The 56,739-nt window shown below is 70.2% G+C and carries 51 protein-coding genes, 2 tRNA genes and 1 riboswitch (2 of these 54 running past the window's edge); of the genes, 28 read left to right on the forward strand and 25 right to left on the reverse strand.

The genetic code is table 11. The features are described from left to right. Window positions 1-487, reverse strand: partial view of an MFS transporter gene (locus ACFSVL_RS21185; protein ID WP_378306692.1) — the 5' end (the start) only. Its footprint begins 824 nt before the window's first position; 487 of the gene's 1,311 nt are visible here — the first part of the coding sequence; it begins with the start codon at window positions 485-487; its stop codon lies beyond the left edge, outside the window. A 99-nt stretch (window positions 488-586) separates the two neighbouring features. Here ACFSVL_RS21185 and ACFSVL_RS21190 point away from each other — a divergent pair, with 99 nt between their 5' ends. Then, window positions 587-1,459, forward strand: a complete 873-nt coding sequence (locus tag ACFSVL_RS21190) for a LysR family transcriptional regulator (protein ID WP_378306694.1) — start codon at window positions 587-589, stop codon at window positions 1,457-1,459. A gap of 51 nt (window positions 1,460-1,510) precedes the next feature. Further along, window positions 1,511-2,749, forward strand: coding sequence for a hypothetical protein (locus tag ACFSVL_RS21195; protein ID WP_378306696.1), 1,239 nt, complete (start codon window positions 1,511-1,513; stop codon window positions 2,747-2,749). Here the strand turns inward: ACFSVL_RS21195 and ACFSVL_RS21200 are convergent. Then, window positions 2,733-3,197 (reverse strand): phage tail protein, encoded by a 465-nt coding sequence (locus tag ACFSVL_RS21200; RefSeq protein ID WP_378306698.1) that lies wholly within the window; start codon window positions 3,195-3,197, stop codon window positions 2,733-2,735. The genes ACFSVL_RS21195 and ACFSVL_RS21200 overlap by 17 nt on opposite strands. Before the next feature lie 227 nt (window positions 3,198-3,424). On the opposite strand from ACFSVL_RS21200, the gene ACFSVL_RS21205 reads away from it, so the two are divergent. Together ACFSVL_RS21205 and ACFSVL_RS21210 are read left to right on the forward strand one after the other, a co-directional pair. After that, window positions 3,425-4,519: a sensor histidine kinase gene (locus tag ACFSVL_RS21205; RefSeq protein WP_378306700.1), complete on the forward strand. Its 1,095-nt coding sequence runs from the start codon at window positions 3,425-3,427 to the stop codon at window positions 4,517-4,519. After that, the gene (locus ACFSVL_RS21210; protein WP_378307288.1) at window positions 4,510-5,154 is read left to right on the forward strand and encodes a response regulator; all 645 of its coding nucleotides are present in this window, start codon (window positions 4,510-4,512) and stop codon (window positions 5,152-5,154) included. The genes ACFSVL_RS21205 and ACFSVL_RS21210 overlap by 10 nt, the downstream gene beginning before the upstream one ends. Window positions 5,155-5,158: 4 nt before the next feature. Here the strand turns inward: ACFSVL_RS21210 and ACFSVL_RS21215 are convergent, their stop codons facing one another. Both ACFSVL_RS21215 and ACFSVL_RS21220 read right to left on the reverse strand, forming a co-directional pair. Then, entirely contained in the window at window positions 5,159-6,637 is a 1,479-nt protein-coding gene (locus ACFSVL_RS21215) for a cobyric acid synthase (protein WP_378306702.1), read from the reverse strand. Further along, window positions 6,634-7,572 carry a cobalamin biosynthesis protein gene (locus ACFSVL_RS21220; protein ID WP_378306704.1) on the reverse strand — a complete coding sequence of 313 codons (939 nt, stop codon included), beginning with the start codon at window positions 7,570-7,572 and terminating at the stop codon, window positions 6,634-6,636. Before ACFSVL_RS21220 ends, ACFSVL_RS21215 begins: the two co-directional genes overlap by 4 nt. 36 nt (window positions 7,573-7,608) lie before the next feature. Between ACFSVL_RS21220 and ACFSVL_RS21225 the strand changes: the two genes are divergently transcribed. From ACFSVL_RS21225 to ACFSVL_RS21235, 3 genes are all read left to right on the forward strand, one after another. Then, window positions 7,609-8,214 carry a bifunctional adenosylcobinamide kinase/adenosylcobinamide-phosphate guanylyltransferase gene (locus tag ACFSVL_RS21225; RefSeq protein ID WP_378306706.1) on the forward strand — a complete coding sequence of 202 codons (606 nt, stop codon included), beginning with the start codon at window positions 7,609-7,611 and terminating at the stop codon, window positions 8,212-8,214. Window positions 8,215-8,224: 10 nt separating this feature from the next. Continuing rightward, on the forward strand, window positions 8,225-9,238 hold the full coding sequence (cobT, locus tag ACFSVL_RS21230) for a nicotinate-nucleotide--dimethylbenzimidazole phosphoribosyltransferase (RefSeq protein WP_378306708.1): 1,014 nt from the start codon (window positions 8,225-8,227) through the stop codon (window positions 9,236-9,238). A 712-nt stretch (window positions 9,239-9,950) separates the two neighbouring features. Further along, window positions 9,951-10,706 (forward strand): adenosylcobinamide-GDP ribazoletransferase, encoded by a 756-nt coding sequence (locus tag ACFSVL_RS21235; RefSeq protein WP_378306710.1) that lies wholly within the window; start codon window positions 9,951-9,953, stop codon window positions 10,704-10,706. 1 nt (window position 10,707) lies between these two features. On the opposite strand, the gene ACFSVL_RS21240 is transcribed toward ACFSVL_RS21235, so the two are convergent. Genes ACFSVL_RS21240 through ACFSVL_RS21250 form a run of 3 tightly spaced genes read right to left on the reverse strand, consistent with a single transcriptional unit; the run spans window position 10,708 to window position 12,343 of the window. Beyond that, window positions 10,708-11,469, reverse strand: a complete 762-nt coding sequence (locus ACFSVL_RS21240) for a hypothetical protein (RefSeq protein ID WP_378306712.1) — start codon at window positions 11,467-11,469, stop codon at window positions 10,708-10,710. Next, entirely contained in the window at window positions 11,466-11,882 is a 417-nt protein-coding gene (locus tag ACFSVL_RS21245) for a DUF7878 domain-containing protein (protein WP_378306713.1), read from the reverse strand. Before ACFSVL_RS21245 ends, ACFSVL_RS21240 begins: the two co-directional genes overlap by 4 nt. Continuing rightward, entirely contained in the window at window positions 11,876-12,343 is a 468-nt protein-coding gene (locus ACFSVL_RS21250) for a hypothetical protein (protein WP_378306715.1), read from the reverse strand. Before ACFSVL_RS21250 ends, ACFSVL_RS21245 begins: the two co-directional genes overlap by 7 nt. A 62-nt stretch (window positions 12,344-12,405) precedes the next feature. Between ACFSVL_RS21250 and ACFSVL_RS21255 the strand changes: the two genes are divergently transcribed. After that, complete coding sequence (locus ACFSVL_RS21255; RefSeq protein ID WP_378306717.1) at window positions 12,406-13,596, forward strand: hypothetical protein; 1,191 nt, start codon at window positions 12,406-12,408, stop codon at window positions 13,594-13,596. On the opposite strand, the gene cobC is transcribed toward ACFSVL_RS21255, so the two are convergent. The 4 genes from cobC to ACFSVL_RS21275 are packed head-to-tail and all read right to left on the reverse strand — an operon-like array spanning window position 13,593 to window position 18,529. Next, the gene (cobC, locus tag ACFSVL_RS21260) at window positions 13,593-14,600 is read right to left on the reverse strand and encodes an Rv2231c family pyridoxal phosphate-dependent protein CobC (RefSeq protein WP_378306719.1); all 1,008 of its coding nucleotides are present in this window, start codon (window positions 14,598-14,600) and stop codon (window positions 13,593-13,595) included. The two genes, ACFSVL_RS21255 and cobC, sit on opposite strands and share 4 nt — an antisense overlap. After that, entirely contained in the window at window positions 14,593-15,945 is a 1,353-nt protein-coding gene (locus ACFSVL_RS21265; RefSeq protein WP_378306721.1) for a cobyrinate a,c-diamide synthase, read from the reverse strand. The genes cobC and ACFSVL_RS21265 overlap by 8 nt, the downstream gene beginning before the upstream one ends. After that, window positions 15,939-16,553, reverse strand: coding sequence for a cob(I)yrinic acid a,c-diamide adenosyltransferase (gene cobO / locus ACFSVL_RS21270; protein ID WP_378306723.1), 615 nt, complete (start codon window positions 16,551-16,553; stop codon window positions 15,939-15,941). The genes ACFSVL_RS21265 and cobO overlap by 7 nt, the downstream gene beginning before the upstream one ends. Then, window positions 16,553-18,529: a putative cobaltochelatase gene (locus ACFSVL_RS21275; protein ID WP_378306725.1), complete on the reverse strand. Its 1,977-nt coding sequence runs from the start codon at window positions 18,527-18,529 to the stop codon at window positions 16,553-16,555. Before ACFSVL_RS21275 ends, cobO begins: the two co-directional genes overlap by 1 nt. A 70-nt stretch (window positions 18,530-18,599) precedes the next feature. On the opposite strand from ACFSVL_RS21275, the gene cbiE reads away from it, so the two are divergent. Genes cbiE through ACFSVL_RS21305 form a run of 6 tightly spaced genes read left to right on the forward strand, consistent with a single transcriptional unit; the run spans window position 18,600 to window position 26,001 of the window. Beyond that, window positions 18,600-19,748 (forward strand): precorrin-6y C5,15-methyltransferase (decarboxylating) subunit CbiE, encoded by a 1,149-nt coding sequence (gene cbiE, locus ACFSVL_RS21280; RefSeq protein ID WP_378306727.1) that lies wholly within the window; start codon window positions 18,600-18,602, stop codon window positions 19,746-19,748. Beyond that, complete coding sequence (cobM, locus tag ACFSVL_RS21285; protein ID WP_378306729.1) at window positions 19,745-20,506, forward strand: precorrin-4 C(11)-methyltransferase; 762 nt, start codon at window positions 19,745-19,747, stop codon at window positions 20,504-20,506. Before cbiE ends, cobM begins: the two co-directional genes overlap by 4 nt. Further along, window positions 20,503-21,513: a Gfo/Idh/MocA family protein gene (locus tag ACFSVL_RS21290; RefSeq protein WP_378306731.1), complete on the forward strand. Its 1,011-nt coding sequence runs from the start codon at window positions 20,503-20,505 to the stop codon at window positions 21,511-21,513. The genes cobM and ACFSVL_RS21290 overlap by 4 nt, the downstream gene beginning before the upstream one ends. Then, window positions 21,510-22,238: a cobalt-precorrin-6A reductase gene (locus ACFSVL_RS21295; protein ID WP_378306733.1), complete on the forward strand. Its 729-nt coding sequence runs from the start codon at window positions 21,510-21,512 to the stop codon at window positions 22,236-22,238. Before ACFSVL_RS21290 ends, ACFSVL_RS21295 begins: the two co-directional genes overlap by 4 nt. Beyond that, entirely contained in the window at window positions 22,235-22,879 is a 645-nt protein-coding gene (bluB, locus tag ACFSVL_RS21300) for a 5,6-dimethylbenzimidazole synthase (RefSeq protein WP_378306735.1), read from the forward strand. The genes ACFSVL_RS21295 and bluB overlap by 4 nt, the downstream gene beginning before the upstream one ends. A gap of 32 nt (window positions 22,880-22,911) precedes the next feature. Beyond that, window positions 22,912-26,001 carry an arabinosyltransferase domain-containing protein gene (locus ACFSVL_RS21305; protein ID WP_378306737.1) on the forward strand — a complete coding sequence of 1,030 codons (3,090 nt, stop codon included), beginning with the start codon at window positions 22,912-22,914 and terminating at the stop codon, window positions 25,999-26,001. A 39-nt stretch (window positions 26,002-26,040) separates the two neighbouring features. Here ACFSVL_RS21305 and ACFSVL_RS21310 read toward each other — a convergent pair whose 3' ends face one another. Beyond that, on the reverse strand, window positions 26,041-27,192 hold the full coding sequence (locus ACFSVL_RS21310; protein ID WP_378306739.1) for an MFS transporter: 1,152 nt from the start codon (window positions 27,190-27,192) through the stop codon (window positions 26,041-26,043). A 54-nt stretch (window positions 27,193-27,246) separates the two neighbouring features. Here ACFSVL_RS21310 and ACFSVL_RS21315 point away from each other — a divergent pair, with 54 nt between their 5' ends. Beyond that, window positions 27,247-28,035 (forward strand): AraC family transcriptional regulator, encoded by a 789-nt coding sequence (locus tag ACFSVL_RS21315; RefSeq protein WP_378306741.1) that lies wholly within the window; start codon window positions 27,247-27,249, stop codon window positions 28,033-28,035. Here the strand turns inward: ACFSVL_RS21315 and ACFSVL_RS21320 are convergent. After that, window positions 27,935-28,438 (reverse strand): hypothetical protein, encoded by a 504-nt coding sequence (locus ACFSVL_RS21320; RefSeq protein ID WP_378306743.1) that lies wholly within the window; start codon window positions 28,436-28,438, stop codon window positions 27,935-27,937. The genes ACFSVL_RS21315 and ACFSVL_RS21320 overlap by 101 nt on opposite strands. Window positions 28,439-28,485: 47 nt before the next feature. Between ACFSVL_RS21320 and ACFSVL_RS21325 the strand changes: the two genes are divergently transcribed. Then, window positions 28,486-28,914, forward strand: a complete 429-nt coding sequence (locus ACFSVL_RS21325) for a MarR family winged helix-turn-helix transcriptional regulator (protein WP_378306745.1) — start codon at window positions 28,486-28,488, stop codon at window positions 28,912-28,914. Here ACFSVL_RS21325 and ACFSVL_RS21330 read toward each other — a convergent pair. Genes ACFSVL_RS21330 through ACFSVL_RS21340 form a run of 3 tightly spaced genes read right to left on the reverse strand, consistent with a single transcriptional unit; the run spans window position 28,905 to window position 32,163 of the window. Beyond that, entirely contained in the window at window positions 28,905-30,422 is a 1,518-nt protein-coding gene (locus ACFSVL_RS21330; RefSeq protein WP_378306747.1) for a precorrin-2 C(20)-methyltransferase, read from the reverse strand. The two genes, ACFSVL_RS21325 and ACFSVL_RS21330, sit on opposite strands and share 10 nt — an antisense overlap. Further along, window positions 30,419-31,042 carry a precorrin-8X methylmutase gene (locus ACFSVL_RS21335; protein WP_378306749.1) on the reverse strand — a complete coding sequence of 208 codons (624 nt, stop codon included), beginning with the start codon at window positions 31,040-31,042 and terminating at the stop codon, window positions 30,419-30,421. Before ACFSVL_RS21335 ends, ACFSVL_RS21330 begins: the two co-directional genes overlap by 4 nt. Then, on the reverse strand, window positions 31,039-32,163 hold the full coding sequence (locus ACFSVL_RS21340) for a precorrin-3B synthase (RefSeq protein ID WP_378306751.1): 1,125 nt from the start codon (window positions 32,161-32,163) through the stop codon (window positions 31,039-31,041). Before ACFSVL_RS21340 ends, ACFSVL_RS21335 begins: the two co-directional genes overlap by 4 nt. 96 nt (window positions 32,164-32,259) lie before the next feature. Between ACFSVL_RS21340 and ACFSVL_RS21345 the strand changes: the two genes are divergently transcribed. The 5 genes from ACFSVL_RS21345 to ACFSVL_RS21365 all read left to right on the forward strand — a co-directional run bounded on the left by ACFSVL_RS21345 (window position 32,260) and on the right by ACFSVL_RS21365 (window position 40,307). Beyond that, complete coding sequence (locus ACFSVL_RS21345; RefSeq protein ID WP_378306753.1) at window positions 32,260-33,165, forward strand: ABC transporter ATP-binding protein; 906 nt, start codon at window positions 32,260-32,262, stop codon at window positions 33,163-33,165. Then, entirely contained in the window at window positions 33,162-34,016 is an 855-nt protein-coding gene (locus ACFSVL_RS21350) for an ABC transporter permease (RefSeq protein WP_378306755.1), read from the forward strand. Before ACFSVL_RS21345 ends, ACFSVL_RS21350 begins: the two co-directional genes overlap by 4 nt. Window positions 34,017-34,022: 6 nt before the next feature. Then, window positions 34,023-34,262 (forward strand): helix-turn-helix transcriptional regulator, encoded by a 240-nt coding sequence (locus tag ACFSVL_RS21355; protein WP_037354504.1) that lies wholly within the window; start codon window positions 34,023-34,025, stop codon window positions 34,260-34,262. Window positions 34,263-34,329: 67 nt separating this feature from the next. Beyond that, window positions 34,330-34,403, forward strand: a riboswitch (cobalamin riboswitch). Window positions 34,404-34,456: 53 nt separating this feature from the next. Next, a complete protein-coding gene (cobN, locus tag ACFSVL_RS21360; RefSeq protein WP_378307290.1) occupies window positions 34,457-38,062 on the forward strand; it encodes a cobaltochelatase subunit CobN in 3,606 nt (1,201 codons plus the stop codon). Between the two features lie 1,024 nt (window positions 38,063-39,086). Further along, window positions 39,087-40,307 (forward strand): chitinase, encoded by a 1,221-nt coding sequence (locus tag ACFSVL_RS21365; RefSeq protein WP_378306757.1) that lies wholly within the window; start codon window positions 39,087-39,089, stop codon window positions 40,305-40,307. 57 nt (window positions 40,308-40,364) lie between these two features. Here ACFSVL_RS21365 and ACFSVL_RS21370 read toward each other — a convergent pair whose 3' ends face one another. The 4 genes from ACFSVL_RS21370 to ACFSVL_RS21385 form a co-directional block, all read right to left on the reverse strand. Further along, window positions 40,365-41,471: a dihydrofolate reductase family protein gene (locus ACFSVL_RS21370; RefSeq protein ID WP_378307292.1), complete on the reverse strand. Its 1,107-nt coding sequence runs from the start codon at window positions 41,469-41,471 to the stop codon at window positions 40,365-40,367. Window positions 41,472-41,503: 32 nt separating this feature from the next. Next, a complete protein-coding gene (locus ACFSVL_RS21375; RefSeq protein WP_378306759.1) occupies window positions 41,504-42,736 on the reverse strand; it encodes an aldehyde dehydrogenase family protein in 1,233 nt (410 codons plus the stop codon). A gap of 495 nt (window positions 42,737-43,231) precedes the next feature. After that, complete coding sequence (locus ACFSVL_RS21380) at window positions 43,232-43,948, reverse strand: M50 family metallopeptidase (RefSeq protein ID WP_378306761.1); 717 nt, start codon at window positions 43,946-43,948, stop codon at window positions 43,232-43,234. A 209-nt stretch (window positions 43,949-44,157) separates the two neighbouring features. Next, window positions 44,158-45,084 (reverse strand): DNA-3-methyladenine glycosylase family protein, encoded by a 927-nt coding sequence (locus ACFSVL_RS21385; RefSeq protein ID WP_378306763.1) that lies wholly within the window; start codon window positions 45,082-45,084, stop codon window positions 44,158-44,160. 166 nt (window positions 45,085-45,250) lie between these two features. Between ACFSVL_RS21385 and ACFSVL_RS21390 the strand changes: the two genes are divergently transcribed. Beyond that, window positions 45,251-46,012 carry a class I SAM-dependent methyltransferase gene (locus tag ACFSVL_RS21390; RefSeq protein WP_378306765.1) on the forward strand — a complete coding sequence of 254 codons (762 nt, stop codon included), beginning with the start codon at window positions 45,251-45,253 and terminating at the stop codon, window positions 46,010-46,012. A 37-nt stretch (window positions 46,013-46,049) separates the two neighbouring features. Further along, a complete protein-coding gene (locus ACFSVL_RS21395; RefSeq protein ID WP_378306767.1) occupies window positions 46,050-47,372 on the forward strand; it encodes a M20 family metallopeptidase in 1,323 nt (440 codons plus the stop codon). An 801-nt stretch (window positions 47,373-48,173) separates the two neighbouring features. On the opposite strand, the gene ACFSVL_RS21400 is transcribed toward ACFSVL_RS21395, so the two are convergent. From ACFSVL_RS21400 to orn, 3 genes are all read right to left on the reverse strand, one after another. Beyond that, window positions 48,174-48,246, reverse strand: a tRNA-Lys gene (locus tag ACFSVL_RS21400). A 276-nt stretch (window positions 48,247-48,522) separates the two neighbouring features. After that, window positions 48,523-48,595: transfer RNA gene (locus ACFSVL_RS21405), tRNA-His, on the reverse strand. Window positions 48,596-48,670: 75 nt separating this feature from the next. Beyond that, window positions 48,671-49,279: an oligoribonuclease gene (orn, locus tag ACFSVL_RS21410; protein ID WP_378306769.1), complete on the reverse strand. Its 609-nt coding sequence runs from the start codon at window positions 49,277-49,279 to the stop codon at window positions 48,671-48,673. A 118-nt stretch (window positions 49,280-49,397) separates the two neighbouring features. Here orn and ACFSVL_RS21415 point away from each other — a divergent pair, with 118 nt between their 5' ends. Further along, window positions 49,398-50,939 (forward strand): helicase HerA-like domain-containing protein, encoded by a 1,542-nt coding sequence (locus ACFSVL_RS21415; RefSeq protein ID WP_378306771.1) that lies wholly within the window; start codon window positions 49,398-49,400, stop codon window positions 50,937-50,939. Between the two features lie 76 nt (window positions 50,940-51,015). Next, window positions 51,016-51,402 (forward strand): DUF3224 domain-containing protein, encoded by a 387-nt coding sequence (locus ACFSVL_RS21420; protein WP_378306773.1) that lies wholly within the window; start codon window positions 51,016-51,018, stop codon window positions 51,400-51,402. Between the two features lie 105 nt (window positions 51,403-51,507). Here the strand turns inward: ACFSVL_RS21420 and ACFSVL_RS21425 are convergent, their stop codons facing one another. Continuing rightward, a complete protein-coding gene (locus ACFSVL_RS21425; RefSeq protein WP_378306775.1) occupies window positions 51,508-52,701 on the reverse strand; it encodes a S1C family serine protease in 1,194 nt (397 codons plus the stop codon). A 268-nt stretch (window positions 52,702-52,969) separates the two neighbouring features. After that, window positions 52,970-53,713 carry an AfsR/SARP family transcriptional regulator gene (locus tag ACFSVL_RS21430; RefSeq protein ID WP_378306777.1) on the reverse strand — a complete coding sequence of 248 codons (744 nt, stop codon included), beginning with the start codon at window positions 53,711-53,713 and terminating at the stop codon, window positions 52,970-52,972. A gap of 393 nt (window positions 53,714-54,106) precedes the next feature. On the opposite strand from ACFSVL_RS21430, the gene ACFSVL_RS21435 reads away from it, so the two are divergent. The 3 genes in view from ACFSVL_RS21435 to ACFSVL_RS21445 are tightly spaced (at most 40 nt apart) and all read left to right on the forward strand, a layout consistent with a single transcriptional unit that may run on beyond the window. After that, window positions 54,107-54,922 (forward strand): 2-amino-3,7-dideoxy-D-threo-hept-6-ulosonate synthase, encoded by an 816-nt coding sequence (locus tag ACFSVL_RS21435; protein ID WP_378306779.1) that lies wholly within the window; start codon window positions 54,107-54,109, stop codon window positions 54,920-54,922. Beyond that, complete coding sequence (locus ACFSVL_RS21440; protein ID WP_378306781.1) at window positions 54,919-56,025, forward strand: 3-dehydroquinate synthase II family protein; 1,107 nt, start codon at window positions 54,919-54,921, stop codon at window positions 56,023-56,025. The genes ACFSVL_RS21435 and ACFSVL_RS21440 overlap by 4 nt, the downstream gene beginning before the upstream one ends. A gap of 40 nt (window positions 56,026-56,065) precedes the next feature. Continuing rightward, window positions 56,066-56,739 carry the start of a class I adenylate-forming enzyme family protein gene (locus tag ACFSVL_RS21445; protein WP_378306783.1) on the forward strand. The gene runs 682 nt beyond the window's last position, so the window shows 674 of its 1,356 coding nt (coding positions 1-674); the start codon lies at window positions 56,066-56,068; its stop codon lies off the right edge, out of view.

Raw genomic sequence — 56,739 nt, forward strand, 5'->3', positions numbered from 1 at the left:
CGGCGGGCGAGCCCTGCTGCGCGAACATCGCGAAGTACGAACCGCGTCCGGCGGGCGCGTTCTCCGCGGCGAGCACGACCGCGCCGCCCCACTCGCCGCCGACCGCGACGCCCTGCACCGCCCGGAGCACGACGAGCAGCAACGGCGCGGCGATGCCGATCTTGGCGTAGGTCGGCAGCAGCCCGACCGCGAAGGTCGCGAAACCCATCAGCAGCAGCGTCACGACCAGCGTGTTCTTGCGCCCGACCCGGTCGCCGAGATGCCCGAACACGATCCCGCCCAGCGGCCGGGCGAGGAAGCCGACCCAGAACGTGCCGAACGCGGCGAGCACGCCGGTCGCCGGGTTCAGCTCCGGGAAGAAGAGCTTGCCGAAGACCAGCGCGGAGGCGGTCCCGTAAAGGTAAAAGTCGTACCACTCGATCGCCGTGCCGGCGAAGGAGGCGAGCGCGGCCCGGCGCCCGGCAGTCGGTGCGGCGGCGTGATTCATGGGCTACTCCCTGGCGGCGGTGTTCCCCAGAGTCTTCGTCCCGGGACCTATGCTGTCCAATACCTATCCGGACCGATTCCGATACCTCGGAGGCATAGCGTGGAACTGCGCGTGGTGCGTTATTTCCTGGCCGTCGTCCGCGAGGGCTCGGTCACCGCCGCGGCGCGCGCGGTCCGGGTCGCGCAGCCGTCGCTGTCGCGGCAGCTGCGGGCGCTGGAAACCGAACTCGGGGTGGCGCTGTTCTCGCGCTCGCCGGGTTCGCTGACGCTCAGCGCGGCGGGCACCCGCTTCGTGCCGATCGCCCAGGACCTGGTGCGCCGCGCCGAGGAGGCGGGCGCGGTGATGGCCGCGATCGGCCGCACCGAAGACACTCCGCTCACCCTCGTCGCGCCGCCGAGCACGGTGGACAGCCTGCTGGCCCCGTTCATGGCCACCGGCAAGGCCGGGCCGGTGCTGCGGGACGCGTTTCCGGTCGCGCCCGACCAGGTTTTCGACCGGCTCCTGCACAGCAGCGCCGACCTCGGCATCTCGACGTCCCCGCCGCCCGCGCAGCTGGAAACCGCCGCACTGGGCCGGGTACTGGTCAGCGCGCAGGTACGGCCGGATCACCGCTGGTACGAGGCGAAGTCGATCCCGCTGACAGAGCTGGCCACCGAGCCGTTGCTGGTGATGAACCGCAGCAACGCGGCGCGGCTGGTCGTGGACGAGGCGTTCCACCGGGCCGGGCTCGTGCCGGCGGAGCTGAACGAGACCGGCTCCCCCAGCGTCGCGCAGGCCCGCGCGGCCGGTCGTGGCGAGGTGTGCCTGGTGACCGACCTGGTCCGGTTCGGCCCGCGGGCCATCCCGATTGAGACCGCCGACGGGCGGCTGACCGTGCCGCTGTACGCGGGCTGGCGGCCGGATCACTACGCCCGGCCGTCGATTCTGGCGTTGATCGAAGGACTGCGGGAGTTCCGTGGTGCACTGGCCTGATTCCCGAAAGCGGGCCGACCGCCGGACGGATCCGTGCTAAACAGTGCGGCGATGGGAAAACTGACCCGCCGGGCCCGGGCCACGGCCGACTATCTCTTCTTCGTCGGAGCCGGGGAATGGCCGGTCGCGGTGTCCGCGCTCGGCGTCGTGCTCGGAGCGGTCACGATCCTGCCGAGCGCGTTCGGCGTCGCCGTGTCGATCGTCGCGCTCCTGCTCGGCCTGCTGACCCTCGTACGAGACATCCGCCTGCTGCGGAAACGCTGGGCGGGCTACGAGTTCACCGCGATCGCCGCGCCGTTCCCGATCGCCGAAACACCGCCGCCGCGCGCCTATCCCGACTCGCAGTACGTGGCGATTCCCGCCCGTGGCACCGCATTGGTCAGCGACGGCATCGACGCGGCGCTCACCGAAAGCACATTTAGCATCACCCTCGCCGAGGACCCGTACCGGCTGCCCGCGAAGCTGAAAGCCACCGCTCCGCACGTGCTGCCGCTGCGAGCGCGCGGACGGCTGCTGTTCAACGGCCCGATCATCGGCATGCGCGGCGAACCGCTGCCCGCGTCCGGCGCGCGCCCGGCACCGATCGCCCTGCATCGCGCCCGGTTCTTCGACGCCGTCTGCAGCAACGAACTGGCGTCGCTGCGCATCACGAACACCGCCGACGGCCGCGAGTACGACCTGCGCCACGAGGAACTGACCGACTCGTCCGGCGCCCTGCGCAGCCTCGCCGCGAGCACGCTCGCCGATCTCATCGGGGTGTCCACGATCGCGTTCACCTCCGACGGCCTGCTCGTCGTCGTCCGCCAGTCGGCCCGGAACTCGGCCAGTGGACTGCTGCTCGCCCCGTCCGGAAGCGGCAGCCTCGAACCGCAGGATCTCCTTACGCCGCAAGGAGGAACCCGGCGAAACCTGCACACCGCGGTGTCCGCCGGTATGGAACGCGAGCTGTGCGAGGAAGCCGCCGTCCGCCCGGACGAGATCTCGTCGACCCGGCTGACCGGCTTCGCCCGCTGGCTCGAACGGGGCGCGAAACCGGAGTTCTTCGGCGTCACCCAGCTGTCCGTCGACAGCGCCGAGTTGACCAGCCGCCGGACGAAGAGCGCGGAGCGGCTCTACAGCGCCGGAGTCACCGTCCTGGAAGTCGATCTGGCCGCGCTGGGCCAAGAACTGACCGACGGCGTACCGCTGATCGACGCGAGCGCGCTGCCCGCCCGGCTGCGCGACGACGGTTCGCTGCCTTTGCTGCTGTGCCTGCGCAGCGCCGCGCTTCGGGTCAGTACTCGTTCTTGATGACGAAGTAGGACCCGCGAATCGTCCCGGCCAGCTTCGACTTCTGCCGCGCGAACTTGAACGTGCCGGCGAGTTCTTCGGGAACGTCCATGCCGTCGGAGAGCTTGAACCCGACGGCGCGCTTGCCGGACTCTTCGAGGGTGTACATGACGTTGATCGAGAGGCCGCTCTCGTAGAAGACGTACGCCATCCGGATGCCATCGACCTCGAATTCGGTGGCCTCCAGCGGCCGCGAGGAAATGACCAGGTCGCGCTCCTCTCGGAGAATCCGGTGCACCCAGTCGACGGTGGCCCTGGCCTCGGTCGCGGGCTCGACGGTGAAGACGTGGTCGTACTTGTTCTTGAAGTAGCGCGCCTCATTGGCCCGCAGCCCGGCGAGCGCGTCCGCGACCGGAGAGGACTCCAGGCCGACGGTCGATACGGTGGTGAAATCGACGGCGTAAGACACGATCGGAGAATAGCCCCTCGGCACCTGGAGCGCGCCATGACGAGCACGTTTCTCCTGGTCCACGGCGGTCTGTGGGACGAGGTGGACGCCGAGCGGTTCTGGATGCGGCCGTGGCACCGCCGATCGCTCCGGCGGCTCCTGCCCGGCTGTGCGGAGGGGGGTCGTGAGCGGCGATGCCGGTTCTAACCGGCATGAACACTCACGACCCCCTGCCCTACGGTGGCCTGGTGCGCAACCACCTGATCGACCTGGCTGTGGCGCTCGCCGTGCTCGGCCTCACGCTGGCCGGCGACCTGCCGGACGCGAGCCATCCGTGGTTCTGGCCGATCGCGGTCGCGGCGACGTTCGTGGCGGTGCTGCTGCGGCGGCGGTTCCCGCTGATCACGATGCTGGTGTCGGTCGGCGTCGCGCTCGCCACCCCGCCCCTGTGGGCCACCACCGTCACCCTCTACACCGTCGCTTCGCTGCGCGGGCTCCGCTGGCCGACCGCGGTCGCCGTGCTGGCGGAAGCCGGGCTGATGGCCTCGTTCTCCCGGCTGTCGACCGGGGAGGACTGGAAGTCGCTCGGCTTCGCCCTCGTGGGGATGATCGCCGTGCCGACGCTGGCCGGGCTGTGGATGCACCAGCGCGCGGCCTTGCTCGCCGCCCTGCGCGACCGCGCGGAGCAGGCCGAACGCGAGCGCGACCTGCTCGGCGAGCGGGCCGTGACGGCCGAGCGGCGGCGGATCGCGCGCGAAATGCACGACGTCGTCGCGCACCGGGTCAGCATTGTCGCGCTGCAGGCGGGCGCGCTTTCCGTGCGGGCGAAGGACGCCGAGACCGCGCAGCTCGCCGAGGTGATCCGCGAATCGAGTTCCGCCGCGCTCAACGAATTGCGCGACATCCTGCAGGTGCTCCGCGACGACGGTCCCGAGCCGCGCGCGCTGCCCGATCCGACGCTGAGCGGGGTCCGCCAGCTCGCCGACGACCTCGCCGCCGCCGGCGCCCAGGTGCGCGCCAGCCTGCCGGATCCGATGCCGGACGTGCCCGATCCGGTCGGGCGCGCGGCCTACCGGATCGTGCAGGAAGCGCTCACCAACGCCGTGAAACACGCGCCGGGAACGGTGATCGACGTGCGGCTGGCCGCCTCCGGCGACGATCTGGTGGTCGAGGTGGCCAACCCGCTCGCCGATTCGGCCGGGCTGCCCGGCGCGGGCTACGGGGTGATCGGCATGCGGGAACGCGTCACGCTGACCGGCGGGACGCTCCACGCCGGTCCGGACGGCGCGGGCAGCTACCGGGTGCGGGCCGCGTTCCCGTTGCGAGCGGAGGAATCGTGCTGAAGGTCCTGCTGATCGACGACGAGGTGCTCGTGCGCAGCGGCATCCGGATGATCCTGGAGTCCGATCCGGGGATCGAGGTCGTCGCGGAGGCAGGTGACGGCCGCGAGGTGCTGGCGCTGGTCCGCCAGCACCGGCCGGACCTCGTGCTCACCGACGTGCAGATGCCCGAGGTCGACGGCCTGGAGGTGACCCGCCTGGTGACCGCCGAACCGGACGCGCCCGCGGTGGTGGTGCTGACGACGTTCGACCTCGACGAGTACGTGCACGAGGCGCTTCGCCACGGTGCCACGGGTTTCCTGCTCAAGGACACCCCGCCGCGCGAACTGGTCAAAGCGATGCACGTGGTGGGCAGCGGCGAGGCGATGCTGTCCCCGTCGATCACGCGACGGCTGCTGACTCACTTCGCCACCGCCGCCACCCCGACGTCCGCCCGCACCCGCCTTGAACCGCTGACGCCCCGCGAACGCGAGGTCGCGGTGGCCGTCGCACAGGGTTCGAGCAACGCCGAGATCGCCCGGGCGCTCGGGCTCAGCGAGGCGACCGTGAAGGTCCACTTGGGACGGATCATGGCCAAAACCGAAGCCGCGAACCGAACTCAGGTCGCCATCCTGGTGCACGACGCCGGACTCGCCTGAACCGTCAAGGCGCACCCGGCGGAACGAACGGCAACCCACCCGGCGCACCCGCCTCCGCCAGCGCCATCAACATCCCAGTGTCCACTTCGGACTGAATCGCATCCGCCAACCGGTCCAGCATGTCCTCACGCAGATCCGCGAACCCCGGCGCACCCTCGGCCGCCCGCCACTCGATCCCGGCCTGCGCCGCCGCTTCGGCAAGCCACGCACGGCGGAACCCGTCGTTCTCCAGCGCGCCGTGCCACGTCGTACCCCACACCGAACCGACGCGGTAACCGTCCAAAAACGACTCCGCGTCCACCGGGGCGGCGCTGCCGTGGTGGATCTCGTACGCCTCCACCCGGTGCCCGCGCCATTCGCCGACCGGACGGGCGAGCACTTTCTCCCCCGCGAACGTCACCCGGGTCGGCAGCAGGCCGAGCCCGTCGACGAGCCCGGCCCCGGATTCGACATCGTCCTCAATGGACTCCGCGAGCATCTGGTACCCGCCGCAGATCCCCAGCACCGGACGCCCCGCGGCGGCCCTGGCGGTCACCGCGTCCGCCAAACCTCGGGCACGCAACCAGTTCAGATCGTCCACAGTGGCCCGAGAGCCAGGCAGCACGACCAGATCCGCCGCGGCGACCGTGTCCGGGTCGGCGGTCAGGCTCACCGTCACACCGGGCTCGGCCGCGAGCGCGTCCACATCCGTAGCGTTGGAGGCACGGGGGAAGCGCACGACCGCGACCCGCAGCCCGCGTTGCGCGGCTTCGTGGCGCCATCCGGCCGCGGCGAGCGCGTCCTCGGAGTCGATCCACACCCGGTCCAGCCACGGCAGCACGCCGAGCACCGGCCGTCCGGTGGCCTTCTCCAGACTGTTCAGGCCAGGCTGCAGCAGTCCGACGTCGCCGCGGAACTTGTTCACCAGCCAGCCTGCGACCAGTGCCTGGTCCTCGGCCGAAAGCAGTGCGAGCGTGCCGAACATCGCGGCCAGCACCCCGCCGCGGTCGATGTCGCCGACCACCAGCACCGGCAAGGAAAACCGCCGCGCCAGCCCCATGTTCACGTAGTCGCCGGAGCGCAGGTTGATCTCGGCCGGACTGCCCGCGCCCTCGCATACAACGAGGTCAAACCGTTGCTGCAACTCGGCAAACGCGCCGAAAGCGATCTCCGCGAGCCCGGCGCGGCCGGTGGCGTACTCCCCGGCTTCGAGGGTGCCGTACGGCTTGCCGAGCGCGACGACGTGACTGCGCCGATCGCTGCCGGGCTTGAGCAGCACGGGATTCATCGCGGCTTCCGGCTCCACCCGCGCGGCCCGCGCCTGCAGCCACTGGGCCCGGCCGATCTCCGCGCCGTCCGCGCAGACCATAGAGTTGTTCGACATGTTCTGCGCCTTGAACGGCGCGACCCGCACCCCGCGCCGCGCGAACCACCGGCAAAGTCCGGCGGTGACCAGGCTTTTCCCGGCGTCCGAGGTGGTCCCGGCGATCAGCAGCCCGCTCATCGCGCCACCGCGATCCCGGCCGCGACCGCCAGCGCCGCCGCCCCGACCAGCCTCGACAACCGCACCGCCCGGCGCAGATCGCTCGCCCCCGGCGGACGGCCGTCCCCCAGCGTGCTCCGGCGTTCGACCTCGCCGTGGTAGGTGTTCGTGCCCCCGAGCCGGATGTCCAGCGCACCCGCGAAAGCGGCCTCGACCTGGCCCGCGTTCGGGCTCGGATGCGAGCCGCCGTCGCGTCGCCACGCCCGCCAAGCCGCCCGCGCGCGGCCGCCGGCCAGCGGCGCGGCCGCCACCGTCAGCACCGCGCCGACGCGCGCCGGCACCAGGTTGACCCAGTCGTCCGTGCGCGCGGCGAACCAGCCGAAGCTGCGGTGTCTCGGTGAGCGGTAGCCGACCATCGCGTCCAATGTGTTCACCGCGCGGTAGCCGAGCAGGCCCGGCACGCCCGCGACCGCGCCCCAGAGCAACGGCGCGACGACCGCGTCGGACGTGTTCTCGGCGATCGATTCGGTGGCCGCGCGGGTCAACTCGGCCGCGTCGAGACCGGTGGCGTCGCGCGCGCAGAGGTGGCTGAGCCGCTGCCGGGCGGCGGGCAATTCACCCGATTCGAGCAATCGCGCCATTTCGCGCCCCTCCGCGGCGAGCCCGCGACCGCCGAGGACGGCCCACGTCGCCGCAGCGATCAAGACAAAACGGACACCCGGCCGGTTCCGGACGGCTCGTTCGGCCAGCATGCCGAGCCCGGCGATCGATCCCGCGCAGACCGTCGCGTAGCCCGCGCCGCGCGGCTTGGAATCGGCCCACCACCAGCGTTCCAGCTGGCCAGCGGCGGTGCCGAAGACCGCGACCGGATGGCCCCGGCGAGGGTCGCCGAACCACGCGTCGGCGACGTATCCGGCGATCATCCCGGCCGCGGTGACGGATTGTCGGAGTGGCACGTGGCGAACCGTAGCGCGCGGGAGAGAATGCCGGGTATGACCAAGCTGACGCACCGGCTCGCCGGGTCTCTCGAAACCCTGGCGCAGGCCCTCCGCCGGTACGGACGCGACGACGGCAAGGTGCTCGTTCTCGGCGGGGTTCGCTCGGGCAAGTCGAGGCACGCGGAGCGGCTCGTCGCGCACCACCCCCACCTCGTGTACGTCGCTCCCGGGCTGCCCCCGTCCGCGGAGGATCCGGAATGGGCCGCCCGCGTCGAGGCGCACCGGGCCCGGCGCCCTCGCCACTGGACGACGGTCGAGACCACCGATCTCGCGACCGTGCTGCGCAACGCGACGAGCCCGCTGCTGATCGACTGCCTCGGCACCTGGCTGTCCCGGGTGCTCGACGAGGTCGGCGCGTGGACGGGCAAACCGGGCTGGGAGCGCAGACTGGACGACCGGCTCGAGGATTTCCTCGCCGCGTGGACCCAGGCGCGGGTGCCGGTCGTCGCGGTCAGCAACGAGGTCGGCAGCGGTGTGGTGCCCGCAACGGTGTCCGGACGGCTTTTCCGTGATGTGCTGGGCGCACTCAACAACCGGGTGTCCGCCGACAGCGACCGGGTGTCGCTCATCGTCGCCGGGCGGGTGCTCGACCTTCCGTGAGGAGCTAGCCGTGCCGCGTTTCGCCATCCCCGTCCCGGACGCCGCCGCCCGCGCCGCCGCGCTGGAACGACTGGACGGCCTGGTCAAACCGGTCGGCGCGCTCGGAAGGCTGGAAGAACTCGCGGCGTGGCTGAGCGCCGCGCACGGCGTGGTCCCGCCGCGCCCGCTGGACGACGTCCGCGTGGTCGTCTTCGCCGGCGACCACGGGGTGTCGGCCCAGTCGGCTTACCCCCGCGAGGTCACCGCGGCGATGGTGCGCGTTTTCCTGGCCGGGCGCAGCGGGGTGACGGTGCTCGCCGCGCAGGTCGGGGCGCGGGTGCGGGTGGCCGACATCGCGGTCGATTGGGACGCCGCGGATATCCCGGAGGAAGTCACCGCCCACAAGATCCGCCGAGGCTCGGGCGCCATCGACGTCGAGGACGCTCTGGCCCCCGGCGAGGCGCTGGCGGCTTTCGAGGCGGGACGGGAGATCGCTGCCGCAGAGTCCACTGCGGACGTTCTCATTCCCGGCGACATGGGCATCGGCAACACGACCGTTTGCGCCGCGGTCGTGGCTTCGGCGTTGGGGCTGCCCGCTGCCGAGGTGGTCGGGACTGGGACTGGCGTGTCCGGGGAGGCTCTGCAACGCAAGACCGCGGTGGTCGCGGCGGCGCTGTCCCGGCGACCGGTGACTGACCCGTTCGACCGTCTGACCGCCCTCGGCAGCGCCTGCCTGGCCGCGACGGCCGGGTTCCTGGTGGAGGCGGCGGTCCGGGGAATCCCGGTGGTACTGGACGGGATTTTCTCCGCGACGGCGGCGCTGGTGGCCCGGGACATCGCGCCCGGTGCGGAGCAGTGGTGGCTGGCGGGGCATCGTTCGACTGAGCCGGCGCAAGCGTTTGCCCTGAAGGCGCTGGGGTTGGTGCCGATCCTGGACCTCGGGTTGCGGCTCGGGGAGGGCAGCGGGGCAGTCCAGGCCGTGCCGACGCTGCGGGCGGCTCGGGCGGCTATCGCGGACATGGGTTTGCTGGCGGACCTCGGGTGATGGGGTTGGGTTTGGCTGGGGCGCGGTTCACGGCTCGGCCAGTAGCTATGACCGGGCTTCGGCCCAGAGTCCAGCTCGGGGCTGGGCCGACGGCTCGCCGCGTGGTTCGGCCCGCGGCCCCATGGCGTTGGTCCGCGACTCGGCTCGGAGTTCGCTTCTCCGAGGATCGCCCCCATGAGGTATTCCCAGTAGCGGATGGAGGATCAGCTCTGCGCCGGGTCCTCCCGGCTGAGGCGGTGGAAAGGTCCGTGAGGGGAACCCTGAGGGACTCAGAGTCCCCCAGGGTTCCCCTCACGGACATCGGCGGAGGTGGAGCCGCTTCAGCCGCTCTCGTCCCGAGCGGTGCCCGGGCGAGCATTGCGACAGCGAACCAACGCACGCCGCGCTACCGAAAAACCCCCAATGCGGCATTGGGTGCATCTGACGCACCCAATGTGGCGTTCGGTGCATTCATCGCGCCCAGTCCGGCATCCGGCGCACCCAATGTGGCGTTCGGTGCGTCCCACGCACCCAATGTGGCATTCGGTGCATCCGTCGCGCCCAGTACGGCATCCGGCGCACCCGGTACGGCGTTCGGCACCCGCGGTACGGCGTTCGGCACCCGCGGCATCCGCGGTTCCGCGTCTGGCACGGCTTCGGCTCCGCCGCCGCATGCACCCAACGCCACATTGGGTGCATCTCACGCACCCAACGCCACATTGGGGCGCAAGCCGTGACCCAGCTCAGCGACGGCATCCGGCTGGCCGTCGGCACCCTGACCACCGTCCCGGTCCCGGCCCCGCGCGTGATTGATCGGCGGGTGGCTGGCGTGGCGATGACGCTCGGCCCGCTCGCGGCGCTTCCGCTGGCCGCGGCGGCGGGGCTGATCGTCGCGGGCGGGGTCGCCATCGGGCTGCCCGCGCTGGCGGTCGCGGCGTTGGCGCTCGGGGCGGTAGCGCTGGGTAGCCGCGGATTGCATCTCGACGGGCTCGCCGACACCGCCGACGGGCTCGGTGCCTCCTACGACCGCGCGAAAGCCCTTGACGTCATGCGTCGCGGCGATTCCGGACCCACCGGGGTCGCGACGCTGCTTTTCGTGCTGCTCGTCCAAACCGGCGCGCTGACCGGCGCGATCACGCACGGGCACGGGATCGCGGCGGCGGTCCTGTCTGTCCTGTGTGGACGATGTGTGCTCTCGCTGTGCTGTGCGCGAGGGGTCCCCTCGGCCCGGCCGGAGGGGTTGGGCGCGACGGTCGCCGGATCGGTTCCGGTCGTGGTGGCTGCGGCGGTGTTCGTGCTCGCGGCGGGGTGTGCCGCGTTGACGCCAGGATTGCCGTGGTGGCGTGGGGTTCTCGCGGTCGCGCTCGGGTACGCGGCGGCGGCGGTTTTGCTCGCCCGGTGCGTCCAGCGGATCGGCGGGGTGACCGGCGACGTTCTCGGCGGGTGCGTCGAGGTCGCGGTGGCGGCGGCGTTGCTGGCGACGGCTTGAATCACGCCAACGCAGGCAAGTCCCGGACGAAGTAGGCGGCACCCGAGTAGGCCTCGCCAGCGGCGATCTCCTCGGGGTCCCGCCAGTACCGCACGTAAGCGTAATCCGCGCCGTCGACGCCGGGCAGCGGGAACCGGTGTTCCTCTACGTCCAGCTCGACGATACGCATCGCCGCTGTCTGGATTACTGCCACTGACGGCGGTTCCTGATCGTGCACAGTGGACTTGACCAGGTCCCAATCTACCTGGGCCGGAACGGTTTCCCGGAGCTGCAGTGGCACGACCACGGCCACGGTGCGGTCGGTCCGGGCCAATGCCGTCGCGGACGCGGCTAGCACGGTCAGCCATTGTGCGGGGTCCTGCCAGCTCAGGCCCAACTCGTCGAAGTGTGCCGATCCGCCCTCTTCCGCGATTCGGTTCAGCCAGTCGGGCAGTTCCGCGATCACGTCCGGAAGAGAAATCGCCGACGCATCCGGCAGGGCGGTCGGCGGGTCGAGGTACCAGGCGTATTCCAAACCGGACAGTACGCCCTCGGTGACCCACACCAGGATCTCGCCGGCCTCCGCCACCATGGCTCGCTGGGGAAGAACGCCGTCCAGGTCGCCGTCCGGGATCGCGTTCCGCACTACGAGGTCGACGCTCACCGAGTCCGGCCTCCAGTGCGAGACGACCTCCGCCTGGTCCACTTGCGCCAGCAGCAACGGGCGTCCAATCAGGACTCGGCGCAGCACCGCGCGCTCGTCCGGGGTCAACGGCCGCTTCATACGAAGAACTCGTCAATCCACGGGCCCTCCATGGACCGGGATTCCGCGCGCACCTCTAGCGCGAAGTCGTCAATCGCCGCGTCGATCTCCGCGGCCGGACGCGCGGTGCCACGCACTACCGGGCCTTCGTCGTCGACCGCCTGCCAGCCGCCGGGAGCCCTGCGGATCCGCAGCGACCACCGTTCCTCCAGCGAAAGCGACTCGAACTCGAAGTCCGGCCGGTCCGCCTCGGGGCGCGACTTCCACTTCCGCAGCGCCACGGCAAGCTCGACCACCGGAAACGACTTCTTGGTGTACAGGACGGTTCCGTCGTCCACGACGTCCAGGTCGGCTTCCACATTGACGAAGACGTCGGCCTCGGACCGGTAATGCAGGTCCGAGGTGTCGAAACGGGAGCACGCGAACTTCAGCATCCGACCGGCACCGTCCCGGCGGTGATCCGGCCCGAATGCCAGTACTCGACCAGCACGTTCCGGTCCGGCAGGTAAATCCACACGTCGTCTCCGGTGTCCATCAGTTCGCCCGCGTTCGCGGCGGCCAGGCGGGCGGGCAGGCGCACCGTCGGGATCGACAGGTTTCCCCAGAACACCACCGCGTCGGCGTGCTTCGGCGAGTGCTGGCGGATGAGGTCGCCCAGCAGCCGCGCGGCTCGCTCGTAGTCCGGTTCGGCAGCTTGCGTCAGCACATTCTCGTCCGGCCAGCGGAGGCCGTCGAAACGTCCCGGGAAAAGCTCCAGGCTGACCGCTGCCAGAGCTTGATCTTCCTCCCAGGAAAGCTCGTGCAGCAACCGGTTTTCCGGGCCCAGAGCGGTGCGCAGGTCCTGCAGGGCTTGAGGGTAGGTGCCGTAGTTCGGGCGCGCGGGATCTCCGGACATATCAGGCAGATTACCGCTGTTCAGGCTGCGGTGCGAGCCATTTTCGTGTTACCAAGGATCTCGTGGCACCCAGCTTACCCCTCAACCGGCGACGTCTGTTCCAGTTGTCCGCGGCGGCCGGTCTTTCGGTTTTCGGCGCGGCCGCTTGTTCGACGCCGGACAGCCCGGCACCGGACAAAACACTGCCGCCGCCGGACGGTGCGCTCGGGGCGAACTTCAACGCCGATCCGGACACGATGGGCTGGGACGAGCTTCAGCGTTCCGGCGCGAAGTGGGTCCGCGGATTCACCGCGATGCCCGATCTGGACAAACACGGTGCTACCGAAAACCCGACGGTCAAGACTTTGCTGCAGGCTGGCGACCGGGGATACGGAACGGTGCTGTCCCTCAACTTTCCGTACTTTCCCGATTCCCACAAGCAGATTCCGCGGCCTGGAACCCCGGCTATGCAGGCCGATCTCGCGCGGCTCGACAAGCTGCTGCCGGCGGTCATGGACAAGGTCGACATCCTGGTGGTCGGCAACGAGCCGTTCATCGAATGTCCCAAGTCCGACTGGAACAACGGGGCTCTCAACGATTTCTACGAGACCGTCGCCGGCCACGTGATCAAGGCTCGCAAGGGCAAGACCGTCCTGCACATGGGCGCGCTCAACAATCTCGACGATCCTAAGTGGACTGGAGCCGGTACCGAACGCTGGATGAAGTACGTCCGCGACACCCCGGAAATCGCCGGAACCGACATCCATCCCCACGTCGGTGCGCCGGGCGACGTGCAGGCCTTCCTCGACTACGTGCTGCCCAAGCTGGGCGAAAAGAAGTTCCTCGTCACCGAGTTCTCACTGGTCCAGCTCTGGAAGAAGCACCTCGCCGACCGGATCTCGGCCGAGTACGCGGCCAAGTACCACGTCCCCGCGGACACGAAGGTCTGGCAGGTTATCCGCAACGCGCTGCGTCAGCCGTTCCCGAAACCGCGGTGGGACGACTTCCTCCGCACCAGTCCGTGGTTCGAGAACAACAAGCACTTCCTGACCGACCAGATAACCAAGTTCCGCGCGACCGGCAAGCTCGCCGTCGCCGCGTACGGCATCGACCAGGGCATTGCCGCGCTCAAGGGCGCGGACTTCGGTCCGGAAACCCCGCCGTGGCTGCTGAACAGCGTGTTCGCGAGGGCGACCGTCCAGAAGAATCCCGACGGCACCGCAGCGCCGAACTACGCCTGGCTGGAGGAATTCACCGCGCTCCAGAACCGTTAGCCCAGCGCGGCGAGGAAAGCATCCGTCGTCGCGCGGTCGCGGACTGCGATGCGCAGGTGGTCCGGTCCTAGGCCAGGGAACGTGTCGCCGCGGCGGACGGCGTAGCCCGCTTCGCGCAGTCGCAGCCGGACGTTTGCCCCGTCGGGGATGCGGATCAGCACGAACGGTCCGCGCGGAGTGCCGAGCACGGGAATTCCCCGTGCGGTTAAGCCGGATTCCAGGTAGTCGCGGTCGGCTTCCGCGGCGGCGGCCAGTTTTTCGGCCTCTTCCAAGGCGGCGGGGCGGCAGCAGGCGACCGTCGCCACTGCGGCCAATGTGGACACTGACCAGGGTGGCTGCACCGCGCGCAACCGGGCGATCAGCGACGGTTCGCCTAGGACGTAGCCAGCCCGCAAGCCCGCGAGCCCCCAGGTCTTGGTGAGGCTCCGCAGTACGACGACGCCCGGGATGCGTTCTCCGGCAAGGCTTTCGACCTCTCCGGGGACCGCGTCGAGGAACGCTTCGTCGACCACCAGTACCCGGCCGGGACGCGCCAGGGCACGCAGGGAATCGGCGGGGTGCAGGACCGAGGTCGGGTTGGTCGGGTTGCCGACGAACACCAGGTCCGCGGAAGCGGGGATGAGCGCCGGATCCAGCCGGTAGCCGTCCACTTCGGACAGGATGACCCGGTCGACGGGATGCCCGGCGGCACGCAACGCGGCTTCCGGTTCGGTGAATTGCGGGTGGACCACCACCGCGTGCTTCGCCGGAATAGACGCCAGCAGCGTGAACGCTTCCGCGGCGCCAGCGGTCACCAGCACGTCGTCGAAATTCCGGCCGTGCCGGGCGGCGACGGCTTCCGTAGCGCGCGTCGGGTCCGGGTAGGCGGCCAGATCGTCCAGTGCCGCAGCGAGTTCCGTGCGAAGCCACGCGGGCGGAACCGGCAGCCGGACGTTCACCGCGAGATCCACAAGACCGTCGCCGACCTCGCGATCGCCGTGATGGTGGAGGTCGTACTCAGCCATGAGCCGCCGCCAGGGAATGCGCGCGCACCTGCGACGCGAAACGGTCCGCCAGCTCGGGATGCCCAGCCCAGTGGACGTGCAGATACGACGCGTGCAGCGAGGCCGACACGAACCCGTCCAGGCCGCGATCCCAGCCCCACGCCGCCGTTTCCCCGTGCGCGGGAGCGATTTCGGTGCGGTGGAATTCGTGCCCAGTGACCCGCTGTCCGGCCACGGCGAGGACATTGTCGGCCACCGAAACCGCACGGCGGTAACCGAGCTTTCCGCGCGCAGTCATGGTCGCTTCCGCGGCGACAGCACCCACCATCGGCAGACCGTCCAGGGATTGGCACAGATAAAGCAAACCCGCGCATTCCGCGCTTACCGGCATCCCCGCGTCGATCGCGGCACCGACCGCATCCCGAAGCTCCACATTGGACGACAGCTCAGCAGCGTGCACTTCCGGGAACCCGCCGCCGAAGTATAGGCCAGCGCAATCCGGCGGCAATGCCTTGTCCCGCAACGGGTCGATGTCGACCACGTCGATCCCGCGCGCGGCCAGCAGTTCGATGTTCTCGGCGTAGCGGAAGGTGAACGCCGGACCTCCGGCGGCGGCGAGTGTCGCACGTGGACCGTCCCACACCGGACCGGCGTTCCACAATGGACCGCTCAGCGCCGGAGCACTTCGGGCGACCCGCACGACGGCTTCGATATCGACGCCCGCAGCGACCCACTCCGCCAGCTCCGGCAGCAGCCGCTGCGACTCCGCGGCTCGTTCCGCCGCCGGAACCAGTCCGAGGTGCCTACTCGGTGCATGCACATTCTCGTTGCGGCGCAACGCACCCAGCAACGGAACGCCAGTCGCTTCCAGCGCGGTGACGATCTCGTCCTCGTGCCGCTGCGAGCCCAGTTTGTTCAGGATCACCCCGGCGAGCCGGACACGAGTGTCGTACTGCGCGAACCCCAGCACCGTCGCCGCGACGCTCCGCGAGGCCGCCGAAGCATCGACCACCAGCACGACCGGCGCGTCGAGCAGCCGCGCGACGTGCGCGGTCGACGCATAGCCTTCGGTGCCCAAAGCGCCGTCGAACAGGCCCATCACGCCCTCGATGACGGCGATGTCCGCGCCCGCGGAACCGTGTCGCAGCAACGGAACCAGCGCTTCCTCGCCCTGTAGGAACGGGTCCAGGTTCCGGGCCGGGCGGCCGGTGGCCAGGGAGTGGTAGCCGGGGTCGATGAAGTCCGGCCCGACTTTGTGCCCGGACACGGTGTGCCCGGCGGCGCGCAACGCGGCCATGAGCCCGGCGGCGATGGTGGTCTTGCCGTGCCCGGAACCGGGCGCGGCGACGACGACCCGCGCTACCACTCGATCCCCCGCTGGCCCTTCTGCCCGGCGTCCATCGGGTGCTTCACCTTCGTCATCTCGGCGACCAGGTCCGCGGCCTCGATCAGTTCCGGCGGCGCGTAGCGGCCGGTGATCACCACGTGCTGATGCCCGGGCCGGGAGGCCAAAGTGGACACGACGTCGTCCACTTCGAGCCAGCCCCATTTGAGCAGGTAGCTGAATTCGTCCAGGACATAGAAATCGTGCGTCTCGGCGGCGAGCCGGCGCTTGATTTCCGCCCAGCCCTCGCGGGCGTTGGCGGCATGGTCCTCTTCGGACCCTTGTTTGCGCGACCAGCTCCAGCCCTCGCCCATCTTGTGCCACTCGACCGCGCCGCCCTGTCCGGTGTCGTCGTGCAGCTTGCCGAGCGCCTTGAACGCGGCTTCCTCGCCGACGCGCCATTTCGCCGACTTCACGAACTGGAACACGCCGATCGACCAGCCCTGGTTCCACGCGCGCAGCGCCATGCCGAACGCCGCGGTGGATTTCCCTTTCATCTCACCGGTGTGCACGGCGAGCAGCGGGCGGTTGCGGCGCTGCCGCGTGGTGAGCCCGTCCTTCGGCACGACCTCCGGTTTGCCCTGTGGCATCAGGCAGCCCTCCCCGTTCGTTCGCGCACCGCCGAAGCGAGCGATTCAGCGGCCACTTCGGACAGTGGCACGTGCTCGGCTCCCAAGTGCCCGGCCAATTCCGCGGCGAGACCGAGGCGCATCCGGCCGGTCTCGCAGTCCATCACGATCGTCGTCACGTCGGTCAGCAAGCCCGCGGCGGCCTTGGCCCGGGCCACCGCGTCGGAACCGCTCGTGGCCCGGCCGTCGGTGACCAGCACCAGCAGCGGCCGACGACGCGGATCCCGGATCGACTCGACCCGCAGCACCCGCGCGGCCTCCAGCAATCCCTCGGCGAGCGGGGTGCGCCCGCCGGTCGGCAGGCCGTCCAGCCGGGCCGCGGCGGCTTCGACGCTGATCGTCGGCGGGAGCGCCAGTTCGGCGTCCGCGCCACGGAACGTGACCAGACCGACCTTGTCGCGCCGTTGGTAGGCGTCCAACAACAGCGAAAGCACCGCGGTCTTCACTTCCCGCATCCGCGCCCGCGCGCCCATCGAGCCCGACGCGTCGACGCAGAACAGCACCAGATTGCCTTCGCGGCCCTCGCGCAACGCGAACCGCAGGTCCGGCGACCGCACCTCCAGCCCCGGCCCGGACCGGCCCCGCGCCCGCTGATGCGGGGCGGCGGCCCGGATCGTCGCGACCAGATGCGGACGTCCGTCGCGCACACTGGGCGGCTGCACGCCGATCGTCCGGCCGGTGTCGGTGATGGCGCGCGACCGGCGGCCGCGTTCGCCCTCGCCGGTGCCCTTCACCCGGAACACCCGCGCACGAAACGTATCCCCCGCGTTGACCGTCTTCTGCGGCGAAGACCCGTTACCCGAAGGAGCCTCACCAGGAGAAGGCGGAGCCCCCTCGGACGGCCCACCGTCCGGCACCGGCCCGCCGTCGTCCGGACCGGGACCACCGCCAGGGCCGCCGCCGTCGTCGTCCGGTCCCTCGGGCGGCGGCTGCGAATCCTCCAGCGCCTGTTCGAGCTGTTCCTCGGAAATCCCCGGCGCGTCGAACGGATTCCGCCGGCGCCGGTGCGGCAGCGCGAGCCGCGCCGCGACCCGGATGTCCTCGGTGGTGACCTCGTCGCGCCCGGCCCACGCCGCGTGCGCGACCGCGGTCCGCGCCGTGACGATGTCCGCGCGCATGCCGTCGACCTCGAACGACGCGCACACCTCGGCGATCTGCCGCAGCGCCTCGTCCGGCAGCTTGACCGACGGCAAAAGCCGTTGCGCCGCCTCGATCTCCGCCGCCAGCGCCGAGTCCTCCGCCGCGTAGCCGTCCGCGAAACCGTCCGGATCCGCTTCGTAGGCGAGCCGCCGCCGGACCACCTCGACGCGCTGCTCCGGATCACGGCTCGACGCGACCTCGACGGTCAGCCCGAACCGGTCGAGCAGCTGCGGCCGCAGTTCGCCCTCCTCCGGGTTCATCGTCCCGATCAGCACGAACCTCGCCGCGTGCGAGACGGAAACGCCCTCGCGCTCGACCGTCGCGCGGCCCATCGCCGCCGCGTCGAGCAGCGTGTCCACCAGATGGTCGTGCAGGAGGTTGACCTCATCGACGTACAGCAGCCCGCGGTGCGCGGCGGCCAGTAGGCCGGGCTGATAGTCGGTGACGCCCTCGGCCAGCGCCTTCTCCAGGTTCAGCGAGCCGACGACCCGGTCCTCGGCCGCGCCGACCGGCAGCTCCACCAGCCGCGCCGGCCGCCGGTGCGCGGGAAGACCCGCCGCGTGCGGGCCGTCCGGGCACGCCGGGTCCGGAGTGGCGGGGTCGCAGGAGAACCGGCAGCCGTCCACCACGTCGACGCCCGGCAGCAGCCCGGCGAGCGCGCGCACCATGGTCGACTTCGCGGTGCCCTTCTCGCCCCGCACCAAGACCCCGCCGACCGCGGGCGAGATCGAGGACAGGACGAGCGCCAGACGCAGGTCCGGCATCCCGACGACAGCGGTGAACGGATAGGGCTTCAAGAGCACTCCCTTGTGGGTCGGCGTCTGGCCGATCATCGCACAGCGGAGGTCTCGCTTAGGGTGGGAAATCGTGCGCGAAGAATCACGCCTGACGGTGGTCGGGATCGGGGCCGACGGGTGGACCGGGCTCACCCCCGCGGCCCGCGACGCCGTGCGGCGGGCGGACGTCGTGCTCGGCGCGCAACGGCAGCTGAAGTCCTTGCCGGAAGACCTCCGCACCCAAGCCTGGCCCAGTCCGCTGCTGCCCGCGCTCGACGAGATCCTGGCCGGGCAAACCGGCCGAGTCTGCGTGCTGGCCAGCGGCGATCCGTTCCTGTCCGGTATCGCCACCACCCTGCGTGACCGCGGCTACGCACTCGACGTCCTGCCAGCGGTTTCCTCGGCGACGCTGGCTCGCGCGCGGCTCGGCTGGTCGTTCGAGGAAACCGAGGTCGTCACGGTCGTCGGACGCGCCGTCCACCGCGTCGCGCGGGCGCTGGCGCCGAACCGGAAAGTGCTGGTCCTCGGCGGCTCCGCACCAGAGCTGCGCGAGCTGCTCAACGCCCGCGGCTACGGCGATTCCGCCCTCACCGCCTTGGAAAACCTCGGCGCGGCCGACGAACAGATCGCCGACGGCTGGGTCCACGACCCCGGCCCGCTGACGGTCTTCGCCGTGCTCTGCCACGGCCCTGGCCTCCCGCTCACCGGTCTGCCCGACGACGCCTTCGAGCACGACGGCCAGCTCACCAAACGCGACCTCCGCGCGTCCGCTCTCGCCCGCCTCGCGCCAAACCCGGGCGAACTCCTGTGGGACGTCGGCGCGGGCGCGGGCAGCATCGGCATCGAATGGTCGCGCGCGCATCCGCTGAACCGCGCCATCGCGATCGAACGCGATCCGGCGCGTGCCGAACGCGTCCAGCGCAACGCCAATGCCCTTGGCGTGCCGGAATTACAGGTGGTCACCGGCCCGGCACCGGAGGCGCTGGCCAGGCTCCCCCGTCCGGACGCGGTGTTCGTCGGCGGCGGCTTGACCGTGCCCGGCGTCCTCGACCACTGTGTCGAAACCGACGCCCGCATCGTCGCGCACGGTGTCACCCTTGAGGCCGAGCAGATCCTGGCCGCCGCGTACGCCCGGTACGGCGGGGAACTGCAACGGATCTCCGTGGAGCACGCGAAACCGCTCGGCGGGTTCACCGGCTGGACACCGTCCCGCGCAGTCACGCAGTGGAGCTGGAAATGACCGTTTACTTCATCGGGGCCGGACCGGGCGCGGCCGACCTGATCACCGTGCGCGGCCGCGACCTGCTCGCGCGCTGCCAGGTGTGCCTGTACCCGGGCAGCATGACGCCGACTGACCTGCTCGCCTACTGCGCGCCGGACGCCGAACGCGTCGACACCGCGAACCTCAGCCTCGACCAGATCACCGAGAAACTGATCGACGCGCACAAGGCTGGTCACGACGTCGCGCGGTTGTGTTCGGGAGATCCGTCGCTGTACAGCGCGGTCGCCGAGCAGGTCCGACGGCTGGAACCGGAAGGCGTGCCGTACGAGATGGTGCCCGGGGTTCCGGCGTTCGCCGCGTCAGCCGCCGTGCTCGGCCGGGAGTTGACCGTGCCGGGGATCGGGCAGAGCCTCGTGATCACGCGCGCGCAAGCGAGGTCCACCGCGATGCCAGACACCGAAACGCTGGAGAATTTCGCCCGCACCGGCACCACTCTCGCACTGCACCTGGCGATCAACCACATCGAGCGCGTCACCGAAGAACTCGCCGGCCACTACGGCGCGGACTGTCCCGCCGCCGTCGTCGCCTTGGCCAGCCAGCCAGGGGAAACCGTGGTGCGCGGCACGCTCGCCGACATCGCCGGCCAAGCGCGTTCCGCCGGAATGACCCGCGCGGCCACGATTTTCGTCGGCCGGGTCCTCTCCGCGGGCGGTTTTCCGGACAGTTTCCTCTATTCCAGCACCCGCGACCGGGCGAGCCAACCGGAGTCGTTGTGACCGAACTGCGCTGGGGCCTGCTGGCCACCGGGACCATCGCCGCCGAATTCGCCGCCGGCGTCGAGCAAAGCCGCCACGGGGTACTCGCCGCGGTGGCTTCGCGCACGGCCGAGCGGGCGCGCGATTTCGCGACCAGGTACGAAATCCCGAAGGCGTACGGCAGCTACGAAGAACTCCTCGCCGACCCGGACGTCGACGCCGTTTACATCGCCACTCCGCACGCGCAGCACGAGGAATGGGCGATCCGGTCCGCCGAAGCGGGCAAGCACGTGCTGTGCGAGAAACCCCTCACGCTCACCGCGCCGGACGCGGAGAAAGTCATCGATGCCGCGCGGCGCAACGACGTTTTCCTCATGGAAGCGTTCATGTACCGGCTGCATCCGCAGACCCGGCGGCTGGTCGAGCTGATCGAATGCGGCGCGATCGGCGAGGTACGGGCCGTGGACGTCACGTTCAGCTTCGATTCCGACGCGAACGACGCGGTCCGGCTGGGCGATCCCGCGCTCGGCGGCGGCGGGATCCTCGACGTCGGCTGCTACTGCACCTCGCTGGCCCGGCTGGTTTCGCAGGCCGCGACCGGAATTCCGGCCGTGGAGCCGACCCGCGTCACCGGCATGGCCCGGCTCACCGAGAGCGGCGTCGACGAGTTCGCGATGGGCCTGCTGCGGCTGCCCGGCGAGATCATCGCCCAGCTGTCCTGCGGGTATCTGCTGACGCAGGACGACCACATCCGGATCTACGGCACCACCGGTCAGCTCTACGTGCCGAAGCCCGCGTGGATCCACGAGCTGCGCACGCCCGGCGTCTCGTCCATCGTGCTGACTCCGTCGGACGGCGAGCCGGAAGTCATCGAAATCGAAGCCACCCAAGGGGTTTACGCCCGCGAAGCGGATTACGTCGCCGCGCACGTCGCGGACCGGCAAGGCCCGGAACTGACCTGGGCCGAAACGCTCGCCAACATGCGCACCCTCGACCGGTGGCGCACGGCCGTCGGATACGGGCGATGACCGTCCTGATCCTCGGCGGCACCGCGGAGGCCCGTGACCTGGCCGCCCAGCTGCACGAACGCGACGTCGAGGTGATCTCGTCGCTGGCCGGGCGCGTCACGCGGCCGCGCCTGCCGGTCGGCGCGGTGCGGATCGGCGGGTTCGGCGGCGTCGAAGGCCTCACCGCCTGGCTGCGCGAAAACCGGATCCAGGCAGTGGTCGACGCCACGCATCCGTTCGCGGAACGCATTGGCGCCAACGCTTTCCACGCCGCCCACGCGGCCAAGGTCCCCCTCCTGCGGCTCGCCCGCCCCGGCTGGCAGCCGGCCGGCGCCGACCGCTGGCACTGGGCCGCCGACCTCGAAGAGGCCGCCGCGCTCCTGCCCGGCCTCGGTGCCCGCGCGTTCCTCACCAGCGGCCGCCAGGGCCTGGCCGCGTTCGCCGACCTCGACCCGCTGTGGTTCCTGATCCGCTGCGTCGACCCGCCGGACCAGCCGCTGCCGCGCCGGCACGAAGTGGTGCTCGACCGCGGCCCGTTCCGCCTCGACGGCGAACGCGCGCTGATGACCGAGCACGACATCGACGTGCTGGTCACCAAGGACAGCGGCGGCGCGATGACCGCCGCGAAACTGACCGCCGCGCGGGAACTCGGCCTGCCGGTGGTCGTGGTCCGCCGCCCGCCGCGACCGGCGGGCGCCGAAACCGCGGACGTAGCCGCCGCCGTCGAATGGGTGCTCAAGCGATGAACGAACAGTTTTACGACGTCCTGCACCGCCGCCGCGACGTCCGCGCCGAGTTCACCGGCGAGCCGATCGACGACGCCGTCCTCACCCGGGTGCTGGAAGCCGCGCACGCCGCGCCGAGCGTCGGGATGAGCCAGCCGTGGGACTTCGTGCTGGTCCGCGACCCGGGCACGCGCGACGAGTTCGCCCGGCACGTGCACGCGGAGCGCGACGTGTTCGCCGCGTCCCTGGACGGCGAACGCGCGGAGACGTTCGCCAGGATCAAGGTCGAGGGCATCCGCGAGTCGAGCCTGGGCATCGTGGTCACCTACGACGCGCAGCGCGGGGCCCCGGCGGTGCTCGGCAGGCACGCGATCGCCGACGCCGGGCTGTACTCGGTGTGCCTGGCGATCCAGAACCTGTGGCTGGCCGCCACCGCGGAGGGGCTCGGCGTCGGGTGGGTGAGTTTTTACCGCGAACCCGCGCTCGCGCAGCTGCTCGGCATCCCCGACGGCATCCGCCCGGTGGCCTGGCTTTGTGTAGGACCGGTAACGAATCTCGCCGAGGTCCCCGACCTCGAACGGCACGGCTGGCGCAGCCGCGCGCCGCTGGCCAGCGCGTTACACCACGAGCGGTTCACGCCGCGCGACGAGGGGTCAGCGTAAACCTCTCGGAGTGACCCAATAGATTTCCTCTAATGCGTCCGATTGCCGTAGTGCTGGGGTTGCTTTCGGCGCTGTGCGCCCTGGCCTATCCCTTCCTGCCGGTCGTGCAGGACACCGCGGAAGTCGCGTGGCCCACCGCCTCCGACACGCGTTCCGTCAACGCGCCCTTGACCGGGTACTGGGCACAGAACCTGAAGGCCGAGCTGCCGTGCGACACGATCCGGTCGCTCGACGCCCGCACGAACGGCTCGGCGCTGCTGTTCGGCACCGTCCCGGACGGGCGCACCGGCAAGAACGCGGCCAACGGCGTCGGCATGCAGCTGCGCATCGACAACGGCGTGCTGTTCGCGTCCAGCCAGGGCCAGCAGATCGCGCAGCAGCCGCTCCCGCAGGACGGCTGCGCGGTCACGCTCGACTCGGACGCGACCCAGATGACGCTCTCGGTCGGCAAGACCCCGATCTTCCACACCACCGGCGACGTCCGGCCGCGCGTGCTCGGCATCTACTCGTCGATCAGCTCCGCCCGCGACCCGATCGCCGGCCTGCACGTGTCGGTCGTCCCGGACACCCGCTACCAGACCTCGCCGACCGCGCTGAAGCTCGTCGTCGGCATCCTCGCCGCGCTGTCGTTCCTCGGCTGCCTGATCGCGGTGTGGCGGATGGACTCCGGCTTCGCCCGCCGCGCTCCGCGCTGGGCCCCGGTCGGCTGGTGGCGGCTCACCGGCCGCGACGCGACAGTGTTCGGCGTGCTCGGCGCGTGGGTCTTCATCGGGCCGGTGACCTCGGACGACGGCTACATCCTCACCATGGCCAGGGTCACCGAGGCCACCGGATACCTCACGAACTACCACCGCTGGTTCGGCGTCGCGGAGGCCCCGTTCGGCTGGTTCTACCACCTGTACGAGCTGATGACGCACGTCAGCACGGTGCCGCCGTGGATCCGGCTGCCCTCGTACCTGCTCGGCGTGATCAGCTGGCTGCTGATCAGCCGCGAGGTGATGCCGCGGCTGGGCACCCAGGTCCGGCGCAGCCGCGCGGCGGGATGGGCCGCCGCGGCGGTGTTCCTGGTCTGGTGGATGCCGTACAACAACGGCGTCCGGCCGGAACCGGTCGCCGCGCTCGGGTCGCTGCTGGCGATCTGCGCGGTCGAACGCGCGCTGGTCACCCGCCGGCTGCTGCCGCTGTGCCTCGGGCTCACGGCGGCCGCCTTCACCCTGGCCGCGACGCCGACCGGGCTGATCGCGGTCGCCCCGTTCCTGGTCGCCGGGAAACCGCTGTTCAAGCTGGTCCGGCAGCGTTCGGCGAGCGGCTGGCTGCCGATGCTCGCGCCGATCCTCGCGTCCGGCTTCCTGGTCCTCGTGGTGATGTTCGCCGACCAGACGTTCGCGACCGTCCAGGAGGCCACCCGCATCCGCACCGCGGTCGGCCCGAACCTGTCGTGGTTCCAGGAACTCGCGCGCTACCAATTGCTGTTCGAGAACCTGCCGGACGGCTCCGCGCCCCGCCGGTTCCCGGTGCTGCTCGTACTGCTCTGCACGATGACCTGCCTGGTGGTGCTGCTGCGCCGCGGCCGGATCCCCGGCGCCGCGCTCGGGCCGAGCCGCCGGCTGATCGGCACCACCGCGCTGTTCTTCCTGCTGCTCGCGCTGACCCCGACGAAATGGACGCACCACTTCGGCGCGTTCGCCGCGGTCGGCGCGTCGATGGCGGCGCTCACCGCGCTCGCGACCAGTTCCACCGTGCTGCGCTCCAACCGCAACCGCGCCGCGTTCCTGGCCGTGCTGCTGGTGGTCGGCGCGCTCGCCGCGACCGGTCCGAACGCGTACTGGTTCGTCTCGCGGATCGGGGTGCCGTGGACGAACGGCGCGCCGTCGATCGGCGGCATCCCGCTGTCGACGATCCTGCTCGGGGCCGCCGCGATCGCCGGGATCTACGCGTTCGTGGAGAACGTCCGGGCGCACCGGCCGGGACCGGCGCCGCAGGAGGGCCGGAGCCGGTCGCTTCGGCTCGGTTCGCTGTCGCTGGTCGTGGTGTGCGGCCTGGTCGCGGCGGGCGAGATCTACACGATGGGCGCGGCGATCTACTTCCAGCGCGACAGCTACAGCCTCGGCGCGGCGAACGTCGGGCATCTGTTCGGCAAGAGCTGCAACCTGTCCGACCACGTGATGGTGGAGCGCGACGCGGCCAAGAGCATCCTGCACGCGCAGCCCGAGCAGCGGACCGTGCCGGAGAAGCCGGTCACGCAGAACCCGCCGAACCCGCTGCCGAACCCGGACCAGGACAACGGCCGGGTCCAGACTGGCTTCCACACCAGCCCGGTCGACGACAAGGACCCGCTGGCCGAGCCGCCGCACGGGTTCAAGCAGGACCAGGTGCCGATGTGGAGCAGCTACCTCGACACCCAGACCCGCGCCGGACGCCTGCGCAGCGACTGGTACGCGCTCACCGACCGGACCGAGAACGGCCAGATCGTGGTCGCCACCGCGAGCCAGCCGCGCCGCCCGGCGTCGGTGAGCCTGGAGTACGGCGTGAACACCCCCGAGGGCGTGCGGGTGCTGCGCAGCCAGTTCGCGCTCCCGCCCGGCGCGGGCACCGGCGGCTGGAACGACACCCGGATCAACCTGCGCGACCTGCCGCCGGAAACCACGTCGGTGCGGGTCGTCATGGTGGACGACGACCTCACCGAGGACGGCTGGATCGCCGCGTCCGCGCCGCGCGTGCCGACCTTCACCACGCTCACCGACAAGCTCGCGGGCAAATCGGTGTACATCGACTGGCCCGCTTCGTTCGTGTACCCGTGCGCGAACCCGGTCACCTCGCACGACGGCATCTCCGCGATGCCGGACTACCGGATCACCCCCGGCCAGCTCGCCGACGAGGCGAAGTGGGCGTCCAGCACCAACGGCGGGCCGAACGGCTGGCTCGAGGAGATCGCCAAGGAGCCGGAGGTGCCGAGCTACCTGAGCGGCCAGCCGTACCAGTCGTGGGGGCAGCTGCTGCAGATCGAGCCGTACACGACGGGGGTCGCGCCGACGGTGCGGCACGGCGAGAAGACGGTGTGGGGCTGGTGGTCGCCCGGGCCGGGGCCGTCGCAGCCCAACGGCAAGGACCCGACAAGGTAGGTCGTGAGTGGCGATCGCGGTTAGAACCGTGATTGCCACTCACGAGGGCTCCCGCAACCTCCGCGCCCCCAGCACCGACATCCCCGGCACCACCGCCAGCGCCAGCAACGCCCACTGCAGCCCCACCGCGTTGGCCAGCGCCCCCACCGCGGGCGCGACCACGCCGCCGGCGCTCACCGCCAGCCCGAGCGTCACCCCGCTTGCCGTGCCAAGCCGATTCGGCAGGTAGTCCTGCCCCAGCGTCACATGCAGCGAGAACGGCGCATACAACGCCAGCGCGGCCAGCGCGACCGGCAGAAACACGCCGTACCCCGGCACGAGCGCGATCCCGGCCATCGCGGGCACCGACACCGCGTATGAGACGTAAACCGTCCGGATCCGGCCCCAGCGTCCAGCCAGCACGCCGCCGAGCAGCGTGCCCACCGCACCGACCCCGAACAGCACCACCAACGCCACTTCCCCGGCGAGCACACTGCCGGTCCGCTGCGTGACCCAGATGGCGAGGAAGGTGTTGAGCGAGAAGGACGCGATGGAGCGTCCGACCACCACGACGGTCAGCCAGCCGAACTGCCGCCAATCGTCCCGGCCGACGTGCGCGCTGTGCCGCGCCGCGGAGTGCAGGTCGCCCATCCGGCGGAACAACGCGGTGACGACCACTCCGGCGACCAGCGCGGGCAGCACGAGATACGGCGTCGCGCCGAGACCGCCCGCCTGCAGCACCGGGGTGACGAGGATCGGCCCCAACGCGAAACCGACGTTGCCGCCCAAGGAAAACCAGCTCATCCCGACGTGCCCGCGCCCGGCGATCCGGCGGGCGATCCGCGCCGATTCCGGGTGGTAAGCGGCGACGCCGAGGCCGGACAGCGCGATCGCGAGCCAGGTCAGCGCGTAGGAATCGGCCAGCCCGGACAGCCCGATCCCAGCGCCGGCGACCGTCATCCCGGCCGGCACCAGCCACGGCATCGGCCGCCGGTCGGTCAGCACTCCGAACAGCGGCTGGACCACCGAGGACAGCAGCGTCGCGGCCACGGTGATCCCGGCCGCGGCGAGGTAGCCGTAGTGCCGTTCGGCGACGAGAAACGGCACGAGCGCGGGGACTGCGCCCTGGTAGAGGTCGTCGACGGCGTGGCCGATGACCATGAGCGGCATCGGCCAGCGCGCGGTTCGGGCCGGAGCGCGGAGTGTTGTCACCCGGTCATGGTCGAACCGGCTGAGTGCTTCGCGATTCCGTTATTATGCCGACTTATGTCGATTTCCGGCCACCAGCCCACCGCGCCCACGAACATCCGGGACCTGGCCGCCACCGCGAGCATCGCCGAGCACTGGCACGACGAGCACCAGGTCGTCTACGCCAGCAGCGGCGTACTGGCCGTGCACACGGACCGGTCGCGCTGGATCACGCCCGCACACCGGGCGCTGTGGATTCCGGCCGGCACGGTGCATTCCCACCGCGCTTACGGCGTCACCCGGCTGCATCTGTTCGGTTTTTCGCCGGAGCTGAGCCCATTGCCGGTGACCGAGCCGACCGCGCTCGCGGTCACCCCACTGCTACGCGAGCTGCTGATCGCGTACACCGAACTCGGCGAGGACCGCGCGACGCCCGCCGGCCAACGGATGCGGGCCGTGTTGTTCGACCAGCTCACCCTCGCGCCGGAGCGTCCGGTGCAGGTGCCCGCCGCACGCGATCCGCGGCTGATCGCCGTGTGCCGGTTGCTGGAGGAAGATCCTTCCGACTCGCGCAGCCTCGAAGCGCTGGGCCGCACTGTCGGAGCCAGCGGCCGGACGCTCACCCGGCTGTTCCGCACGGACACCGGCATGACGTTTCCGCAATGGCGCACGCAGCTGCGGCTGTACCACGCGTTGCGGCTGCTGGTGGAGGGCCAGTCCGTGACGTCCGTGGCGCAACGCTGCGGATTCGCCACCACCAGCGCGTTTATCGACGTGTTCCGGCGTTCTCTCGGCCACACGCCGGGGTCGTATCTCCACAGTGGACTATCCGGTGCCGTACCACGAGACTCGCCGCGAGCCGGTTGACGCCGAACGAGACGAGGATCAGCCCGGTCGCGTCGAGCAGGTGCGCGCCGAGGACGCCGGCCAGCGCGAACGAACCGATCCGGATCGCGAGAAAGACCGCCCACAGCGCGATTCCCGGCCCGGTCAGCCGGTACTGCAGCCCGTCCGCCCGCCGGAACCGTGTCACCCGCCCCATCGCGGCGCCGGTGCCCGCGACCAGGACGAGTTCGCCGGCCAGCAGCCAGTCCGCCGCGCGGAACCCGCCGCCCAGCTCGAACCCCAGGTAAACCAGCCCCACCGCGATCACCACGAGCGGCGTCACCAGCATCCGCCGCGGCTCGGCGGACCGCCAGCGGAACTGCCGCACGATCAGGAACCCGACCGCGAGCGCGATCAGCACGTCGTCGACCATCGGCAACTCCATCACTAGTGATACTTCCTCGAATGTATCACCGGTGATTGAATAGCGCGATGCGCGCCGCCGACCTGCACCGCCTCGCCCGCACCCTCCGCGAAATCGCGCTGACCAGCACCGGGAACACCGGCGCGGACCAGGTCAACGCGGGAGAGCTGGCGGTGATCGAGGACGTCTCCGGCCATCCTGGCGCGACGATCAGCGACGTGACCCGCCGGACCGGGCTGGCGCAGAGCCTCGTCTCCCGGATCGCGCACCGGATGGCGGACGCGGGCGTCCTGCGGATGCGGCCGGACGAGAAGGACCGGCGCAAGTCGAGGCTGGAGATCGAACCGGCCGCGCGCGCGATGTTCCGCACCCGCGCGGACGGTTCGATCGACTCAGCCCTCGCCGAGCACGCCCCGAAACTCAGTGCGGCACGGCGGAAAGAACTCACCCGCCACCTCGCCGAGGCGGAACGGCTGCTCCGGGAAGGTCAGGAATAGCTGCGCGGCGTCCACACGATCGACCGGCCGTCCGGGCCTTCCTCCACCACCGTGCGCGACGAGCCCACGATGAGCAGGCACCGCATGTCCACAGTAGACGGATCGAGCCCGCCGAGCGTGGTGACCCGGATGTCCTCCTCCGGCCCGCCGACGTCGCGCGCGACCACCACCGGCGTCGCCGGATCCCGGTGCCGCAGCAGGACTTCCCGCGCGTTCTCCAGCTGTGTCACCCGCGTCCGCGAGGCCGGGTTGTACAGCGCCAGCACCAGATCCGCCGCACCAGCCGCGTCCAGCCGGCGTTCGATGATCTCCCACGGCTTCAACCGGTCCGAAAGGGACAGTACGCAGTAGTCGTGTCCCAGCGGGGCGCCCACGCGCGACGCGGCAGCCTGCGCCGCCGTCACCCCGGGCACGATCCGGACCCGCGCGCCGGCGCCGTTCCCGGCCGAAACCTGTTCCAGCACCGCCGAAGCCATCGCGAACACGCCCGGATCGCCGGACGACACCACGGCCACCCGCGCGCCCGTCGCTGCCAGCTGCAACGCCTCGACCGCCCGGTCCGCCTCGACCCGGTTCCCTGACGCGTGCCGCTGCTGCCCGGTCCGCTGCGGAACCCGCGCGACATACGGCCCGTAGCCGACGATGTGGTCCGCCGCCGCCAGTTCCGCGGAAGCTTCCGGCGTCAGCCACTCCGGCCCGGCCGGACCGAGCCCGACGACGACCACCTCGCCGCCTTCCGCCGGCACCGAAGGTGCGAGCGGCACCGCGGGCTCACCGTCCACCCGAGACTTGTAAGCCGGACTCGGCAGCAACGCCAAGGAAAAATACGGCACCGACTCCGGATCGACGTCCGCGAACGGCTCCACCCGCTGCTGCTTCCAGGTCGCCCGCTCGACATACCAGGCGTCGTCGAGCTTGCCTGCCTCCGCGAGCGCTTCCCGGACAGAACCGAAGGTGCGGCCCAATTTCAGCACCGCCGCCGCTTCGGTGTCCGCCAGCCGCCGCGCCAATTCGGGCGCGGGCAACGTTCCCGGCAACACGGTGAGCACTTCGTCGCGCTGCACCAGCGGACGGCCGAGCACCGACGACGCCGCGCTCACCGACGTCACGCCGGGCACCACTTCGGTCTCGAACCGCCCGGCGAGCCGTTCGTGCATGTACATGTAGGAGCCGTAGAAGAACGGATCGCCCTCGCACAGCAGCACCACGTCACGCCCGGCGTCGAGATGCTCGGCGAGCTTTTTCGCGCTCAGCTCGTAGAAATCGGCGATCGCGCCCTCGTAGCCGCCGGGATGGTCGGTGGTCTCGGTGGTGACCGGATAGACCAGCCGCTCTTCCAGCTGCCCCTCGCGCAGGTACGGCTCCGCCACCGAACGCGCGATGCTGCGCCCGTGCCGCGCGCAGTGGTAGGCGATGACGTCCGCCTCGCCGATCAGCCGCGCCGCCTTCACCGTCATCAGTTCCGGATCGCCGGGGCCCAGCCCGACGCCGTACAGCCGCCCCGTCATTCGACCGCGCTCGCAATCGCGTTCACGGCGCCGACGGCCATCGCACTGCCGCCGCGACGGCCGTGCACGACCAGGTACGGCGCGGGCGCCCGCTGTGCCAATTCCACTTTGGACTCCGCCGCGCCGACGAATCCGACTGGCACGCCGATGATCGCGGCCGGTGCGCCGACGCCCTCGTCGAGCAGCTCCAGCAGCCGGAACAACGCGGTCGGCGCGTTGCCGATGGCCACCACCGAACCGGGCAGCCGGTCGCGCCACAGCTCCAGCGCGGCGGCCGACCGCGTGGTGCCCAGCCGTTCGGCGAGCCCCGGCACGCTCGGATCGTCCAAAGTGCACACGACGTCGTTCGCCGCGGGCAGCCGTTTGCGCGTGATGCCGCTGGCGATCATCTTCGCGTCGCACAGGATCGGCGCGCCCGCCTCCAGCGCGGCGCGCCCCGCCTCGACGACGTCGAGCGAGTAGCGCAGGTCGTCGACCAGGTCGACCATGCCGCAGGAATGGATCATCCGGACCGCGACGCCCGCGACGTCGTCGGGCAGGATCGCCAGGTCCGCCTCTTCGCGGATCGTGGCGAACGAGTGCCGGTAGATCTCGGCCCCGTCCCGCAGGTAGTCGATCACGAAGGTCCCTTTCTCGCCAACGCATCCGCCAACTCGGACGCCGGGGTCCAGCGTCCGTCGACACGGTAGCCGCCGGGTTCGGCGACAACGTCGCGGTGGGCCCCGGACGGCCGCCCGCAGCGGCGTGCACAGCCCGAGACGTGCACCCGCGCCCCGTCCGCGACCAGTGTCGCCGCGTCCGCGCGGACGTCGGCGAGAGACTTCGCACACCCCGGCGCGCCGATGCACGCGCTAAGCTCCGCCGTCGCCGGATCCGTCGAAAGCCCCGCCGCGTGCAGGCGTTCGACGTCCGCGCCGCCGGGCAACAGCACCGAACGCCACGGCGTGACCACTGCGTCGCCGAAGTCGGCGAGCGTGCGCAACTGCGCGGCAGTCAGCTGGCCGAACCGAGGCGCGACCCCCACCGCCTCGCCGCCGTCGTCGCGCCGGATCCGGCCGACCGTCAGGTCAATGCGGGTCGGAAGGGTTTGCGGCGCTTCGCGCGGACCGTCGGGCAGCAGCATCGAAGGATCGGCCAGTTCTCCGATCCGCCATACCGAACCACGCGTACGCGCAAACGTTTCCGCCACCGTGAGCAGCGCGGACACCGCGTCGTCCCGCGACACGCGCCAGCCCGAATCAGCTCCGGCCAGCAGCACCGCACCGACCGTCGGCCCGGTCGCGCGCCAGCAGACATCCGTGCCCACGACGTCGCCGCGACCGTCGTCAAAGCCGAACAGGAACCGGCCGGGCAGCTCCGCGAGTTCCGGCCGCGCGCACAGCGCGCGATCCAGCGTCGCGGAAAGCCCCCGGACGTCGGCGAGCCCGCCACGCACTCCGCTCAACGGAGAGGCCAGCACGTTCCGCACGCGTTCGTGGCTGGGCGACGGCAGCAACCCGGCTTCGGTCAGCCGTCCCGCCAGCCCCGGCCTTCGCACGCCGCGCAGCTGGACGTTCGCGCGCGAGGTCAGATGGACGTCGCCGTCGCCGAGGTCTTCCGCGCAGGTTGCCAAGGCCCGCAAGCGATCCGCGGTCACCACGCCGCCGGGAAGCCGGACCCTGGCGAGCGGCCCGTCCGCCGCGTCGTGCGTCGCGAAAACCCCAGGGCAGGCGTCGGCGCGCACGCGGGCGGGGGTGGACATGGCACTCACTGTAACCCGAAGCGGATTCAATAGGCTTGCGATCATATGTAGTACATCTGCTACATTCCATCGCACAGGCAGGATGGGGGTCATCCAATGAGAGATCAAGCGGACACCGTGCTCCGCGTCGAAGGCTTACGCATGCGCTACGGCGCGAACGACGTGCTGCACGGCACGTCGTTCACCGCGCACCGCGGCGAGGTGCTGTGCCTGCTCGGGCCGAACGGGGCGGGCAAGACCACGACGATCGAAATCCTCGAGGGGTTCCGCATGCGGTCCGCGGGCGAGGTGTCCGTGCTGGGCACCGACCCCGCGAAGGGAGGCGAGGACTGGCGGGCGCGGCTGGGGGTCGTCCTGCAATCCTGGCGCGACCACGGCAAATGGCGGGTGCGCGAACTGCTCGACCTGCTCGGGTCGTACTACTCGCCCTACTCCACCGACCGGATCCGCCGTCCGTGGGACACCGACGAGCTGATCGAGGCGGTCGGGCTCGCCGAGCACGCGGGCAAGAAGATCCGGATGCTGTCCGGCGGGCAGCGGCGCAGGCTGGACGTGGCGATCGGCATCGTCGGCCGTCCCGAACTGCTGTTCCTGGACGAGCCGACCGCCGGGTTCGACCCGCAGGCGCGGCGCGATTTCCACGAACTCGTGCACCGGCTCGCCGACGACGCCACCACGATCCTGCTCACCACGCACGACCTCGACGAGGCGGAAAAACTCGCCGACCGGATCCTGATCCTGAGCGGCGGCCACATCGTCGCCGACGGATCGCCGGACCAGCTGAGCCGCCAGATCGCGGGCGAGGCCGAGGTGCGCTGGAGCGTCGGCGGGCAACGGTTCGTGCACTCGACCACGGAGGCGACGAAGTACGTGTACGAGTTGTTCAAGCAGCACGGCGAAGCGGTCGCCGACCTGGAGGTCCGGCGCGCGTCGCTGGAAGACACCTACCTGACGCTCGTGCGGCGCGCGGAGTCCGGGCTGGCTGAAGCAGGTGCGCTATGACGGCGTCGGCGCAGCGAACCGCGGCGCGGGTGGGACTCCGCCGCGGGTTCATCGAATTCCGCCAGCTGTGGACGAATCGCGACGACCTGATCGGCCAGTTCGTCTGGCTGGCGATGATCTTCGGCACGCTCATCTTCATGCGCGGTGCGCAGCTGCCGGGCACCTCGTTCTCGCTGGGCGCCGCGACGGTGCCGGGCGTGATCGGCGCCGGCGTCGTGTTCAACGGCCTGACCAGCGTCGCCGGAGCGCTCGTCATCGACCGCGAGGACGGCACGCTGCTGCGGGCGAAAGCGACGCCGAACGGGATGTTCGGCTACCTCGTCGGCAAGGTCACGACGTTCTCGATGGTGCAGGTCGCGAGCATCCTCGTGATGCTGGTGCCGTCGCTGTTCCTGTTCGACGGGCTGGCCCCGGACGGGTTCTTCTCGATCCTGAACCTGCTGTGGGTGCTCGCCGCCGGGCTGGTCGCGACCCTGCCGATCGGCGCCGCGATCGGCTCGCTGATCCAGGACTCCCGGATGCTCGCCCTGGTCATGCTGCCGATGCTCGGGCTCGGCGCGATCTCCGGGATCTTCTACCCGATCACCTCGCTGCCGGGCTGGCTGCAGGACGTCGCGCAGGTGTTCCCGATGTACTGGCTCGGCCTCGGCATGCGCTCGGCGCTGCTGCCGGACCAGGCGGTCGTCGTGGAGATCGGGCAGTCGTGGCGGCCGTTGCCGACCCTGGGGGTACTGCTCGCGTGGGCCGTGATCGGATTGGTGCTGGCCCCGATCCTGCTGAAGCGGATGGCCCGGCGCGAATCGGGGTCGTCGGTGGCGGCGCGACGGGAAAGGGCACTTCAGCGTGTGTGAGGCGCGGTGAGCGAGAACGTCTACAACCGCATCGCGGTGCTGCGCGCCGAACGCGGCATCTCGCGGCGGCAGCTCGCGGACGCGCTCGGCGTGCACTACCAGACCATCGGGTACCTGGAGCGCGGCGAGTACAGCCCGAGCCTTTACCTGGCGTTGCGGATCGCGGAGTTCTTCGAGGTCGCGGTGGAGGTGCTGTTCTCCACCGCGCCCTTCCCGCGCATCGGGGACGAAAGCAAACCCGCGTGAGGGTCTGCTCACCTTGACGGCGCCCGCGCGCCCCGCGAAAGTAGAGCGGACACGCGTCGGCACGCGGAGGAACCCGGTGGAAGTCCGGGGCGGTCCCGCCACTGTGACCGGCGGCCCCGCGGCCGCCGGCAGCCAGGAACTCCCGCCGGCGTGCCCGACGACCCGGGGCGCGGACACCCCGAGTGAGGAACGCCGTGATCCTGCTGCTGTCCACTTCGGACACCGACCTGCTCAGCGCCCGGGCCAGCGGCGCGGACTACCGGCTCGGCAACCCGTCCCGGCTTCCGCTCGGGGATCTCCCCGCGCTGCTGGAAGGCGTGTCGATCGTCGTCGTCCGGATCCTCGGCACGCCGCGGACCTGGCAGGAAGGCTTGGACACGCTGCGCGCGTCCGGGGCGCACGTGGTCGTGCTCGGCGGCGAGCAGACCCCGGACGCGGAGCTGATGAAGCTCTCCACCACCCCGGCCGGGATCGCCGCGCAGGCGCATCTGTACCTCGCGCAGGGCGGTCCGGAGAACCTCACGCAGCTGCACCGGTTCCTGTCCGACACCCTGCTGCTCACCGGCGAAGGCTTCGAACCGCCCGCCGAACTGCCGTCGTGGGGCGTGCTTTCGCGGCCCGCTCCCGAGGGCGATGGACCGGTCATCGGGATCCTCTACTACCGCGCGCACCACCTGTCCGGAAACACCGGTTTCGTGCACGCCCTGGCGGACGCGGTCGAGTCCGCGGGCGGGCGCGCGCTGCCGATCCACACGGCGTCGCTGCGCACGCGCGCGCCGGAGATGATGGCCGAACTGGGCAAGGTCGACGCGCTGCTGGTCACCGTGCTGGCGGCCGGCGGCACCCGTCCGTCGGAAGCCGGTGCCGGCGGGGACGACGAATCCTGGGACGTCGCGGAAATGGCCGCGCTGGACGTTCCGGTCCTGCAGGCGTTGTGCCTGACCAGCGACCGCGAAACCTGGTCCGCCAGCGACGACGGCCTCTCCCCGCTCGACGCCGGCAACCAGATGGCGGTACCGGAATTCGACGGCCGCATCATCACCGTCCCGTTCTCCTTCAAGGAATTCGACGACGACGGCCTCCCCCGCTACATCGCCGACACCGAACGAGCCTCCCGCGTCGCCCGCATCGCACTCGCGCACGCGCGGCTCCGCCACACCCCACCTGCGTCTCGCAAGATCGCCCTGATGCTGTCCGCCTACCCCACGAAACACTCCCGCGTAGGCAACGCCGTCGGCCTGGACACCCCCGCTTCCGCGATCAAGCTACTCCGCCTGATGCGCGAGCGCGGCTACGACCTCGGCGCGGATGCTTTCCCCGGCGTCAACCCGACCGGCACCGACCAGCCGGACGGCGACGCGCTGATCCACGCCCTGATCGCCGCGGGCGGCCAGGACCCCGAATGGCTCACCGAAGAACAACTCTCCGGCAACCCGATCCGCGTCCCCGCCGCCCGCTACCGCTCCTGGTTCTCCCAGCTGCCTGCCGAGTTGCAGGAAGCGATGGAAGAACACTGGGGCCCCGCGCCGGGTTCGCTGTATGTCGACACCTCGGCAAACCCCGAGGGCGACATCGTCCTGGCGTCGCTGCAGTCCGGCAACGTCATCCTGATGATCCAGCCACCACGCGGTTTCGGCGAAAACCCGGTCGCGATCTACCACAACCCGGACCTCCCGCCGAGCCACCACTACCTCGCCGCCTACCGCTGGCTGGAAGAGGAATTCGGCGCACACGCCGTCGTGCACCTCGGAAAACACGGCTCGCTGGAATGGCTGCCAGGCAAAACCGCGGGCCTCTCCGCCGCCTGCGCCCCCGACGCCGTACTCGGCAACCTGCCGCTGGTGTACCCGTTCCTGATCAACGACCCCGGCGAAGGCGCCCAAGCGAAACGCCGCGCACACGCAACGATCGTGGACCACCTCGTCCCGCCCATGGCCCGCGCCGAGTCCTACGGCGACCTGGCCCGCCTAGAGCAGCTCCTGGACGAACACGCCAACATCGCCGCCATGGACCCGGCGAAACTCCCGGCCATCCGCGCCCAGATCTGGACCCTCATCCAGGCCGCCAAACTCGACCACGACCTAGGCGTGGACGAACGCCCGCACGACGCCGAGTTCGACGACTTCCTGCTGCACATCGACGGCTGGCTGTGCGAGGTCAAGGACGCCCAGATCCGGGACGGCCTGCACATCCTCGGCGAAGCCCCGGTCGGCGAGGCGCGCGTCAACCTGGTCCTCGCGATGCTCCGCGCCCAGCAAATGTGGGGCGGCAAGCAAGGCGCGGTCCCCGGCCTGCGCTCCGCACTGGGCCTGAAGGAGAACTCGGACGCCCCACTGTCCGAAGTGGACGCCATCGAAACCACCGCGCACACGCTGGTTTCTCAGATGGAGACCCACTCGTGGTCCCCCGCTTCGGTTTCCTCAGTGGTGAGCGAAGTCCTGGGTACCTTCGATGCCGAAGTCGCCCGAGTCCTGACCTTCGCCGCCACCGAAATCGTCCCCCGCCTAGCCGGCACCTCGGCGGAAATAGACGCCGTACTCCACGCCCTGGACGGCGGCTACATCCCCGCCGGCCCCAGCGGCTCCCCGTTGCGCGGCCTGGTCAACGTCCTCCCCACCGGCCGGAACTTCTACACGGTCGACCCGAAGGCCATCCCCAGCCGCCTGGCCTGGGAAACCGGCCAGGCCCTGGCAGACTCCCTGCTCCGCCGCTACCGCGAAGACACCGGCGACTGGCCGCGTTCGGTCGGCCTCTCGGTCTGGGGCACGTCGGCCATGCGCACCTCCGGCGACGACGCCGCGGAAGTCCTTGCCCTGCTGGGCATCCAGCCAGTGTGGGACGAGGCTTCCCGCCGCGTGACCGGCATCGAACCCATCCCGCTGTCCGAACTGGGCCGCCCGCGGATCGACGTGACCGTCCGCATCAGCGGCTTCTTCCGAGACGCCTTCCCGCACGTCATCACCCTGCTGGACGACGCCGTCCGCCTAGCCGCGTCCCTGGACGAACCGGAATCCTCCAATTTCGTCCGCGCCCACGTAGCGGCGGATTTGGCCGAGCACGGCGACAACCGCCGAGCCACCACCCGCATCTTCGGCTCGAAACCAGGCGCCTACGGAGCCGGCCTGCTCCCCCTGATGGACTCCGGAAACTGGCGAGACGACAAGGATTTAGCCGAGGTATACGCAGTCTGGGGCGGCTACGCCTACGGCCGAGACCTGGACGGCCGCCCCGCGCGATCCGACATGGAAACGTCGTACAAACGCATCGTCGTAGCCGCGAAGAACACCGACACCCGCGAACACGACATCGCCGACTCGGACGACTATTTCCAATACCACGGCGGAATGATCGCCACCGTCCGCGCCCTGACCGGCTCGGCCCCCGCTTCGTACGTCGGCGACTCCACGACTCCCGACGCCGTCCGCACCCGAACCCTGGGCGAGGAAACGGCCCGCGTATTCCGCGCGCGGGTAGTAAACCCCCGGTGGCTGTCCGCAATGCGCCGCCACGGCTACAAGGGAGCCTTCGAACTGGCGGCAACCGTCGACTACCTCTTCGGCTTCGACGCAACCGCGGGCGTCGTGGGCGACTGGATGTACGAGAAGTTGTCGCAGTCGTATGTTCTTGACGAGGAAAACCAGCAGTTCCTGCGGGATGCCAATCCGTGGGCGTTGCGCGGAATCATCGAGCGCCTGACGGAAGCCGCGGATCGCGGACTGTGGGAAGAACCGGATCCGGACCTGCTGGCCCAGATGCGTGAGGTGTATCTGACCTTGGAAGGCGACCTGGAGAACGACTGATCGGGCTTGTGCCTTGGCTGGCTTGGCCGGTTTCTGACGGCCGAGGCTCCCGTCGTGCTGGGCTAGCCGCGCAGAGGCCGAGCACTGCTCCGAACCTCACCACCAAATGAGTCGAGCAGCCCGGCTTTTGCCCCTCTCGCCGGGTGCTCTGCCGACGAATCCGCCAGCCCCGGGCAGCACCCGCCTCCGCCCGCCCGGGCGTCGCGTCCCCTTGGCCGACCGGCCATCGCCACCCGATCCCGCTGGACCACGCCACTCTCCCAGCCACCCGTTGCTCCTTTCCTGGCCAGCCACCACAGCGCCGTCACTCAGGCCCCTCCCGGCTACCCGGCCAAACGCGTCGCGATGGAGACGATGTTCCGGCCACTCGAGTTCCGCCACATCCGGCCCTTAGCCGTCGCCCCTTCCCACCGCAGCCTTGCCCTCAGGCTCGCCGCGCGCCACCACTCGCCCGACCGTCACCCCTTCCCCGCCAACCAGCCACCACGACTCCCGCCCAGCCGCACCACTCACCAGCCGACGCTCCCTCCCTGCCAGCCGCCGCGCCACCACCCGCGCCACCACCAACCGAACCATCGCCCCTTCCCTCACTCCAACCAGCCACCACCGCACCCGCGCCCGACGCACGCCACCGACCATGGCACCACCGACCAAGCCGTCTCCCCTTCCCCCACCAACCAGCCATCACCGCGCCCCGCCCCACGCCACCACCCGCGCCACCCGCCGACCAAGCCGTCGCCCCCGCCGCCCGGTCACCACGGCCCCCGCCCCGCTCCGCCTGCGGGCCCCCGCCCACCCCAACCGCACCGTCACCGTCTCCCCCTCCCCAGCGGACCACTCGCCCTCGCGGTCCGCGTCCCTTTGCCCGGAACCGTTGCGCCGCAAGGGTGAACCCGCCGAACCGAATTCCGGCATACCTCCCGAACCAACCCCGCACCGGACGAGAGCAGCCGCTCGCACCTTGACTTCATAATGGTCTAGTCCAATGCTTACCGCATCAATCCGCACGCCCGCCGGAGGACAGATGCAGCGAAGCAGACTGGCCGCCACCCTCGTCGCCGCCGCCACTGTGGCCGGAGCGGCCGCCGTCGTGGCCGCGACCGCCCACGCGCAAGCCGGAGCGTCGACCGGCCTCGACAACAACTGGTACGCCGCCGCGCCGTACCTCATGCCGCAGAGCAACAACCCGCCCGACCCCGTGACCGTCATGAACGCGACCGGGCAGAAGGCGTTCCAGCTGGCCTTCATCCTCGCCCCCAAGGGCGGCGGATGCAGTCCCACCTGGGACGGCACCTCGCCGGTCTCCTCGGACACGACGGTCGGCGACGCGATCAACCGCATCCGCGGCAACGGCGGCGACGTGTCGGTTTCGGTCGGCGGTTACGGCGGCACGAAACTGGGCCAGACCTGCGGCACTGTCGACGCGACCGCGGCGGCCTACCAGCAGGTCGTGACGAAATACAACCTGAAGGCCATCGACTTCGACCTCGAAGAACCCGAATACGAGGACACCGCCGCGATCGCGAACGAACTCGGCGCCGCGAAGAAACTGCAGGCGGACAATCCCGGCCTGTTCGTGTCGGTGACCATGCCGGGAACCGCGGCGGGCACCGGCTGGTTCGGCACCCAGTTGCTGGACAAGGCGAAGTCGATCGGCTTCTCTCCCAACAACTTCTCGATCATGCCATTCGACGGCGGCTTCAACGGCGGCGGCGCGTCGCAGGTGTCGGCGCTGGAGGCGTTCCACGGCCTGTTGCAAAGTCACCTCGGCTGGGACAGCGAGACCGCGTATTCGCACGAGGGTTTCTCGGGAATGAACGGGAAATCCGACACGTCGGAATACTTCAACGTTTCCGATTTCCAGACCGTGTACGACTACGCGACGAGCCACCACCTCGGCCGGTTCACCTTCTGGGCGGTGAACCGCGACCGCCAGTGCACGACGACGACTGACAACAGCGTGTGCTCGAACGTCCAGCAAAACGACTGGGACTTCACGAAGTTCACCACCCGCTTCGCCGGAGCCACCCCGCCGCAGACCACTCCGCCGACGAGCCCGACCAGTCCGACCAGCAATCCCCCAGGCACCTGCTCGGCACCGGATTGGCAGAAAACGCAGGTTTACACCGGTGGCAACGTGGTTTCGCACAACGGCCACAAATGGACCGCGAAATGGTGGACCCAGGGCGAAGAACCCGGCACGACCGGCCAGTGGGGAGTCTGGACCGACAACGGAGGATGCTGATTTTCGTAATCGGGCGCTGCGCCGCGAATTCCGCGCCGCAGCGCCCGATTCGTTAGGTCAAGGACGAACGCCGGGAAGATGCGTATTCGCCCGGCGGACTTCCGAAGCCAGCGCCGGCACCTCGATCACCCGCCGCCCGGCCGCGACCAGCCGCTCGACCCCCTCAGCCTCGACGAACAACGACGGCTCCCGCCAGGCCATCACCACGCGCGGAATGGCCGTTTCGAGGATCAGCTGCGTGCAACTCTTGGGATGGGACGCGCGATCACTGCACGGTTCGAGCGAGCTGTACATGGTCGCGTCGGCGAGCCGCGGGTCGTGCGGATCGAGCTTCGCCAGCGCCGCTTCTTCCGCGTGGTTACGCGGATCGCCCTCGCCCGAATGCCCGGTGGCGAGCACCGTTCCGTCCGGCAGCCCGACGACCGCACCGACCCGAAACGTCGAACTCGGCGGACACTCGTCGGCCAACTCGATCGCCTGCCGCAACCGCAGCACGTCAAGCGACGACGGTTCAGCAGCGGCGCGATAACGCAACACCGCGACCTCCCCGAGCCGCCGCACCTCCGTCAGCTCCAACGGCCGTGGGAACGCGCCCGGCCCGAGAAACCGCGGCGCCCGCGGGTCACCGACCATGATCGGCGCGATCGCGAGCCGCAGTTCGTCGGCAAGCCCGGCGTCGAGGAACTGCGTGTGCACCGCCCCGCCGCCCTCGACCAGCAACGTCCGAATCCCGCGCGCGCCAAGGTCATCCAGCACGCGCTCAAGCCGCGGCGGGCTGCCGACGTCCACCACAGTCGCTACCGCACCGAGACTGTCCGCGCTGCCCGACGGAGCGTAAACAAGCTTCGCGACATCGCCGACAGTGAAGAACCGCGACGCCGGATCCAGCTTGCCGCTGCTAGTCACCGTCACTTTGACCGGCTGCTCGGGCCGCCCCGCCGCGACCCGCTCCCGGCGCAACTCCGCCGAACGCACGAGAAGCCGCGGATTGTCGGCCCGGACCGTGCCCGCGCCGACGAGGATCGCGTCAGCCTCGGCACGAAGCCGGTCGACCTCGGCGAAGTCAGCCTCGTTGGACAGGAGCAACCGGGTGCTGCCAGCGTCGTCGAGGTAGCCGTCCAGCGATTGCGCCGCGGACAGCAGGACGTGCGGCCGCCCGGTCATCGTGCCCATCCGCTCATCGTGCTCCGGCCAGGTCAGGCAGGCACCACGGCGTACTGGCGGACGTACAGGTCGGTGTACGTCACCGGCCCGCGCGGACCCGGCACCCGGTCGAGGTTGATGCCGGTTTCGGGCACCGCGAGCAGCTTGAAGCCGTCCAGCAGCCGGGTCGGCGCGTTCCAGAACACGCCGGTGCCGGTGTAGCCGTCGAAGAACTGGTCCGCGGCCGCCGGGTTCTCGGTCGCGATCCCCGCGGCCAGGCCGGACGTGCGCTCGTTCGCGATCTCGACCGCGTCGACGAGCCCGCCGACCTTCTCCACGGTGACCGTCGCCTCCCGCTCGGAGTCCAGCGCCCACTCGTAGCCGATCGGATGCTCGTGCGGCGCGAGCGACGGCGTGACACCACGCTCGGCCAGCGCCGACTCGATCTGCGGCCATACGGTGTCGTGGACGTCCTCGTGGATCAGCAGCAGGTTCAGCCGGTTGCAGACGCCGAGCCGGTCCAGGCTCGCGAACACGAGGTCGCGAACCTTGCCCGCATCGGCCGCGGCGTCGACGTACAGCACTCCGCCACCGTCAGCGTGCGCCAACGTGCGCACCCCGTGCACCGCGGCCTCGGTCGCCAGCTCACGTGTGCTGTCCCCGCTGCCGCGCAGGATGACGAGCGGCACCAGCCCAGGCAACCGAACCAGCGCCGACGCCGCTTCCCGCTCAACCCGCGGCACCAGCTGCACGACGTCCGGGTTGATCCCAGCCGCCTCGAGCGCGGGCGCGATCACGACGTCCCGCAGCCGCTGCGCGGACCCCAGCGCCGCCGACCCAGTCCGCAGCACGCCACCGTTGCGCGACTTCACCAGCTGCGACGCCACGTCGACCGTCACGTTCGGCCGCGCCTCGTAGTTCGCGCCGATGACACCCACCGGACGCCGCCGCTCGACCAGCCGCAGCCCACCGTCCAACGTGGACACGGGAACGGACCGCTCCTGGTGCGGCGCGCCGGCCAGCAGCCGCAACTGCGCGGCCATCCCGTCGAGCCGCTCGGGCGTGATGGTGAGCCGATCGAGCAGACCCGCGCTCATCCCGTCGGCCGTCGCCTTGGCAACGTCGGCCCGGTTCGCCTCCAGCACCTCGTCCCGGTGCGCGACGAGCCGCTCCGCCATCCCGACAAGCGCCGCGTCCACCGCGTCGTCCCCGGCGGCGGCCAACGACGGCGCAGCCGCCTTCGCCGCCCGCGCACACTCCTCGACGGCCTTCGCGACCTCGTCCATCGCCTGTCTCCCTCCGGCGGCTCAGCAGACGTCCAGTCTGCCGTACCGCCCACATGGGAAGACGACGGGCTCAGCCCTCGGGACATGCTCGGTGCCGCCCACCTGGTCGACAACGCCGTCGCCCAACTGGCCGTAACACGACGCTCACCTGGCCGACAACACCGCCCGCTCACGACCCAGCACGCCCGGCTGCGACCGGCCAGCCGCCACCAGCCAGCCCGTCAGCCACCGTCCAAGCCAGCAAGCAAGTCACGACGCCACCGGCTGCAGCAACCAGCCGAGCCCGAGCGGACGGGCGGTCGAGCGGTCGAGCGGTCGAGCGGTCGAGCAGCAAAGTCCGAGCGCCCACTACGTCCGCAGCAACCCACCGCTCACAGACGTCGCCACCGAACCATCGCCGGCTCCGCCGCAACCCCGACCGCACCGCGCCGTCACGCCGCGCACTCCAGCCACCAGCCCGCTCCACCTCGCCGCTCGCCAGAAGCAGCGGCCGCATCACAACGCCAATGGCTGCAGCAACCACAACCCGCCAGCAATGACGCAGCTCACCGTGAGCACGCCGAACACCAGCACCCACAGCACCGCCGGCACGGCAGTCAACCGGCTCAGCTGATCGGCGTCAGAGTCCCGAGCCTGGCCACGTCGCCGCTTAAGCTGCAGTTCCACCACCGGCCGGACACCGCCGAACAGCAGAAACCAGGTCAGCAGATAGACGAACGGCGCCTGCACCACCTTCGGCGCGACCAGAGCCACCAGCCCGAGCACAACGGCGCTCGCCACCACTGTGAACACGCCGTAGGCGTTGCGCACCATGATCAGCACACCCAGCAGCAGCAACGCGACCAGCACGAGCACCGCGGTGATCAGGTCCGCCCCGACCAGCGTCGCGAACAGCAGCCCCAGCACCGAGGGCGCGATGTACCCGGCCAGCGCCGTGAACGCCATGCCCGGCCCCTCGGGCTTCCCGCGCGACACGGTGACCCCGGAGGTGTCCGAGTGCAGCCGGATCGACCGCAGCCGCCGTCCGACCGTCACCGCAGCCAGCGCGTGACCGGCCTCGTGCACGATCGTGATGACGTTGCGGGCGAACCGCCACAGCGTCCCGCCGGCAAGCACCACCAGCAAGGCGATCCCGCCGGTGACCAACGTGATGACGCTCGGCGTGTTCGCCTGTTCCAGCGCCGCACCGACTGTCCCAGTGCCCGCTGCCATGGCCACACCGGAGATTTCTCCGGTGCCCAGTCGAGCACTGAGCACAGTCGAGACGGCGAGTACAGGCGTAATCACGCGGACACCTCACCACAGGCCCTATTTGGCCGCTGTGAGTGCCCAGGCGACAACCGTCGACCGCAGTTCGGTATGGGGGCGCGGCCTCACTCCATCACGTCTCCTTCCTGCCGATCCTCGGCGTCAGCGACCGCTCAGTCCCCCACCTCGCCTTCCGCCGTCTTCCTCAGCCGATCGAGCCGGAAAAGATGCGTGACCCACGACCGGTACGGACGCCAGTCCTCAGCCAGCGGCTCAAGCTCGTCCGGTGGCGTATCGGGCGGCAGTGCGTACTCCGCGCACAGACTCTGGTGCAGCTGGGTGTCCAGCCGGGGGAAGAGATCGGGATGTCCCGCACCGTGCAGCAGGATCTGCTCGGCGGAGAACGCTCCGATGCCCGGAATCGTGCACAGCCGCGCAATCGCGTCGGAGATCGGCATCGCCAGCAGCTCTTCGGTGGCCAGCCTGCCATCGATTGCCGCCCGGGCGACAGCTCGGAGCCGCGCGAGCCGGAACGGTCCGACCGACGGTTCTTCCCCCACCTCGGCCAGGATCTGCGGCGAGGGAAAGGAAACCGGCCCGTTCTCGCCGATCTGACGCCCGTGTCGCACAGCGAGCTGTTCGCGAAACCGCATCGCCTGTGGGATGCGCATCCCTTGGGTGAGCACCGCCCAGCAGGCTGCTTCATACGGCGACGGAGACAACACCGGGCGCGCTCCGCTGTGGCGGGCCTGCAATCGCCGGACCACCGAATCGTGGCTCGCGATCTCGTCGAACCCGGACTCGTCGACATCGAGCGAGAGCATCCGGCTCACCTGTGCGACCACCCGCGCGGCGATCTCCACCGGCGCCGCCACGCCGACTTCGACCGTGCCAGGGGATCTCTGCCGGATCGCGGCTCCGGCATGGGTCCAGGCCCCCTCCACCGGGAACGCCAAGCGCAGCACACCCGGCTCGATCGCGAAGGATCCGGCAGGCCCGGCCGCGGCGAGCCACTGCGACGCGGCGCTCAGGTCGAAGGCCCCGTGCACGGCGATTTCACCGGTGGGCAGGTCGATCGGACGCAGGATCGGTGCGGTCATCAGAGTGTCCTCCTCGCTGGTCTCCGCGGGTCGGAGACCGTGCGGACGACGTTAGGAACAGACACCGACAATGCCGGGCCTCGAACGCTTGATCGGACAGATCTTCACTCGAACGAGCTAACGGCTCATGCCGCATACTGCCGGTATCCCCACCGAGAGGACCCCCGTGCCCCACCACAGCACCCAGCAGCGGCTCACCGACCTGCTCAGCGAGCCGGCCACGACGGTCGACGGCTTCCTCGACACGCTCGGCGACGCCGCCCAGGCCGGCCCGCCCACCGGGCTCACTCAGCGGCTCATGCGCACCACCCTGCTGCCGCAGGTCTACGAACGCTACTGGCGGCCCGTGCTCGGCCGCGTTCTCAAAGGCCCCAGCGGCCCGAGCATGACCGGAGAGGTCGAACTCGCCGCCGAACGTCTCGCGCTGCGGCCGGGCCAGGTCGTGCTCGACGTCGCGTGCGGGACCGGACGGTTCACGCGCGCATTCGGGGAAGCCGTGGGGCCGGACGGTCTCGCGATCGGCCTCGACGGCGCGCGCAGCATGCTCGCCCGCGCGGTCGAGGAAACCGATTCGCCAGCCTTGACTTACCTTCGCGCCGACGCGGTCGAACCGCCGCTTCGATCGTCCACTGTGGACGCTATTTGCTGTTTCGCCGCGCTGCACATGTTCGCCGAGCCGGAACGCGCGCTCGATTCGTTCGCCCGGATTCTTCGCCCGGGCGGCCGGATCGTCCTGCTCACCAGCGCTCGACGAGACTGTCAGCTGGCCAGGATCGCCGACACCGCAGGAGGAATCGCGAGCGGACAGCGCATGTTCGACCGCGGGGAGATCGCGGCCAGCTTGCGCGCGCGTGGCTTCGACGACGTGCGCGAGAAGTACTTCGGGGTCGCCCAACTCGTCTCTGGCCGGCTTTCTGACGTGCAGTGATCCATTTTTGTCGGGGTTCGGCGATAGCATTCCCCGCATGACCCACGCCGCTCCCGTCCCGCCCGACGACAGCCACCTCCGTTCCCTCATCGAAGCCACCGCCGAAGCCGTGGCCGCCGCCGAACCGCTCGGCTCCGACCACGCCGGTGCCGACGCGGAAACCCGTGCCGCGGTTGAAGAAGAAGTCCGCGCCCGAGCCGACGAACTCGTCGCGCTCAGCCAGGACCTGCACGCACATCCGGAAGAAGGGTTCGCCGAACACCGGTCAGTCGGCGCGCTCGCCGAACTGCTGCGGGCCCACGGTCACGAGGTCACCGTGGGTCTCGGCGGGCTGGATACCGCGTTGCGCACCGGAACGCCGGACAACGGCGGGCCGCACATCGCGGTCCTGTCCGAGTACGACGCGTTGCCTGGGCTGGGCCACGGCTGCGGGCACAACGTCATCTGCACCGCCGGCGCCGGCGGGTTCCTCGGCGCGGCAGCGGTGGCCGAACGGCTCGGCGGTCGCGTGTCGCTGGTGGGCACGCCCGCGGAGGAAGGCGGTGGCGGCAAGGAAACGCTCGCGCGGGCAGGGATTTTCGACGACGTCGACGCGGTGATCATGCTGCACCCGTTCAGTCATGACATCGCGCTGCATCCGTTCCTCGGCAGGCGGCAACTGGAGATGGTGTTCCACGGCGTCGGCGCACATGCTTCGGCGCAGCCGTTCATGGGCCGCAACGCACTCGACGCGGCGGTAGCGGCTTATCAAGGAGTATCCGCGCTGCGGCAACAGCTGCCGTCGAGCGACCGCGTGCACGGCATCTTCACCGACGGCGGCGCACGGCCGAACGTGATCCCCGCCCGGGCGGCTCTCCTGTTCTATCTCCGGTCGGCGAACCCGGAGACGCTGCGCGACCTGGCCAGCCGGATGACCTCGATCGCCCACGGCGCAGCCGAAATGACCGGCTGCGGCGTGGAATTGCACTGGGACGAACAGCCGGCGTACCTGCCGATCCGGTTCAACACCACACTGGCCGGCCGGTGGTCGGTCAATCAGCTCGGCACCGGGCGGAAGCCGCTGCCGCCGGGCATCGTACCGGAGTTCCTGACCGGGAGCACGGACCTCGGGAACCTGTCTTTCCGGATGCCAGCGCTGCACCCGATGATCGCGGTGTCTGGGCCGACGGTCGCGTTGCACACCAAGGAATTCGCCGAGGCCGCTGGGTCGCCGACGGGTGATCAGGCGGTAGTCGACGGTGCGCTGGGCCTGGCGCTGACCGCCGCCGACTATCTCGCCGACGCGAGCCTGCGCAACGCCGTGCACGACGAGTTCGAGGCATCGGGAGGGGCGCTGGACGTACCGAGTTTCTTCGACTGACAGGTGCTGGGAGACGGCGGATGGCCGTGGTGGAGAGGAGGTGCGTCGACGGGATCGCTGGGAAGCGCCGACGGCGGTAGCACGCGAGGACGCGCTCCCGTGCCCGGTCCTGCGGGCGGGAACCAAGTATTGGGTCCCGACAGTGGGGTTGTTGCGGGTGCTCGGCCTGGAACCGCCGACGGCGCAAAAGTTCGAGGGCGGGCGGTTCGCCGGTTCGGGTGGTCTGACCGCAGCTCGGGCTTCCCCGAGCGGTGGTCGCGGCGCGAGCATGGTGGCCCCGGCGGTCGGATCCGCTGGTTCCCCAAGATGACGTTGCGCCGATTGGCGCGGTGCACGGTGACCGAAGGGCGGTGCACCGGACGTGCGATTGCCAGGACGAGAACCGGAAACCGTTGGGCAGTGCGTGTCCGAAGCTGAAGAACGACCAGCACGGCCAGTGGGGCTTCCGCGTCGAGCTTCCCCCGGACCCGGCCACCGCGGCAGAGAGCCGACTGGAGCACGTGCGCGGGTTGCTGGCGATCGCGGGCGAGGATGACACCGAGTCGCGGCACGACGTCGGTGACGTGAGCACGTTGGCGTTCGCCAAGCGGGACCGGTTACCAGACATCGACGAGATGCGACGGCTGGTTCGGGCGGACGTGACCGATGACCCGTTGGACGCGATGGACGCGATGGACGCGATGGACAACGCGATCGAGGAGCACAACGAGTTGATCGCGGTCTGCCGAGAGAGCGAGAAGAAAGCTGTCCGCATAACACAAAACCCCAGGCCATCGTTTCCGATAACCTGGGGAGTGAGGGTGCGCCATCAGGGACTCGAACCCCGAACCCGCTGGTTAAGAGCCAGCTGCTCTGCCAATTGAGCTAATGGCGCTTGGTGCTTCCCGCCGCCGTGGTTTCCCTCGGCGACGTGGAAAAGATTAGCAGGGCGTTCAGGCCCCGTTCCAGGGGGGTCCCCTTTCTGGTGCGCCGGGGCAACACCCCAGGTCAGCGACGGTAACCCGCCGTGTACCCCGGTCAGCGCCCCGGCCGCCGAGGCGTTCGGGACGGGGATGAAGCCCCAGTGACCTGCGCGACATCGGCATCCGAACCCCGGAAATGACAAAACCCCGGCTCCGCCGAAAGGATCTCGGTGAAGCCGGGGTGCAAGGGTGGCTAACGGGGCTCGAACCCGCGACCTCCTGGACCACAACCAGGTGCTCTACCAGCTGAGCTATAGCCACCATCTGGCAAAAAGATCTCGCGATCGCCTTGCTGGAAGCAATCCTAGCGGGTGCCCGCGAGCGCTTTTCAGGGGGTCACCCTCGGTGGCGTTCCAGCACTTCGGCGGCGGCGGCTTTGGCCTCGTCGCTCGTGGGGCCGGGCTGGGGGACGAAGGCGATCGCGCGGTAGTACTCGAGTTCGCCGACGGACTCCCGGATGTCCGCGAGCGCGCGGTGGGCCAGGCCTTTCTCCGGCTTGGCGTAGTAGATCCGCGGGTACCAGCGGCGCACGAGTTCCTTCACCGACGACACGTCGACCATCCGGTAGTGCAGGTGGTTGTCGAGTTCCGGCATGTCGCGGGCGATGAAGCCGCGGTCGGTGGCGATCGAGTTGCCGGCCAGCGGCGCGCTGGCCGGGTCCGGGACCCATTCGCGGATGTACTCCAGCACGCGCTGCTCGGCTTCGGCCAGCGTCGTCGTCGAGGCGCGGACCTCTTCGGTGAGGCCGGACTTGGCGTGCATGTCGTGGACGACCTGCGGCATGCCGTCGAGCTTGGCGTCGTCGGCGTGGATGACGATGTCGACGCCCTCGCCCAGCACATTCAGGTCGGCGTCGGTCACCAGCGCGGCTATTTCGATCAACGCGTCCTTGCCGAGGTCGAGCCCCGTCATCTCGCAGTCGATCCAGACAAGATGGTCGTTCACCCGCACCACCCTAACCCGACACGGGGATATCAGCGGCGTCACCTGCGCTTCCGGCGCGTTACGCTCGGTCAGCCAGTGCAGCGAGGTGTGATTTCGGACTCGGAACGGGGTGCGGCCAGTGGCCGAGCAAGCGTCGGGACCAGCGGCGGAGATCGCGCGGGGATACGTGAGCGACGGGGCGGCGGTCGAGTTGGGCGCCGTGGTGATCGACGGGAAGACCGAAGCGTCGGCCGCGGTCCGGCTGCCGTTGGCGACATTGAACCGGCATGGCCTGGTCGCGGGCGCGACCGGCACCGGCAAGACCAAGACTCTCCAGTTGATCTCCGAGCAGTTGTCCGCGGCTGGGGTTCCGGTGGTGCTTGCCGACGTCAAAGGCGACCTGTCCGGGCTGTCCGCGCCGGGCGAGGCGAGCGACCGCACCGCGAAACGGTCCGCGGAACTCGGTGACGACTGGGCTCCCGAGGCGGGGCCGGTGCAGTTCATGTCGCTCGGCACCAGCGGTACCGGGATTCCGGTGCGCGCGACGATCACCAGCTTCGGTCCGGTCCTGCTGTCGAAGGTGCTCGGGCTGAACGAGACGCAGGAATCGACGCTCGGCCTGATTTTCCACTGGGCCGACCAGCGCGGCCTCGCCTTGCTGGACACCAAGGACCTGCGATCCGTCATCACCCACCTGACCAGCGACGAGGGCAAGGAAGACCTCAAGGGCATCGGCGGGGTGTCGGCGGCGACGGCGGGCGTCATCCTGCGTGCTCTGTCCAATCTGGAGGCTCAGGGCGGCGAGGAGTTCTTCGGCGAGCCGGAGCTGGACGTCCACGACCTGATGCGCCAGCAGGACGGCAAGGGCGTCATCACCCTGCTGGAGCTGGACAACCTGCAGTCCAAGCCGGCCCTGTTCTCCACGTTCCTGATGTGGCTGCTGGCCGAGCTGTTCGAGGAGCTGCCCGAGGAGGGCGACCTCGACCAGCCGAAGCTGGTGTTCTTCTTCGACGAGGCGCACCTGTTGTTCTCCGACGCGTCGAAGGCGTTCCTGGAACGGATCGAGCAGACGGTGAAGCTCATCCGGTCGAAGGGCGTTGGCGTGTTCTTCTGCACGCAGCTGCCCACGGACATCCCGAACAACGTGCTGTCCCAGCTCGGCGCCCGGGTGCAGCACGCATTGCGCGCGTTCACGCCGGACGACCAGAAAGCGTTGGCACGCACGGTTAAGACGTATCCGAAGTCGCCGCACTACGACCTCGAGACGGCGTTGACGTCGCTGGGGATCGGCGAGGCGGTCGTGACTGTGCTGTCCGAGCGCGGGGCGCCGACTCCGGTCGCGTGGACGCGGCTGCGTGCGCCGCGGTCGAAGATGGGCTCGATCGGGGCGGACGCGATCCGCTCGGCGGTCACGTCGTCGGAGCTGAACGCGAAGTACGGAGAGACGATCGACCGGGAGTCGGCTTACGAGAAGCTGGCGGCCAAGGCCGCGCCCGCCGCCGAGCCTGCTGCGCCGCCTGCGGAACAGGAGGCTCCGGCCGCGCCCAAGGCCGAGAAGGAGGAGCCGGGGTTGCTGTCGCAGGCGTTGAGCAACCCGGCGGTGAAGTCGTTCATGCGCTCGGCGGCGAGTTCACTCGGACGGGAGTTCTCGCGCGGGCTGTTCGGCAACCGGCGGCGTTGAGATACCTGACTGAAGATGGCAGGTATTAGCGGTTGACTGTCCTGGATCGAGTTTCCGTCTATCCAGGAGCTACAGCATGACCAGGACCGCCGTCGCCGCGTTCGAGCTGGACAAGTGGGAGCCGCAGGCGCAGGACGAGACCGGTGGCACGACGTTCGCGCAGGTGCTGATCGAGAAGACGTTCACCGGCGCGGTCGAGGGGACCAGCCGGGTGGAGATGCTGACGGCGTCGAACGAGACGTCGCGCGCGTACGTCGCTTTCGAGCGGTTCGTCGGCTCTGTCGACGGACGGAAGGGCAGCTTCGTCCTCCGGCACACGGCGGGCGACGAGGGGCTGTCACTGGTCCTGCTTCCCGGCTCGGGCACGGACGGTCTGGCGGGCATCTCCGGGACGGCCGACGTTGCCGTGGACGAGGCGGGCAAACACACGTTTACGCTGGTCTACGAGCTGCCGGACGCGTGAAGAAGCCGCTCTCTCCGGACCCCGAATTCCCGGAGAGAGCGGCCAGGTTTCCGCTCTGGCCTGGAGGCGGGCCGCCCCGACCGCGGTCCGCCTCCAAAGATCCGGTCAGCCGTTCACGATCTGGTCGACGATCTTCTTGGCGTCGTTGATCGGGATGGCGAAACCGATCCCGACGCTGCCCGCGGACGAGTTCGGGCTGTAGAGCGCGGAGTTGATGCCGATCACCTGGCCCTGGCCGTCGACGAGCGCGCCGCCCGAATTGCCCTGGTTGATCGAGGCGTCGGTCTGGATCGCGGTGTAGCTGGGCCCGGACGTGACGTTCGAGGTCTGCCTGCCGAACGGCGAGTCCTGCTGGCCGCCGTCGCCGCCTCCGACGTCGGAAAGCGGCCGGTTGAGCGCGCTCACGATGCCGGTGGTGACGGTGTTCTGCAGCCCGCCCGGCGACCCGATCGCGATGACCTGCTGCCCGACGGAAAGCTTGCTCGAATCGCCGAGCGTCGCGGCGGTCAGCCCGCTCGCTCCCTGCGCCTGCAGCACCGCGATGTCGCTCTTGGTGTCCGAGCCGACGACCTTGGCCTGGTACTTTTTGCCGTCCGACGTCGTGATCGTGACCGTCTGCGCGCCCTGCACGACGTGCGCGTTGGTGAGGATCCGGCCGTCGGCGGTGAGGATGACCCCCGACCCGATCGCCGTGCCCCGCCCGGTCGTGACGTTCACCTGCACGACACTGGGCACCACCTTCGCGGCGACCGTACTGACGTCTCCGGAGGCCGTGGTGTTGCTGACGGTCTGGCCGGTAGCCGAGGACGACGCTGTGCTCGAGGACGCGCTGGACCCGCCGGTCAGCCCGACGATCGCGGCACCAGCACCGCCACCAAGGAGAGCCGCGGCGAGCGCGGTGGCTCCCACGAGGGCGGTCAGCCGTCCGGTTCGCTTCCGCGGACCAGCGAGAGCAGCGGGCGGTTGCGCGGGCTGCGGCATCGGTCCGTAGCGCGGGGTGCCGGGCTGGTGGTGCGCGGTGTGCTGGTTTGGCAGAGGAGCAGTGTTCGGTCCGCCTGCCGGGGCGCCGCCGCCAGCCGAGACCGCGCCGGGATCCGGGGTCCTGCCACGATCCGGAACCCCGCCGCCCAGCGGCATCCCGGCTTGCCCGGCCGTCCCGGTTTCGGCATCCGCTGGACGTACCTGCCCAGCGGCGAACGGACTCGACCCGGCCCAGTACTGGCCGTACTGCTCACTGCTCTGGTGCGGCTGGTGCCCACCGTGGGTAGCGGGGCCGGGCCGGCTCTCGTTCTCGGTCATGAACCAAGACTCGCGCTCTTGCTTATGAGCAGCCTGTGGAAACCCCTCAGGCTTTCCTGAGAAGAATCAGCTGAGAATTCTCAGGCATTCTCAGGAAACGCGCATCCTCGTCCGTGCCGTGCCGTGCCGTCGAACCTGAACACCGCCAGCACCTCACCGCCGTCACTGCGAGCGTGTATGCCGTCGTCCGCCCGATCCGCAAGGCCGGCTTCTCCCGGCGGGTCAAGCAACGACGTGGCGACCGTCCACTGTGGTCAGTTAGAACGGCCTAGACCAGTGCGCCCCGTTCCGCCTGCCGCACCGGCACCTCCAGCACCTTGTCCGCCGCGACGATCGCCTCGTACAGCCGTTGCATCGGCGGACACGGCAGCAGCCCCAGCTGATCCCCAAGCACCTCGCTCAGCCGGTGGAACACCCGGACCGCCTCTGCCTGCCTGCCGGAGCGGTAGAGCGCGACCATCAGTTGTGCGTGGATGTTCTCGTGCATCGGGTAGGCGTCGGCGAGCTTGCGCAGCTCGCCGAGGAGTCCGCGGTGGCGGCCCAGCCTCAGGTCGGCTTCGATGCGTTGTTCTAGCACGCCCAGCCGGTACTCCTTCATTTCCAGCTGGTACGCCGCGATCGCCGGGCCGGGCAGCACGTCGGCCAGGACCGGGCCGCGCCAGAGGGCTAGTGCGGATCGGAACAGTTCCGCTGCCCGGTAGTCCTCGTTGCACGCCAGCGCGGTGTGCGCGTCGACGACCAGCTGGTCGAAGATCGTGCGGTCGAACCGTTCCCGGGGGACCAGCAGCTGGTATCCCTGCTTCCGGGTGAGCAGCAGGTCGCCGCCGTTGCCGTCCGGAATGGAGCGCAGCGCCCGGCGGACCTGCAGTACGTAGGTCTGCAGCGTGGACATGACGCTCTTGGGCGGATCGGCGGGCCACAGTTCCTCGATGCAATGGTCCACCGAGACGAAACTGTTCGCGTTGATCATCAGCAGCGCGAGCAACTGCCGCGCCTTCGGGGCGCTCGGCACGTACGAAACACCGTCTTTGACCACGCATAGCGGGCCCAGAACACCTAATTTCATCACACTGCCCCCAAGCCGATTGGCTGCGAAAAGCCAAGCCCCCACCGTCGAGCTGCCATCATATCCGTGGCCCGCTGGTCCACACGAGTGATTCTCGAAACGTGGCCGTTACGCTCCGCCGAGCATCTGGCTAACGGCAAGATCATTAATCTGAATCGTCACAGCAGGCGCCCCGATAAACACACCAGCTCCGGGAATTCAGCCGCAGAAATGCTTAACTCGTTGATCTACGGCGGAAATTAACCGACCCGAGCACGGCCCCGCCGACATCGCTCGATTCTTTAGCCAGCCCTGCGACGGTATGGCCATGAGCCCGACACCACGAGCAGGAGGTGCGCGATGGCGACGCTGCCCCTGACCGGCAAATCCTTGCGACTGGCCAGACTGTCCCGGCACGGCGACGACCGCTTTCTCTTCATTCCCCTCGACCATACGATTTCCGACGGCCCGATCTCGACCGCCTCCGGGTTCAACCAGCTCGTGCGGGACATCGCCGACGGCGGGGCCGACGCGATCGTGGTGCACAAAGGGCGTGCCCGCACGATCCAGCCGGAGCTGCTTTCCCGGTGCGCGCTGGTGGTCCACCTGTCCGCCAGCACCGCGCACGCCCCGGACACCAACGCGAAGGTTCTGGTCGGTGAGGTCGCCGAGGCGGTCCGTCTGGGAGCCGACGCGGTCAGCGTGCACATCAACATCGGTTCGGACACCGAGGCCGCTCAGCTCGCGGATCTGGGGACCATCGCGAAGGCCAGCGACCGGTGGGGCATTCCGCTCATCGCGATGATGTACCCGCGCGGGCCGCGGCTGACCGAGCCCGGCGATCCGGTGCTGCTGTCGCATGTGGTCAACATCGCGGCGGACCTCGGCGCGGATCTCGTCAAGGTGCCGATGGCCGCGCCGCCGGACCGCATGGTCGAGGTGGTGGCCAGCTCCCCGCTGCCGATCGTCGTCGCCGGCGGTTCCGGTGCGGACACCAGCGTGGCCCAGCTCGCGACGAATGCCCTCACCGTGGGCTGTCACGGGCTGGCTGTCGGGCGCCGCGTGTTCACCAGCGCGGCTCCCCGGCAGACGGTGCACGAACTCGCCTCGATCATCCACGGACCGGAGCTCGGCTCCGAATCCACCCCACAATCCAGAATGGCAGGTGTTCCGTGAAATTCGCCTGGATCGACATCCGTTCCGTTCCCGAGAACCAGCGGGAGGCGATCGTCGACGCCGCTGTCCACGCCAGGGTGGACGCCATCGTCGACTCCGACCTCGCCACGCTCGCGACCCTGCCGAACACGGTGAAACGGGTGCTGGTCGGCGGAACTGCCGCGGAAACCGCGGGAGAAGGCATGCTCGCGCTGCTCGAGGTCGCGAACGACGACGAGATCGGCGCGCTCGCCGGCCGGGTCCGCGGCGGGGACCAGAACCTCGCCGCGCTGGTGAACGTCGTGGACGACCCGACGCTCACCCTGGCCTGCCACTCCGCGGTCGCGCTGCCCTACACCGTGGTCCAGTTCCGCGATCCGACCAAGATCCCGCTGGAGATCGTCATCGCCGCGGCGGATCCGGCTCCTGGTTCGCTGATCTGCCAGGCGAACAGCCTCGAAGACGCGCAGATCATCGTGGACGTGCTGGAGAAGGGCTCCGACGGGATCATCCTCGCGCCGCGCAACGCCGACGACGTGTTCGGCCTCGTCCAGCTGCTCCAGGCGAAGACGCCGTCGCTCGCGCTGAACAAGCTGACTGTCGAATCGATCGAGCACTGTGGGCTCGGCGATCGGGTCTGCATCGACACGTGCACGCATTTCGAGGAGGACGAGGGCATGCTCGTCGGCTCCTACGCGCACGGATTCGTCTTGTGCTGCAGCGAAACGCATCCCCTGCCGTACATGCCGACCCGCCCGTTCCGGATCAACGCCGGCGCTCTGCACTCGTACGTGCTCGGCCAGGACAACCGCACCAACTACCTCAGCGAGCTGAAGTCGGGCAGCGCGGTCCTCGCCGTCGGCGCGGACGGCCGTACCCGGCGGATCGTCGTGGGGCGGATCAAGCTCGAGTCCCGGCCGCTGCTGAGCATCACCGCGAGTTCCGAGGAAGGCGTGCGGACGAACCTGATCGTCCAGGACGACTGGCACGTCCGGGTCCTCGGGCCGGGCGGGAGCGTCCTCAACGTCACCGAGCTCAAGCCTGGCGACCAGGTGCTCGGGTACGTCGCCACCGACAAGCGGCACGTCGGCTGGCCGGTCGGCGAGTTCTGCGTCGAGAAGTAGCCCCCGGGCAAGCCGAGCCGTCCGCCGAAAGGAGACCGAGGTGCCGCTGGATTCCTGGTGGGGCGCCGAACTGCTCCGCGGCGGCGCGGACGACGCGGTGTGGGCGCGGGCGGCGCGCCCGGTCACGAACGGCGCCCTGCGTGCCGAAGTGACCCGGCTCGCCGCCCTGTTCGGCGGGCAGGGCATCGGCCCGGGCTGCACCGTCGCGGTGCAGGGCACGCCGAGTTTCACCCAGCTGTGGTCGATCTTCGCGCTGTGGTCGCTCGGCGCGCAGGTGCTCCTGCCGGATCCGCGGCTGCGCGGGAAGGACCGGGCCGCACTGTTCGCCCAATGCGCGCCGCAGGTCCAGCTCGTCCTCGGCGGTGCTCCGCGAACGGACAGGTTCACCGAGGAATGCGAGATCCTGGTGCGGCGGCTGCCCGGCGGCACTCCGGCGCGCACCGGCCACTGCCTGGTCCAGTTCTCGTCCGGGACCACCGGGCGGATCAAGGCGGTCGGCCGGACCCCGGAGTCCCTGCTCGGCGAGCTGAACCGGCTCGCCGCGATCCCCGGCATGCCGGGCCGCGGCGAGCGGGTGCTGCTGCTCGATCCGGTCACGCATTCCTTCGGCCTGATCGGCGGGGTGCTGCACGCGCTCAACACCGGCGCCACCGTCGTGTTCGCCACCGGACCGCTCGCCGCGGCGGCCCGGAACGCCCACGTCATCCTCGGCAA

Origin of the sequence: Amycolatopsis silviterrae (assembly GCF_042684085.1) — a bacterium.
Taxonomy (GTDB): domain Bacteria; phylum Actinomycetota; class Actinomycetes; order Mycobacteriales; family Pseudonocardiaceae; genus Amycolatopsis; species Amycolatopsis silviterrae.

What these genes read in the sequence shown, in the direction of transcription:
- ACFSVL_RS21195 (WP_378306696.1), top strand. Translation starts at nt 1,511, where the DNA reads ATGGGAAAACTGACCCGCCGGGCCCGGGCCACGGCCGACTATCTCTTC.
- ACFSVL_RS21215 (WP_378306702.1), bottom strand. Translation starts at nt 6,637, where the DNA reads ATGAGCGGGCTGCTGATCGCCGGGACCACCTCGGACGCCGGGAAAAGC.
- ACFSVL_RS21225 (WP_378306706.1), top strand. Translation starts at nt 7,609, where the DNA reads ATGACCAAGCTGACGCACCGGCTCGCCGGGTCTCTCGAAACCCTGGCG.
- ACFSVL_RS21240 (WP_378306712.1), bottom strand. Translation starts at nt 11,469, where the DNA reads ATGAAGCGGCCGTTGACCCCGGACGAGCGCGCGGTGCTGCGCCGAGTC.
- ACFSVL_RS21245 (WP_378306713.1), bottom strand. Translation starts at nt 11,882, where the DNA reads ATGCTGAAGTTCGCGTGCTCCCGTTTCGACACCTCGGACCTGCATTAC.
- ACFSVL_RS21250 (WP_378306715.1), bottom strand. Translation starts at nt 12,343, where the DNA reads ATGTCCGGAGATCCCGCGCGCCCGAACTACGGCACCTACCCTCAAGCC.
- cobC (WP_378306719.1), bottom strand. Translation starts at nt 14,600, where the DNA reads ATGGCTGAGTACGACCTCCACCATCACGGCGATCGCGAGGTCGGCGAC.
- cobO (WP_378306723.1), bottom strand. Translation starts at nt 16,553, where the DNA reads ATGCCACAGGGCAAACCGGAGGTCGTGCCGAAGGACGGGCTCACCACG.
- cobM (WP_378306729.1), top strand. Translation starts at nt 19,745, where the DNA reads ATGACCGTTTACTTCATCGGGGCCGGACCGGGCGCGGCCGACCTGATC.
- ACFSVL_RS21295 (WP_378306733.1), top strand. Translation starts at nt 21,510, where the DNA reads ATGACCGTCCTGATCCTCGGCGGCACCGCGGAGGCCCGTGACCTGGCC.
- bluB (WP_378306735.1), top strand. Translation starts at nt 22,235, where the DNA reads ATGAACGAACAGTTTTACGACGTCCTGCACCGCCGCCGCGACGTCCGC.
- ACFSVL_RS21305 (WP_378306737.1), top strand. Translation starts at nt 22,912, where the DNA reads ATGCGTCCGATTGCCGTAGTGCTGGGGTTGCTTTCGGCGCTGTGCGCC.
- ACFSVL_RS21315 (WP_378306741.1), top strand. Translation starts at nt 27,247, where the DNA reads ATGTCGATTTCCGGCCACCAGCCCACCGCGCCCACGAACATCCGGGAC.
- ACFSVL_RS21320 (WP_378306743.1), bottom strand. Translation starts at nt 28,438, where the DNA reads ATGGAGTTGCCGATGGTCGACGACGTGCTGATCGCGCTCGCGGTCGGG.
- ACFSVL_RS21325 (WP_378306745.1), top strand. Translation starts at nt 28,486, where the DNA reads ATGCGCGCCGCCGACCTGCACCGCCTCGCCCGCACCCTCCGCGAAATC.
- ACFSVL_RS21330 (WP_378306747.1), bottom strand. Translation starts at nt 30,422, where the DNA reads ATGACGGGGCGGCTGTACGGCGTCGGGCTGGGCCCCGGCGATCCGGAA.
- ACFSVL_RS21340 (WP_378306751.1), bottom strand. Translation starts at nt 32,163, where the DNA reads ATGTCCACCCCCGCCCGCGTGCGCGCCGACGCCTGCCCTGGGGTTTTC.
- ACFSVL_RS21345 (WP_378306753.1), top strand. Translation starts at nt 32,260, where the DNA reads ATGAGAGATCAAGCGGACACCGTGCTCCGCGTCGAAGGCTTACGCATG.
- ACFSVL_RS21350 (WP_378306755.1), top strand. Translation starts at nt 33,162, where the DNA reads ATGACGGCGTCGGCGCAGCGAACCGCGGCGCGGGTGGGACTCCGCCGC.
- ACFSVL_RS21365 (WP_378306757.1), top strand. Translation starts at nt 39,087, where the DNA reads ATGCAGCGAAGCAGACTGGCCGCCACCCTCGTCGCCGCCGCCACTGTG.
- ACFSVL_RS21370 (WP_378307292.1), bottom strand. Translation starts at nt 41,471, where the DNA reads ATGACCGGGCGGCCGCACGTCCTGCTGTCCGCGGCGCAATCGCTGGAC.
- ACFSVL_RS21375 (WP_378306759.1), bottom strand. Translation starts at nt 42,736, where the DNA reads ATGGACGAGGTCGCGAAGGCCGTCGAGGAGTGTGCGCGGGCGGCGAAG.
- ACFSVL_RS21380 (WP_378306761.1), bottom strand. Translation starts at nt 43,948, where the DNA reads ATGGCAGCGGGCACTGGGACAGTCGGTGCGGCGCTGGAACAGGCGAAC.
- ACFSVL_RS21385 (WP_378306763.1), bottom strand. Translation starts at nt 45,084, where the DNA reads ATGACCGCACCGATCCTGCGTCCGATCGACCTGCCCACCGGTGAAATC.
- ACFSVL_RS21395 (WP_378306767.1), top strand. Translation starts at nt 46,050, where the DNA reads ATGACCCACGCCGCTCCCGTCCCGCCCGACGACAGCCACCTCCGTTCC.
- ACFSVL_RS21420 (WP_378306773.1), top strand. Translation starts at nt 51,016, where the DNA reads ATGACCAGGACCGCCGTCGCCGCGTTCGAGCTGGACAAGTGGGAGCCG.
- ACFSVL_RS21425 (WP_378306775.1), bottom strand. Translation starts at nt 52,701, where the DNA reads ATGACCGAGAACGAGAGCCGGCCCGGCCCCGCTACCCACGGTGGGCAC.
- ACFSVL_RS21435 (WP_378306779.1), top strand. Translation starts at nt 54,107, where the DNA reads ATGGCGACGCTGCCCCTGACCGGCAAATCCTTGCGACTGGCCAGACTG.